The 57,671-nt window shown below is 51.8% G+C and carries 43 protein-coding genes and 1 tRNA gene (1 of these 44 running past the window's edge); 34 read left to right on the top strand and 10 right to left on the bottom strand.

The window, feature by feature from the left end; all coding sequences use genetic code 11:
- The 11 genes from Q0R57_RS03130 to Q0R57_RS03080 all read left to right on the top strand — a co-directional run.
- On the top strand, positions 1-940 hold the 3' portion of the coding sequence (locus Q0R57_RS03130) for a glycoside hydrolase family 9 protein (RefSeq protein WP_294744005.1). 1,424 nt of this gene lie to the left of the window's left edge; only the last 940 of its 2,364 coding nucleotides appear in the window; its start codon lies off the left edge, out of view; its stop codon occupies positions 938-940.
- A 1,030-nt stretch (positions 941-1,970) separates the two neighbouring features.
- Positions 1,971-3,032 (top strand): glycoside hydrolase family 43 protein, encoded by a 1,062-nt coding sequence (locus Q0R57_RS03125; RefSeq protein ID WP_294744003.1) that lies wholly within the window; start codon positions 1,971-1,973, stop codon positions 3,030-3,032.
- A 12-nt stretch (positions 3,033-3,044) separates the two neighbouring features.
- Positions 3,045-4,259, top strand: a complete 1,215-nt coding sequence (locus tag Q0R57_RS03120; RefSeq protein ID WP_294743817.1) for an iron-containing alcohol dehydrogenase — start codon at positions 3,045-3,047, stop codon at positions 4,257-4,259.
- On the top strand, positions 4,256-5,587 hold the full coding sequence (locus Q0R57_RS03115; protein WP_294743815.1) for an MATE family efflux transporter: 1,332 nt from the start codon (positions 4,256-4,258) through the stop codon (positions 5,585-5,587). The genes Q0R57_RS03120 and Q0R57_RS03115 overlap by 4 nt, the downstream gene beginning before the upstream one ends.
- Positions 5,588-5,684: 97 nt before the next feature.
- Complete coding sequence (locus Q0R57_RS03110; RefSeq protein WP_294743813.1) at positions 5,685-8,270, top strand: glycoside hydrolase family 3 C-terminal domain-containing protein; 2,586 nt, start codon at positions 5,685-5,687, stop codon at positions 8,268-8,270.
- 178 nt (positions 8,271-8,448) lie between these two features.
- Positions 8,449-11,343: a TonB-dependent receptor gene (locus tag Q0R57_RS03105; protein ID WP_294743811.1), complete on the top strand. Its 2,895-nt coding sequence runs from the start codon at positions 8,449-8,451 to the stop codon at positions 11,341-11,343.
- A gap of 86 nt (positions 11,344-11,429) precedes the next feature.
- Entirely contained in the window at positions 11,430-12,185 is a 756-nt protein-coding gene (sufC, locus tag Q0R57_RS03100) for a Fe-S cluster assembly ATPase SufC (RefSeq protein ID WP_294743809.1), read from the top strand.
- A 36-nt stretch (positions 12,186-12,221) separates the two neighbouring features.
- Positions 12,222-13,571, top strand: coding sequence for a Fe-S cluster assembly protein SufD (gene sufD, locus Q0R57_RS03095; protein ID WP_294743807.1), 1,350 nt, complete (start codon positions 12,222-12,224; stop codon positions 13,569-13,571).
- 36 nt (positions 13,572-13,607) lie between these two features.
- Positions 13,608-15,149 (top strand): hypothetical protein, encoded by a 1,542-nt coding sequence (locus Q0R57_RS03090; protein WP_294743806.1) that lies wholly within the window; start codon positions 13,608-13,610, stop codon positions 15,147-15,149.
- Between the two features lie 128 nt (positions 15,150-15,277).
- Positions 15,278-15,913 (top strand): hypothetical protein, encoded by a 636-nt coding sequence (locus tag Q0R57_RS03085; protein ID WP_294743804.1) that lies wholly within the window; start codon positions 15,278-15,280, stop codon positions 15,911-15,913.
- Between the two features lie 460 nt (positions 15,914-16,373).
- Positions 16,374-18,695, top strand: a complete 2,322-nt coding sequence (locus tag Q0R57_RS03080) for a hypothetical protein (protein ID WP_294743801.1) — start codon at positions 16,374-16,376, stop codon at positions 18,693-18,695.
- Positions 18,696-19,048: 353 nt separating this feature from the next.
- On the opposite strand, the gene Q0R57_RS03075 is transcribed toward Q0R57_RS03080, so the two are convergent.
- Entirely contained in the window at positions 19,049-19,822 is a 774-nt protein-coding gene (locus Q0R57_RS03075) for a hypothetical protein (protein WP_294743799.1), read from the bottom strand.
- 112 nt (positions 19,823-19,934) lie between these two features.
- Between Q0R57_RS03075 and Q0R57_RS03070 the strand changes: the two genes are divergently transcribed.
- Positions 19,935-21,173, top strand: a complete 1,239-nt coding sequence (locus Q0R57_RS03070; RefSeq protein ID WP_294743798.1) for a cysteine desulfurase — start codon at positions 19,935-19,937, stop codon at positions 21,171-21,173.
- 7 nt (positions 21,174-21,180) lie between these two features.
- Here the strand turns inward: Q0R57_RS03070 and Q0R57_RS03065 are convergent, their stop codons facing one another.
- Complete coding sequence (locus tag Q0R57_RS03065) at positions 21,181-21,738, bottom strand: hypothetical protein (RefSeq protein ID WP_294743797.1); 558 nt, start codon at positions 21,736-21,738, stop codon at positions 21,181-21,183.
- 192 nt (positions 21,739-21,930) lie between these two features.
- Here Q0R57_RS03065 and Q0R57_RS03060 point away from each other — a divergent pair, with 192 nt between their 5' ends.
- On the top strand, positions 21,931-22,569 hold the full coding sequence (locus tag Q0R57_RS03060) for a ribonuclease HII (RefSeq protein WP_294743796.1): 639 nt from the start codon (positions 21,931-21,933) through the stop codon (positions 22,567-22,569).
- Position 22,570: 1 nt separating this feature from the next.
- On the opposite strand, the gene Q0R57_RS03055 is transcribed toward Q0R57_RS03060, so the two are convergent.
- The gene (locus tag Q0R57_RS03055) at positions 22,571-23,071 is read right to left on the bottom strand and encodes a sigma factor (protein ID WP_294743795.1); all 501 of its coding nucleotides are present in this window, start codon (positions 23,069-23,071) and stop codon (positions 22,571-22,573) included.
- 260 nt (positions 23,072-23,331) lie between these two features.
- Here Q0R57_RS03055 and Q0R57_RS03050 point away from each other — a divergent pair, with 260 nt between their 5' ends.
- The 9 genes from Q0R57_RS03050 (at position 23,332) to Q0R57_RS03010 (ending at position 32,208) form a co-directional block, all read left to right on the top strand.
- The gene (locus tag Q0R57_RS03050) at positions 23,332-23,994 is read left to right on the top strand and encodes a DUF4923 family protein (RefSeq protein WP_294743793.1); all 663 of its coding nucleotides are present in this window, start codon (positions 23,332-23,334) and stop codon (positions 23,992-23,994) included.
- A gap of 105 nt (positions 23,995-24,099) precedes the next feature.
- Positions 24,100-25,620, top strand: coding sequence for a 2,3-bisphosphoglycerate-independent phosphoglycerate mutase (gene gpmI, locus Q0R57_RS03045; protein WP_294743792.1), 1,521 nt, complete (start codon positions 24,100-24,102; stop codon positions 25,618-25,620).
- The gene (locus Q0R57_RS03040; RefSeq protein WP_294743791.1) at positions 25,620-26,228 is read left to right on the top strand and encodes a hypothetical protein; all 609 of its coding nucleotides are present in this window, start codon (positions 25,620-25,622) and stop codon (positions 26,226-26,228) included. Before gpmI ends, Q0R57_RS03040 begins: the two co-directional genes overlap by 1 nt.
- On the top strand, positions 26,225-26,890 hold the full coding sequence (locus tag Q0R57_RS03035; RefSeq protein ID WP_294743789.1) for a uracil-DNA glycosylase: 666 nt from the start codon (positions 26,225-26,227) through the stop codon (positions 26,888-26,890). Before Q0R57_RS03040 ends, Q0R57_RS03035 begins: the two co-directional genes overlap by 4 nt.
- The gene (locus tag Q0R57_RS03030) at positions 26,884-27,537 is read left to right on the top strand and encodes a DUF3109 family protein (protein ID WP_294743787.1); all 654 of its coding nucleotides are present in this window, start codon (positions 26,884-26,886) and stop codon (positions 27,535-27,537) included. The genes Q0R57_RS03035 and Q0R57_RS03030 overlap by 7 nt, the downstream gene beginning before the upstream one ends.
- A gap of 118 nt (positions 27,538-27,655) precedes the next feature.
- Positions 27,656-28,090 carry a dUTP diphosphatase gene (dut, locus tag Q0R57_RS03025; protein ID WP_294743785.1) on the top strand — a complete coding sequence of 145 codons (435 nt, stop codon included), beginning with the start codon at positions 27,656-27,658 and terminating at the stop codon, positions 28,088-28,090.
- Positions 28,087-29,784, top strand: coding sequence for a tetratricopeptide repeat protein (locus Q0R57_RS03020; protein WP_294743783.1), 1,698 nt, complete (start codon positions 28,087-28,089; stop codon positions 29,782-29,784). The genes dut and Q0R57_RS03020 overlap by 4 nt, the downstream gene beginning before the upstream one ends.
- On the top strand, positions 29,781-30,668 hold the full coding sequence (locus tag Q0R57_RS03015; protein ID WP_294743781.1) for a DUF4292 domain-containing protein: 888 nt from the start codon (positions 29,781-29,783) through the stop codon (positions 30,666-30,668). The genes Q0R57_RS03020 and Q0R57_RS03015 overlap by 4 nt, the downstream gene beginning before the upstream one ends.
- Before the next feature lie 13 nt (positions 30,669-30,681).
- Entirely contained in the window at positions 30,682-32,208 is a 1,527-nt protein-coding gene (locus tag Q0R57_RS03010) for a peptidoglycan DD-metalloendopeptidase family protein (RefSeq protein ID WP_294743779.1), read from the top strand.
- Here the strand turns inward: Q0R57_RS03010 and Q0R57_RS03005 are convergent.
- From Q0R57_RS03005 to recO, 3 genes are all read right to left on the bottom strand, one after another.
- Positions 32,198-33,259, bottom strand: coding sequence for a M20 family metallo-hydrolase (locus Q0R57_RS03005; RefSeq protein ID WP_294743776.1), 1,062 nt, complete (start codon positions 33,257-33,259; stop codon positions 32,198-32,200). The genes Q0R57_RS03010 and Q0R57_RS03005 overlap by 11 nt on opposite strands.
- A 12-nt stretch (positions 33,260-33,271) precedes the next feature.
- Entirely contained in the window at positions 33,272-35,245 is a 1,974-nt protein-coding gene (locus tag Q0R57_RS03000; RefSeq protein WP_294743775.1) for a HAMP domain-containing sensor histidine kinase, read from the bottom strand.
- Between the two features lie 161 nt (positions 35,246-35,406).
- On the bottom strand, positions 35,407-36,132 hold the full coding sequence (recO, locus tag Q0R57_RS02995) for a DNA repair protein RecO (protein WP_294743773.1): 726 nt from the start codon (positions 36,130-36,132) through the stop codon (positions 35,407-35,409).
- Positions 36,133-36,236: 104 nt separating this feature from the next.
- Here recO and Q0R57_RS02990 point away from each other — a divergent pair.
- From Q0R57_RS02990 to gyrB, 3 genes are all read left to right on the top strand, one after another.
- A tRNA-Glu gene (locus Q0R57_RS02990) sits at positions 36,237-36,308 on the top strand.
- 158 nt (positions 36,309-36,466) lie between these two features.
- A complete protein-coding gene (rpsT, locus tag Q0R57_RS02985) occupies positions 36,467-36,721 on the top strand; it encodes a 30S ribosomal protein S20 (protein ID WP_294743772.1) in 255 nt (84 codons plus the stop codon).
- A 131-nt stretch (positions 36,722-36,852) separates the two neighbouring features.
- Positions 36,853-38,826 (top strand): DNA topoisomerase (ATP-hydrolyzing) subunit B, encoded by a 1,974-nt coding sequence (gene gyrB / locus Q0R57_RS02980; RefSeq protein ID WP_294743770.1) that lies wholly within the window; start codon positions 36,853-36,855, stop codon positions 38,824-38,826.
- 59 nt (positions 38,827-38,885) lie between these two features.
- Here the strand turns inward: gyrB and buk are convergent, their stop codons facing one another.
- Genes buk through Q0R57_RS02965 form a run of 3 tightly spaced genes read right to left on the bottom strand, consistent with a single transcriptional unit; the run spans position 38,886 to position 41,539 of the window.
- Positions 38,886-39,956 (bottom strand): butyrate kinase, encoded by a 1,071-nt coding sequence (buk, locus tag Q0R57_RS02975; protein WP_294743768.1) that lies wholly within the window; start codon positions 39,954-39,956, stop codon positions 38,886-38,888.
- 33 nt (positions 39,957-39,989) lie between these two features.
- The gene (locus Q0R57_RS02970) at positions 39,990-40,826 is read right to left on the bottom strand and encodes a phosphate acyltransferase (protein ID WP_294743766.1); all 837 of its coding nucleotides are present in this window, start codon (positions 40,824-40,826) and stop codon (positions 39,990-39,992) included.
- A 17-nt stretch (positions 40,827-40,843) separates the two neighbouring features.
- Positions 40,844-41,539: an NAD-dependent deacylase gene (locus Q0R57_RS02965; protein WP_294743764.1), complete on the bottom strand. Its 696-nt coding sequence runs from the start codon at positions 41,537-41,539 to the stop codon at positions 40,844-40,846.
- A gap of 109 nt (positions 41,540-41,648) precedes the next feature.
- Here Q0R57_RS02965 and Q0R57_RS02960 point away from each other — a divergent pair, with 109 nt between their 5' ends.
- Genes Q0R57_RS02960 through Q0R57_RS02945 form a run of 4 tightly spaced genes read left to right on the top strand, consistent with a single transcriptional unit; the run spans position 41,649 to position 47,299 of the window.
- On the top strand, positions 41,649-42,494 hold the full coding sequence (locus Q0R57_RS02960; RefSeq protein WP_294743762.1) for a DUF3737 family protein: 846 nt from the start codon (positions 41,649-41,651) through the stop codon (positions 42,492-42,494).
- Positions 42,491-43,660 (top strand): MalY/PatB family protein, encoded by a 1,170-nt coding sequence (locus Q0R57_RS02955; protein WP_294743760.1) that lies wholly within the window; start codon positions 42,491-42,493, stop codon positions 43,658-43,660. The genes Q0R57_RS02960 and Q0R57_RS02955 overlap by 4 nt, the downstream gene beginning before the upstream one ends.
- Before the next feature lie 27 nt (positions 43,661-43,687).
- Entirely contained in the window at positions 43,688-45,676 is a 1,989-nt protein-coding gene (locus Q0R57_RS02950; RefSeq protein WP_294743758.1) for an oligopeptide transporter, OPT family, read from the top strand.
- 30 nt (positions 45,677-45,706) lie between these two features.
- On the top strand, positions 45,707-47,299 hold the full coding sequence (locus Q0R57_RS02945; RefSeq protein ID WP_294743757.1) for an alpha-L-arabinofuranosidase C-terminal domain-containing protein: 1,593 nt from the start codon (positions 45,707-45,709) through the stop codon (positions 47,297-47,299).
- A gap of 192 nt (positions 47,300-47,491) precedes the next feature.
- Here Q0R57_RS02945 and Q0R57_RS02940 read toward each other — a convergent pair whose 3' ends face one another.
- The gene (locus Q0R57_RS02940; RefSeq protein WP_294743756.1) at positions 47,492-49,231 is read right to left on the bottom strand and encodes a Na/Pi cotransporter family protein; all 1,740 of its coding nucleotides are present in this window, start codon (positions 49,229-49,231) and stop codon (positions 47,492-47,494) included.
- Positions 49,232-49,345: 114 nt separating this feature from the next.
- Between Q0R57_RS02940 and Q0R57_RS02935 the strand changes: the two genes are divergently transcribed.
- From Q0R57_RS02935 to rplC, 5 genes are all read left to right on the top strand, one after another.
- Positions 49,346-51,007 (top strand): nucleoside kinase, encoded by a 1,662-nt coding sequence (locus tag Q0R57_RS02935; protein ID WP_294743755.1) that lies wholly within the window; start codon positions 49,346-49,348, stop codon positions 51,005-51,007.
- 102 nt (positions 51,008-51,109) lie between these two features.
- On the top strand, positions 51,110-53,341 hold the full coding sequence (locus Q0R57_RS02930) for an anaerobic ribonucleoside triphosphate reductase (protein WP_294743754.1): 2,232 nt from the start codon (positions 51,110-51,112) through the stop codon (positions 53,339-53,341).
- Between the two features lie 42 nt (positions 53,342-53,383).
- The gene (gene nrdG, locus Q0R57_RS02925; RefSeq protein WP_294743753.1) at positions 53,384-53,875 is read left to right on the top strand and encodes an anaerobic ribonucleoside-triphosphate reductase activating protein; all 492 of its coding nucleotides are present in this window, start codon (positions 53,384-53,386) and stop codon (positions 53,873-53,875) included.
- Between the two features lie 131 nt (positions 53,876-54,006).
- Positions 54,007-56,820 carry a hypothetical protein gene (locus Q0R57_RS02920; RefSeq protein ID WP_294743751.1) on the top strand — a complete coding sequence of 938 codons (2,814 nt, stop codon included), beginning with the start codon at positions 54,007-54,009 and terminating at the stop codon, positions 56,818-56,820.
- A 328-nt stretch (positions 56,821-57,148) separates the two neighbouring features.
- On the top strand, positions 57,149-57,671 hold a 523-nt coding region (gene rplC / locus Q0R57_RS02915), incomplete at its 3' end, for a 50S ribosomal protein L3 (RefSeq protein ID WP_294743749.1).

The following is a 57,671-nucleotide window of genomic DNA, read 5'->3' as shown; positions in this document are numbered from 1 at the left end:
ACCTGTCCAGCAGCGTGCCATGCGTGTCAGGCAAAACGTGCCGTTGGACTCGATACGACTGAGCGATCCAGCTATTCTTGCCGACCAAAAAACAAAGATGTACTATATGACGGGCACGGGTGGCATGATGTGGCGCTCTAGCGACCTGAAGCTGTGGGAGGGCCCTCATCGTGTGACATCCTTTTCTAACAACTCGTGGATGGGACCGCGTCCTATGATATGGGCCGCAGAGTTGCACCAAACAGGCGATGGCTGGTATTACTACTTCGCCACGTTCACCAATCAGGCGGTGAAGATTGATACTGTTCGCGGCAATGTCATCGAGCGAAGGGCATCGCAGGTGCTTCGTGCCGACAACCCCATGGGCCCCTATCGTGCCTTTGGCGATGACACCTATCTGCCTGCCAATCGTCCTACACTTGACGGCACCTACTGGAAAGACCGCGACGGGAAACCCTATATGGTTTTCTGTGGCGAATGGCTGCAGAACTGGAACGGCACCATTGAGAAGATAGAGCTCAAACCCGACCTCAGCGGCACAGTAGGCGAACCAAAGGTGCTTTTCCGAGCCAGCGACTCACCCTGGAGTCGGGAACGAAATGACCAGGGGGAGATTACCTGGAATAAGGTCACCGACGGACCCTATCTCTTCCGAACTGGCACAGGACGGCTGGGTATGGTCTGGACCTCTTGGGTCTTCGACGTCTATACCCAGGGCGTAGCTTATAGCGAGAGCGGAACACTCGACGGTCCTTGGATTCAAGAACCCCAGCCCATCACTCCTCCAGGCTATGGTCACTCGATGCTCTTCCAACGCTTCGACGGCCAATGGATGATGTCCGTACATCATCACTCCAAGGATGCCCTTGGCCGTACCGTCCGCATCCCCCATCTCTTCGAGGTGGACCTGAACGGCGATAAACTGATTATAAAACAATAACGATACAATGAAACGAACCTTTTTACTGATTCTTGTCGCTTTCATCACACTTTCTGCGACGGCAAAACCCAAGCGTGCCCTCACCGAAAAGGATATGGGTGCCTACCTCTTCACCTATTTCAGCGATCCCACCCACGGACTGTTTATGGCCATCAGCTACGACGGCTATACGTTTACGGCAGTGAACAACGCCGAGCCGATTATTTCGGGCGACTCGATAGCCGAGCAGCACGGCATACGCGATCCGCATATCTATCGTGCGCCGAACGGCAAGTTCTATATTGCTATGACGGACCTTCACATCTTCGGCAAGCAGAAAGGTATCCGTACTACGCAATGGGAGCGTCCTGAAGCGTATGGATGGGGCAACAACCGCGGACTGGTCCTGATGGCCTCTGACGACCTGATTCACTGGACGCACCATGTGGCTCGTATTGACAAGCTCTTCCCGAAAACATTTGGAGAGATAGGATGTGCTTGGGCGCCTCAGACCATCTGGGACCCCGAGGTGGGAAAGCCTATGGTCTATTTCACTATCCGTCAGCAGGCAGGCGGTCGCACCAAACTCTATTACAGCTATGCCGACGAGGCTTTTACTACTCTGGAGACTGAACCCCAGTTGCTTTTCGAGTATCCTGATACCACCATTCAAGTACTCGATGCAGATATCTGTCTGATGCCAGACGGTCGCTACTTCATGACCTATGTGTCACAGGAAAATCCTGGCGGCATCAAGTATATGATTAGCGACAAGATTAATCACTTCGACGACTACCACGCTGAGCAAATAGACACAGAGCGCTCGGGCTGCGAGGCTCCCAACGTATGGAAGCGCATTGGCGAGAACAAATGGGTCATCATGTACGACATCTATAGCGTCCAGCCCAACAACTTCGGCTTTGTGGAGACCTCTGACTTCAAAACCTTCACACCGCTGGGCCGCTTTGGCGAGGGAAAGATGAAGATGACTAACTTCGTGTCGCCCAAGCACGGCTCAGTGATTCATATCACCAAGGCTGAGGCAAAACGATTGGAGCAGTATTGGAATGAACAGCAGCAGAAGAAACAGGCCATCCGTTCTGGTGAACTGTGGTACGATGACGGCGGACGCCACATCAATGCCCACGGTGGAGGCATCATGAAATACGAAGACACCTATTATTGGTTTGGCGAACATAAGGACGACCGCACCAGCGATGCGATGGTAGGTGTGATGTGCTACGCCTCGAAGGATTTGATGAACTGGCGCAACTGCGGCGTGGCGCTGAGTGTGACAGAGCCCGCACCAGGACAAGGCAATGGACGTAATGCCAGGAGACGCGGAGCAACAACTGACTCTGACATCGAGCGAGGCTGCATCTTGGAGCGTCCAAAGGTCATCTATAATCCTGTGACCAAGAAATTCTGCATGTGGTTCCACTTAGAACTGAAGGGTCAGGGTTATAATGCCGCCCGCTATGGTGTGGCTGTGGCCGACAGACCTGAAGGCCCATATAAGTTCCTCTATTCCTCAAGAGCCAATGCCGGCACATGGCCTATAGAAGGTTCGCCCATGAATTTCGATGAGTATCTGAAGCGCGACTACGGTACTGGTCAGATGGCGCGCGACATGACCCTCTTCGTTGATGATGATGGTAAGGCCTATCATATCTTCTCGTCAGAGGAGAACTTCACGTTGCATATCGCAGAACTGACAGGCGACTACCTACACCATACAGGTCGATATACCCGTGTGGCTCCTGGTGGACAGAATGAGGCGCCTGCCATCTTCAAGCACGACGGTACCTACTGGATGATTACCTCTGGCTGCACAGGCTGGGCACCCAATGAGGCTCGTATGTTCTCCGCTCCCAGCATCTGGGGCCCTTGGACGCAGCACCCCAATCCTTGCCGTGGTCCGCTTGCTGAGAAAACCTTCAATGGTCAGTCCACGTTTGTATTGCCCGTTAACGGTCAATACATCTTCATGGCCGATATCTGGCGGCCTAACCATCCTCGCGATGCCCGCTATATCTGGCTGCCCATCGAGTTTGAAGACGGTAAGCCTGTGGTGCGCTGGCGTGACGAGTGGGAAATAGGAAAAACTAACTAAACAATATTAACTATGAAGGATTTTAATTTCTATGCACCCACAGAGGTGGTATTTGGTGAACAGAGTGAAGAGCAGGTAGCTGCTTTGGTAAAGAAATATGGTGGCACGAAGGTGCTGGTACATTATGGTGGACAGAGTGCCATCAAGTCAGGCCTGCTCGACAAGATTTGCGGTCTGCTTGACGAGGGTGGTGTTGCTTACGTCAAGCTTGGCGGCGTGGTGCCCAATCCCCGTCTGTCGTTGGCACAGGAGGGCATTGCGCTTTGCCGCAAGGAAGGTATCGACTTTATCCTTGCCGTGGGTGGCGGTAGCGTCATCGACTCGGCCAAGTGTATTGCCTATGGTGTGCCTTTGGACGGCAATGTGTGGGATGTCTATCTTGGCAAGGTAAAACCAGAGAAGATGTTGCCCGTTGCTGCTGTGCTGACCATTCCTGCCGCTGGTAGTGAGATGAGTGAGTCGAGTGTTATCACCAATGAGGATGGCGACGTGAAGCTGGGCTACTCTAACAATCTCTCTCGTCCCAAGTTCGCCATCATGAACCCCAAGCGCACCATGACGCTGCCTGCTTATCAGACCGCTGCTGGTGTGACCGATATGATGATGCACACGATGGAGCGCTACTTTACGCTCGACGGTGATATGGACTTCACTACCGATATGGCTGAGGCTATGCTGCGCAGCATTAAGAACGCAGTCTTCGCTGTGCTGAAGAATCCTCAAGATTATCGCTATCGTGCCCAGATTATGTGGGGCGGCTCGCTGATGCACAACGGCTTGACTGGCTGTGGTGTTGATGAAGACTGGGCCACCCACCAGATAGAGCACGAGCTCAGCGGCATGTTCGATGTGACTCATGGTGCTGGTCTTGCTGCCATCTGGCCCAGTTGGGCGCGCTACGTATTAGCTGACCGCACCGATGGTGAGGCCATCCATGCTCAGCGTCTGAGTCGCTTTGTACGTTTCGCCGTCAACGTGCTGGATGTGCCCAACGACTTCACCGACCCCGAGGCCACAGCTTTGAAGGGTATCGAGGCTATGGAGCGCTTCTATCATGCCATCGGCATGCCCATCAATATCAAGGAACTCATTGGCAAGGACGTCACCGATGCTGAAATCAAGGAGATGACTCGCAAGTGCAGCCGCGACTATAAAGCGACCTGTGGCGGATTCAAGGTGTTAAAGGCTGAAGACATCGAGGCCATCTATAGGCTGGCTCGCGGATGACCCTGAAACGCCAGCTGAAGGTTCTCACCATCCCGGTGTTCATCGAGATGGCCCTCGTCATGATGCTGGGGGCTGTCGATACGGTGATGCTGAGCCGCTATAGCGACAATAGTGTGGCGGCGGTGGGACTAGACAATCAACTCATCTCGCTTGTTTTCCTTGTCTATCAGTTCTTCTCGATGGGTGCTGCCATCCTTTGTGCGCAGTACATCGGAGCAGGACTGAGGAAACGACTTATTCAGGTGGTAGGCATGGCGCTGACCGTCAACCTCGTGTTAGGATTGGCGGTCAGTGCTCTGCTGTTCTTCTATGCCGAAGGACTGCTACAACTCATGGGTTTGCGCCCAGAACTGATGGGCGATGGTCTTGTCTATCTTCGTCTGACGGGAGCGTTGTCGTTCTTCCAGGCGCTGTCGCTTACGTTCTCTGCCTCGCTGCGAAGTGCCGACAAGGTGGTCTATCCTATGGTGGTGACAGGCATTGTCAACGTACTCAACATCATTGGTAACTATGCCTTGATCTTTGGTCATTGGGGCTGTCCGCAGCTGGGCGTCGAGGGAGCAGCTATTGCCACTGCCACCAGTCGTGCCATCGCTATGGTGCTGTTGGCCATCATTCATTTCAGGAAACATATTCCCAAGTTTCCGCTGCACTACTTCCGTCCAATGCCTTGGCAGGAACTGCGCAACCTCTTTTATATAGGCATTCCCGCCATGAGCGAGAATATCAGCTATTGCCTCTCGCAGGTAGTCATCACCTTTTTTATCAATCAGATTAGCAACGAGGCGCTGGCGGCGAGGACGTATTGTCACAATGTAATCATGTTTGTCTATCTGTTCTGTTTAAGCATTACGCAGGGTGGCGACATCCTCGTAGGACACCTTGTGGGACAGCAGCGACATCAGGCGGCTTACGTCTTGGGCAACTATTTCTTCCGCTGGTCGATGATAATCACCATTAGCGGTTCCATCCTGCTTGCGCTGACGGGCGAAAGCATTCTCACTGCCTTTACCGATAATGCGGAGATCATAGAGATGGGCGTTTGGGTGCTGGTGGTCGATATCTTTCTCGAAGTGGGACGAACGGCCAATATCTTTGCCGGCAGTACGCTAAGGGCGACGGGCGATACTGTCTATCCCTTCGTCGTTGGTGTCATATTCCAGTGGAGCGTCGCCGTGGGCGTGAGCTATGTTATCGGCATCCCGTTAGGCCTCGGTCTTGTAGGCATGTGGGTGGGCTTTGCTCTCGACGAGAATATCCGTGGTGTCATCCTCGTTCGCCGCTGGCGGTCAGGCAAATGGCGCTCAAAAGGTTTTGTGAAGGGCTGACAGACCTCAATAAAAGTTAATAATAGCAGCTCTTTGGTAATTATCTCGGTAATAAATCGTAACTTTGCAACAGAAAGGACTTAACTCATTTATTAAGATGAAACGACAAATTACATTGATGTTTTTATTGGCTGTCATGCTGCCGCTCTCGGCTCAGACATTGCCTTATCAGAATCCGCAGCTCACAGCCGAGCAGCGTGCCGATGATTTGTTGAAGCGCTTGACGCTGGAAGAGAAAGTCAGGCTAATGATGGACACCTCGCCTGCCATCGACCGTTTGCAGATACCGCAGTTCCAATGGTGGAACGAAGCCCTTCATGGTGTGGGTCGCAATGGTTATGCCACCGTGTTCCCCATTACGATGGCAATGGCTGCTTCGTGGGATGATGCCTTGTTGCATCAGGTCTTCACGGCAGTCAGCGATGAGGCTCGCGTAAAGGCGCAGCAGGCTAAGCAGTCAGGAAACATCCGCCGCTATCAGAGTCTGTCGTTCTGGACACCCAATATCAACATCTTCCGCGACCCGCGTTGGGGTAGAGGACAGGAGACCTATGGCGAAGACCCCTTCCTGACGTCGAAGATGGGTCTTGCTGTGGTGCGTGGCCTGCAAGGCTACAGCTACGATGGTAAGCCGCTGAGCAACTATAAGAAGCTGCTGGCCTGTGCCAAGCACTTTGCCGTGCATAGCGGACCAGAATGGAACCGCCATACCTTCGATGTAGAGAACCTGCCCGAGCGCGACCTCTGGGAGACCTATCTGCCAGCCTTCAAGGCTTTGGTGCAGCAGGGCGAGGTGGCCGAGGTGATGTGTGCCTATCAGCGCATCGACGGTCAGCCTTGTTGCAGTCAGACCCGCTACGAACAGCAGATACTTCGCGAAGAATGGGGCTTCAAGGGCTTGATAACCAGCGACTGTGGTGCCATTCGCGACTTCCTGCCTCGTTGGCACAATACCGCTAAGGACAGTCCAGAGGCTTCTGCTCAGGCTGTGCTGGCAGGTACCGATGTGGAGTGTGGTTCAGAGTATCGTCATTTGCCCGAGGCTGTGCAGCGTGGTGATATCAAGGAGTCTGACCTCGACCGCTCTCTGCGCCGACTTCTTATTGCCCGTATGGAAGTGGGCGATTTCGATAGTGATGAGCGTGTTTCGTGGACCAAGATTCCGTCATCGTCAGTAGCCTCGAAAGAACACAAGCAGCTGGCCCTCGATATGGCCCGCAAGAGCATTGTGTTGCTGAAGAATAATGGCGTGCTGCCTATTGGGGGGACAACGCCGAAGGTTTTGGTGATGGGACCTAATGCGAATGACTCCGTGATGCAATGGGGCAACTATGCAGGCTATCCTACTAAGACCGTAACCGCCCTTGAGGGCATCCGCCAGCAGCTGGGCAATGTGCCCTATTTGCTGGGCTGTGGTCTGACTCGCAACGAGAGTATTGAGAGCCGCTTTGGCGAGCTGAAAGCTCCGTTGGGCAATGCTGGCATGCAGGCTGTTTACTATAACAATACCGATATGACGGGAACACCTGTTACCACCGTCACTTTGACCGAGCCTGTGAAGCTAAGCAATGGTGGCAATACCGTCTTTGCTCCTGGTGTGAATCTCGAGAACTTCTCTGCCCGTCTCGACGCTACGCTCATTCCCACGCGTGACGAAACCCTTATCTTCACCATTGGCGGCGACGATAAGATTCGCCTGCTGGTTAATGGCGACACCATCGTCAACCTGTGGCAGGCCCGTCAGCGTATTCAGAACGCCCAAAAGGAAATTACCGTGAAGGCAGGCGAGCACTATCGCGTACAGATAGATTATGTGCAGGAGACAGGCTATGGTGCCCTGAACTTCGATATCCAGCATAAGGCTGTACCCACGCCTCAGGAGTTGCTGGCACAGGTGGGCGATGCAGAGACCATTGTCTTCATAGGAGGTATCTCACCCCGTTTGGAGGGTGAGGAGATGCGCGTCAGCGAGCCAGGCTTCCGTGGTGGCGACCGCACCAGTATTGAGTTGCCGCAGGCCCAGCGCGACGTGCTGCATTGGTTGCACGAGGCAGGCAAGAAGGTGGTGTTTGTCAACTGCTCTGGTGGCGCTGTGGCGTTGACACCCGAACTGGAGACCTGCGACGCTATCCTGCAATGGTGGTATGACGGCGAACAGGGCGGTTTGGCCTTGGCCGACGTGCTCACAGGCCGCTATAACCCCAGCGGCAAGTTGCCTGTGACCTTCTACCGCAGCACCGACGACCTGCCCGATTTCCTTGATTACACCATGAAGAATCGCACCTACCGCTACTTCACTGGCGAGCCCTTGTTCCCCTTTGGCTACGGCCTGAGCTACACCACATTCTCGTTCTCGAAGCCCAGCGTCAAGGTGAATGGCGATAACGTCACCCTTACCCTTACGGTGAAGAATACAGGCAGCGTGGATGGCATAGAGACCGCACAGGTTTATTATCGTCGCACAGCTGATAAGGAAGGTCCGCAAAAGACCCTCTGCGCCTACCAGCAGGTGAGTCTCAAGGCAGGTGAGAGTCGAACCGTGAGCATTTCTCTGCCCAAGAAACAGTTGGAGAGCTGGGATGCACAAAGCAATACCATGCGTTTCCAGCGAGGAGAGTATTTGTTTATGGTAGGCCCTTCGAGTGCTGACAACGTTCTTGAGAAAGTAGTGACGACATTGTAAGGAGAAAACGCGCAATGCGTTGCGCAGGTTTTTCGTACGAAACTCCTTGATAGTCTGCTGAAAATGACTATCTTTGCAATGTCTTAACCAACACAAGAGACGTTATAACTATAAAAACGAGGAGCCACTTGACCGATGAGGCGGGTGGCTTTTCCATGATTAGGACGATTAAGCGACAATGATGAAACGATTTACGATATTACTGATGACCTTGCTGCTGACGACGCTCGGCGCACAGGCACAAGAAGATGACAGACAACAGACCATTAGTGGTCAGGTGATTGATGCAGAGCTGCGCGAGCCTATGGTACAGGCCAGCGTGCAACTGTTCCGTCAGCGTGACTCCACCTTCGTGGGTGGCTCCGTAACCGACCTTCGCGGTAATTTCTCCGTGGAGGCTCCAGGCAACGGCATTTTCCGCATCAAGATATCATCGGTGGGTTTTCAGCCTATTGAGCGCGAGGTGACGCTGCGTCGCAACCAGAGTCAGGACTTAGGAACGCTGATGATGTCGACAGACGCCGTGCTGCTGAAAGAAGCGGTAGTTACAGGTCGTGCAGCTCAGGTGATGGTGAAGAAAGACACGTTGGTTTATAACCCCGATGCCTTCCGCACGCCAGAGGGCTCGCCCATCGAGGAGCTCATCAAGCGCATGCCTGGTGCCGAAGTCGATGAAGACGGTAATATCACCGTCAACGGCAAGGCCATTCAGAAGATTCTGATCGACGGTAAGGAGTTTATGCTGGGCGATGTGGAGACGGCGCTGAAGAACCTGCCTGTGAGCATCATCCAGAATGTGAAGTTCTACGACCAGCAGAGCGACCAGGCCCGCATCACGGGTATTGAGGACGGCAACAAGGAGACCGTGCTCGACTTCACCATTAAGAAAGGTATGAATCGCGGCTATATGACCAACCTCGATATTGCTGGCGGTACTGAGCATCGCTACGCCTCGCGCGGCATGGGTAGCAGCTTTACCGATAATATGCGCTTTGTGCTGATGGGCAACTTCAACAACAAGGAAGAGAATGCCGGTTGGTGGAACCGTCGTGGTCTGAACTCCCGTAAGATGCTGGGTACGAACCTGAACTACGACGACGGCGAGAAGCTGAAGATTGACGCCAGCGTGCGCTGGAACCATCGTGGAGGCGACAACGAGAACGAGAACTCCAGCGAGAACTTCTATAGTCAGGACTACCGCACCTTCTCCAACAGCCAATCGAGGAGCCTCAGTCGCAGCAACAACTGGAATGGTAACGTGCGCTTTGAGTGGAAGCCTGACTCGCTGACCAATATCCTGTTCCGCGCCAACGGCAGCTACGGCACCAACGACGGTATCTCGACCTCGGCCAGCGCCACCTTCGATGCCGACCCCTATCTCTCTGTCGATAACCCATTAGCCTCGTTAGACCAATTAGCCCCATCCCTTGTCAACCACAATCAGAGTGCCAGTCTGAGCTATGGCGAGAACAAGAATGCGTGGGGTATGCTGCAACTCTATCGCCGCCTCAATGCCAGGGGCCGCAACATCACCGTGCGTTTCGAGGGCTCTATTGGCGACAGCGAGAACCGCAACACGTCGAACAACGATGTGCACCTCTATCGTGTAAAGAATCAGGCAGGTCAGGACTCTACCTATTTCACGGCCCGCTATAACACCACGCCCAGCGACAACAAGGGCTATGTGACCAGCGTCACCTATAGTGAGCCGCTGTGGGAAGGTGCCCACCTGCAGGCCAACTACGAGCTGCGCTATAATCAGAACAAGAGCGACCGCCAGACCTATGAGTTCAGCCGCATGGCCCAGAACCCCTTCTCTGGCATAGCCCCCGATTATCGTGAGTGGGACCCCTGGCTCGGCACCCTTGAGCCCCTCGACCCCTATCTCGACCCCAACCTCAGTCGCTATTCTGAGTATAAGAACTACACCCACAACATCCGCCTGACGCTGCGCCACTATCAGGAGGAGTACGACTATAACGTGGGTGTGCTGGTGCAGCCGCAGCACTCCAACTTCATTCAGGACTATCGCGGCATCTATGTGGACACCATCCGCAATGTGACCAACGTGACACCAACACTCGACTTCCACTATAAGTTCAGCGACCAGCACGACATCTGGTTCCACTATCGAGGCGACACACGCCAGCCTGAGATTACCCAGCTGCTGGCCATCAGGGACGACTCCAACCCCCTCTATATCACCGAGGGTAACCCAGGACTGAAGCCGCAGTTCACCAACTCGCTCAACGTCTACTACAAGAACTACATCTCGAAATACAAGCGCTCGATAGTGCTCTATGGTAACTACCGCCATATCCGTAACAGCATTTCGAACCTGGTGCGCTATAATGCTGCGACTGGTGGTAGCGAGTCGCGCCCAGAGAATATCAACGGCAACTGGAATGCCGACGGCGGCTTCAACTTCAATACCGCCATCGACAGCGCCGCCCATTGGAATGTGGGCTCCGACACGCGTCTGCGCTACAACAACTATGTGAGCTACGTGGCTCAGGCCAAGGCCGATGCCGAGAAGAACACCACGCGCACCACCAACGTGAACCAGCGCCTGAACATCAGCTTCAGAAACGACTGGCTGGAGGTGACCCTCGACGGCAACGTGAACTATCAGCACTCGCGCAACGAGCTGCAGCCTAATGCCAACCTTGACACATGGCGATTCAGCTATGGCGGACAGGTGATGGTGCGTCTGCCAATGGACTTCGAGATCTCCACCAACCTGCACGAGAACAGCCGCCGTGGTTTCAACGACCCCTCGTCGAACACCAACGAGCTCATCTGGAACGGTCAGGTGTCGAAGATGTTCCTCAAGGACAAGTCGCTCATCGTGGCCCTCAACTTCTACGACGTGCTGGCACAGCAGAGCAACTACGAGCGATGGGTCAACGCCACAGGGCGCAGCGATACCCGCTATAACAGCATCAACACCTATGCCATGCTTCATGTGCGCTATCGCCTGAACATCTTTGGCGGAAAGGCCGACACCGAAGGCCGCTACGACAAGAAGTGGGGTAATCGCGATGGAAGCAGCTCGGGCGGCAGAAACAGATAAAATGCTCGTTAAGACATAAGTCTTATCGCAAATTTTGTACTTTCGTTTTTTTTTCGTACCTTTGCCCCCCAAATACGAAGAAAAAGATGTTAGAAGTACGAAACCTGCACGCCAAAATTGGCGAGAAAGAGATATTGAAAGGCATCGACCTCACCATTCGCGACGGTGAGACGCACGCCATCATGGGCCCCAACGGCTCAGGTAAATCTACGCTCTCAGCAGTCCTTGTGGGCAATCCGCTCTACGAGGTGACTGAGGGCGAAGCTTTTTTCAACGGCAAGAACCTGCTGCAGATGAAGCCCGAGGACAGGGCCCACGAGGGCTTGTTCCTGTCGTTTCAGTATCCTGTCGAGATTCCTGGCGTGTCGATGACCAACTTCATGAAGGCCGCCATCAACGAGAAGCGCAAGTATCAGGGCCTGGAGCCGCTGAATGCTGCCGAATTCCTGAAGCTGATGCGCGAGAAGCGCAAGATCGTGGAGCTCGACTCCAAGCTGGCCAACCGCTCTGTGAACGAGGGCTTCAGCGGTGGCGAGAAGAAGCGCAACGAGATATTCCAGATGGCTATGCTCGAGCCCAAGCTCTCTATCCTCGACGAGACCGACTCTGGCCTCGACGTCGATGCCATGCGTATCGTGGCCGAGGGTGTCAACAAGTTGCAGACCCCAGAGTCGTCGTGCATCGTCATCACCCACTACGACCGTCTGCTCGAGATGATCAAGCCCCAGTATGTGCATGTGCTCTACAAGGGACGCATCGTGAAGACTGGCGGCCCCGAGCTGGCTGTGCAGATTCAGGAGCACGGCTACGACTGGATAAAGGAAGAAATCGGAGAAGAGTAATCTTAATTGAGAGTTGAGAATTGAGAATTGAAAATTATGATTACTTCGAGTTCTGAGCAGCAATATATTGATCTCTATAAGGAATGTCGCGGGATGATTTGCGACCACAGCAGCGAGGCGATGAATGCCGTTCGCGACGAGGCCTTTGAGCGCTTCTGTAAGCAGGGCTTCCCCTCGAAAAAGGTGGAGCGCTATAAGTACACCGACATGCAGAAGCTTTTTGAGCCCGACTATGGTCTGAACCTCAATCGCCTGAACATCCCCGTGGACCCCTACAAGGCCTTCCGTTGCGATGTGCCCAACCTCTCTACGAGCCTCTATTTCGTGGTCAACGATATGTTTTTCCACGACGATAAGCAGAAAGGACACTTGCCCGAGGGTGTCGTCGTGGGCTCGCTCAAGGACTTTGCCACCAGCGATTACTACAACCGCCTGGCTGGCAAGGCCAACGATGCCGCCACCGACCTCAACACCATGCTGGCGCAGGACGGCCTCTACGTCTATGTGCCCAAGAACGTAAAGGTAGAGCGTGCCATCCAGGTCATCAACATCCTAAAAAGTCCGTTTAATTCCCAGGAGGCCTCTCTGATGGTCAACCGCCGCGTGCTTATCATCCTCGAGGCGGGAGCAGAATTAAAGATGCTGTTTTGCGACCACGCTGCCGACGACCGCAACTTTCTCGGCACGCAGGTCATCGAGGCTTTCGTAGGCGAGAATGCATCGCTGGATTTGTATTGCCTCGAAGAGACCCATCATAAGAATGTACGCGTGAGCAATGTCTATATAGACCAGCAGCGCGACAGCCGCGTAAACCATAACGTCATCACCCTGCACAACGGCATCACGCGTAACCGCCTCGACCTCACCCTCAGCGGAGAGGGAGCCGAATGCCAATGCTACGGCTGCGTCATCGCCGACAAGCAGCAGCACGTCGACAACAACACCCTCATCGTCCACAAAGCGCCCCATTGCACCAGCAACGAGCTCTATAAATACGTGCTCGACGACAAGGCCACAGGCGCCTTTGCAGGTCGCGTGCTGGTAGAACACGGTGCCCAGAAGACCACCTCGCAGATGACCAATCAGAACCTTACTGCCACCCGCGAGGCCCGCATGTACACTCAGCCCATGCTCGAGATCTATGCCGACGACGTGAAGTGCGCCCACGGCTCCACCGTAGGTCAGCTCAACGATGCCGCACTCTTCTACATGCGACAGCGAGGCATCTCACTTTCCGAGGCCAAGCTCCTGCTGCAGAACGCCTTCATCAACGAGGTCATCGACCACATGCAGCTCGAACCCCTCCGCGACCGCCTCCACTACCTGGTAGAAAAGCGCTTCCGCGGCGAGCTCAACAAGTGTGATGGCTGCAAGCTCTGCAAATAGTTATTGATAAAGAAAATCCATTTGTTTGGTAATATCATGAGAAAAGCAGTATTATTTCTATTCTTGACTACAGCCAGCTTGGTTTATGCACAAGTAGTGACACCAATAGCGAAGAACGAGGCAATAGGACAGAAGACAGACGGCTCGCCCCTCATGGCTGAAACGCTGGACTTTGGGAAGACGCTGTATGATGTGCAGCCTAACCCTAAGGGCGAAAGACTGTTGCTGATGTTTCGCGAGCGAAACAAGAAAGATACAGATTGGAAAAAAACAGGAAGCATGGGCCTGCTGACCCTCAGGACTCAAGAAATGGAATGGAGTGAATTCTTCAACTATTCGGACTCTTGGGCATACAATACGGACAAGGGTGTGCTGATGGAAAGGGAAGGCACGCTGATTCTGAAAGACCCCTACAAAGGATTGCCCTGCTGGGATGCATTATTGATACCCGTAGCTTTTAATCAGGATGAAACGGTGGTGCTGGGCTATTCTTATGACTCAGGAATACTGCGCGCTTACAGCATCAAAGAAGGCTTGGAACTATGGTCGGCACGAGCCTCTGCCATGAAAAACAACGGCTGGGAGCAGATGCTTTGGGAAGATTCCACCCATATCGTTGTGGCAAATAATGACCTTTGCCGTATTGATGTGCGCACGGGCGATATTGATGTGTTTGAGGTTCAAACCAGCATTACAGACATTGGCAGTGTCTTTGCTTCATCTTTCGCGGCCCTGGGATTAACCGTAGCATCAGGCTTCAACCGTCAGTATATGCCCGTATCGTCAGGCAAACTCATTTCAGGTTTGCACTCTAACATACTGATTGACGACACCTGTTTCTATTTCTCTGACAGAAAACATATTGCAAAGGTGAACAGGCAGATGCAACCACTATGGGAAACAGAACTGCCAGCGAAGAGTGCCGCTCACACCCTGTTGTCAAACAACAAGGATAAGGTTTGCATGATAAACCTGGGGTTTGGCTTAAAAGGAAACAATCTGTGCAAGGCAGGACGGCCCTTCGTGGCTTCCTACGACAAACAAACAGGTCATCAGCTCTTTATGAACCAATTGTCAGAAGACAAAAATGTTGCATTGGACGCTTATGTCTGTGATGATTTGGCCTACGTAGTCTTTGAAGATTCACTATGCAGCGTTTCCCTGAACGATGGTCACACCATAGCAGCCAAGCGCTGGGATGAGATAAAAAGAGGCTCACTATTACAGGTGATGCGCGACACGCTTTTCGCCTATGATTCTCAAGGACAGCGTTTCGTAAACATAGCAGTCAACGGCGACCTCCTGCCAATCCAAGTAGCCAATGGCGATGTGTATCTGATTGACAAACAACTTAACATTCAGAAGCGTCTGAAGTCAGAAGAGCACTATATCGTATTTTGTCGCTGGCGCAACAGACTCTTTATGCAACAGCTCGACAAACAAGCCTACTGGGTATCCGATTCAAACCAGAAGGCATTGAGCCAACTCTCAGTTAACATAGAGCACTTCAGGCCTATGGACCAAATACTTGTTTTGCAGACTCGCGACAAAATAATCCTATATCGGGAAGGACAGTAACGTGTAGAGTCAACCAGCAAGTGCAAGACGGGTGCAAAGTCACACGATTTCTGTGATTTTTCACTATTATAATGGGAATCTCATTTATTTGTTGTACCTTTGTAGACCCAATAGAAAACGTAACGACTATGCCACGTAAGACTGACGGAGTACTCTTTGAACTGCAGCCGCGCCCCACGAAGGGTGAAGACGGCAAACCCTTGCTCTACGCCCAACCCGTCGTAGATCACAAATATACCCTCGACGACATCGATGATTTCTGTAATAAATACCGCCATACCAGCAAGGGCGAGATGAAGCGTTTCTTCTACCTGTTAGAAGAGATTGCCGCCATGTGGCTCCGTGAGGGCCAGCGTGTGGAGACGCCTTTTGGTTCGTTTGCCCCCAAGATAAAACTGTTGGGTGAGCATACCGACCCGGAGAAGGTGACGGGTCGCGACGTGATATACGGTGGTATTGAGTTCATCCCCTCCAAGCAGTTTTTGAAGGATGCCGACTGTGGCCGTCACGGTTTCCGCCTTTGGAAGAGCAGGGTGGGCAATAGCCAGATGTACGACAAGAAGGTTATGGACGAGGCCCTGCGGAAGAGCGTGTGTCACGGATACATCACCATCAAGACGTTCCAGGTTTACAGCGGACTGAAAAACAAGTCGGCCCAGCGCTATCTCGACAGCCTCTGCCAGGGGGAGCATCCACGCCTGCGCCGCTATAAGGAAGGCCGCACGTGGCACTACACCATTCTCGACCCTTCTTCCTCTGTATAGAAGCAGAGTGGGTCCTGTATAAATTTTGGTACGCAGCGCCCGCTGCTGATAATTTCCCCGCCCGCTGCCGATATTAGCAGCGGGCGCTGCTGATTACAGACACGCCCGCTGCTTTTTCGAAGGCTACGACCTTTACACCCACAATCCCCGCCACTTTACCCCTCAATCCCCGTCACTTTACCCCTCAATCCCCGTCACTTTATCCTCTAAGATGACGTCCGAACAAACGTAAAGGTATATCCTTTCGCCGTTTTAAAGGCAATTCCACGTCTGATGTATTGTGACGCACAAGCGTGAAGTATCATGGCGATGGCACGGGGCCTTTCAAGGAAGCCACGCGGACATGCCCGAAACGACTAAGTATTAAAATGTGAGGATGAAAAAATCATCTGATTTCTTGGAGATTTGTAGATTATTGTCTATCTTTGCCATAAAAATAATCACTAACATTCTAATCGGTATGAAAAAACTATTACTTTTGACATTTTTTGCGCTGGCATTCGTTCAGGCAAAAGCAGGCGATGGCGACATCGAAATTAACGAGACGAACTTTCCTGATGCGGTTTTCCGTACTTATCTGTTAGAGCAGAGTTACGGTCAGGATGGCGTGATGACGCCAGCCGAGATTGCTGAGGTAAAAAGCATCTGGGTAAGCGAATCTAATATTGAGAGCCTGAAAGGTATTGAGTTCTTCACGGCGCTGGAGTCGCTGTATTGTCAACGTTGTAAGGTGAAGACGTTAGACGTGTCGAACAACACAGCGCTAAAGATTTTGTATTGTGACGAGAATCAGTTGCCAGCATTGGATGTGTCGAAGAACTTAGAGTTGAAAGAGATGGCCTGTGGCTATAATCCTCTGAATACGTTGGATGTGTCGAACAACACGAAACTCACGCTGTTGTATTGTAATGCCAACCAACTGAAAACGCTGGACTTGTCGAACAACACGGCGCTAACAGAGCTGTGGTGCTGGAACAACAAACTGACGTCGTTGGATGTTTCGAAGAACATAGTACTCCGTGACCTCATGGTGAGCGGCAATCCGCTGAGGACATTGGACTTATCGAAGAATACGGAGCTGGTTGACTTGGAATGCTATAACAACCAGCTGACGGCGCTGGATGTGACGAAGAACACCAAACTGGCATATATTGAGTGTGGCGCCAACAAACTGAAGACGCTCGACGTATCGCATAACCCCGAGCTGGGCACCCTGTGGGTCACTAACAACCAGCTGACGGCGATTGACTTGTCTCACAACCCCGAACTGGAGTATTTTGGCTGCGGTATGAACCAGCTGACGGCGCTAGACGTTTCGAACAACCCGAAGCTGGTAGAGCTCTACTGCTATGCCAATCACTTCAAGGGCGAGTCGATGGATGCCTTGATAGCCAGCATGGCTACGGTGGAATCAAGCAAGTTCTTCGTCAAACTTTCAAACAACGACGACCCCAACATGTGCACCTCTCAGCAGATAGCCGCCGTGAAGGCCAAGGGCTGGATACCTTATTATTATGACAGGTTTACCAACGACTGGCAGGTCATGACCGAATACCAGACCACCCGCCAGCATCTGCTGTCGAAGACGGTAGGCGACGCCACCTATTCGCTTTATGGCGAGATGCTCGACAAATACCACATCCACACCAACCCAGACGGTATGCGAGCCTATCTCAGCACGCTGACCTTGGACGTGACGAAGGGCGAAGAGACGAAAACCTACCTTCTTGACGACCAGATTTTCCTGGAGACTGCCATTGGCGACGCAGGCCGCCCCTGTATGAGTTTCGATATGGATGCCCAGCAAATGTACGTGTTCTGCATCTCGGGCGACGACTACTACGACTACGGCATAGAAGGCTATTTCTACTCCTCGCCAATGGGAGATATGAACTTTACGAAAGAGGTGGTTTTCACCAGAACCAATCAGGGCCAGTACTGCAACTTTATGGAAATGCGCAACGGCAAGCTGGGACTGAACTTCTTCAGATACGCTGGCTACTACGCTATGACAGCCGTACGCAACGCGCCAGACTCGTGGTCAATCATCACCAACCAATACATCGAATACCCATACAACTATGCCAGCCTCTGGCAAAAACAGGACAACGCCCTCGTCTTCGGTCAGGACTACAGCCCTGTGACGGAACAGCAATATCTGGATGCCCTCGAGGCCATTCCTGCCAGGTCGAAATACTATATCTACACCATGTACGATACGCCAGAAGGTCCCAAGAAGTTCTATCTGAACAGCCAGGGCCTGCTGTCCGAGACCCCCGACAACAAGCCCTTCACCTTCACAGAGACAAAGAGCTCGTCATCCACCATCCTGTTTGCATCGCCAGGCAGAAAGGTGAACAGCTCGTTCTCGAACCCCAAGCTGATGACTGAAGCCACGGGCGACATTAACCACATGGGAGGCCTTATGAAAGACTCCAAAGCCCGCAGCGACTGGGAAGGACAGGTGTGGTACAAAGACGGCGACCGCTATGCCGTGAGAGCCACCAACGCCGTAGCCCTCGTCTGGGGAGCTGGCACCTACTGGACCGTGATGGACTCTAACAGAGACGGATTCCCAGAGGCCGACTACGCCCTGACGCCAAACTTCGTATGGCAGATAGAAGACCCCAGCGAGACGAGCATCCACGAGATAGCATCTGGCGCCAACAATGCCAACCGCACGGTTTACAACCTCTCAGGACAGCCCGTCGCCAAGCCCTCACACGGTCTGAACATCATCCGCACCAACGATGGCAAGACGAGGAAAGTCCTTGTAAAATAAGCATTTCGGCGACTACGAAAATAGTCGTTACGATATTTTTCGTAATAAGAAAAGGGAGCCCGTCTGGGTTCCCTTTTTAATTTGTCGTTTTGAAATAAAGTTCTTATCATTTGCCAATATTAGTCCGTCACTACGGACTGCGAGTCCGCTCCTTACGGACTTATTTCTCTAAAGAGTAGCGTGACCACACTCAAGGGTCTACCTCGAGGTGTTTATATCATTAATAAGATGAAGGTTTTTGTGAGATAGAGCGTTACACGTTATAGTGTTACAGCTGAAAGACATTATCAGAAAAAAAGAGACCTCAGAAAATTCTGGGGCCTCTTTGTTATTGTTATAAAAGGTGTGGCTACTTACTTCACCACCTTCTTACCGTCCTGAATGCGGAGGCCCTTGGTGTTCTTGTTCACCTTGCGGCCCTGCATGTCGTAGTAGTTGCCGTCAGAGGTCTTGCTCTGAGTGGCGGTGGTGATGGCGGTTACCTCGGCCATGCTGGTGGCGTGGATAATCTGGAGGTCAGTGGCAGAGGGTGCCTGCTGGTCCCAAGAGAAGCCGCAGCGGGTGGGGAGGAAGGTCTTGTCGGCGTTGGTGCGCACGAGGATGGCCTGCAGCGGGGTGACGTCTTGCTTGGCGGGAATGCCGTAACGTCCTACCTTCTCGATGCTCTCCCAGGCGCTGCCAAAGGTGATGGTGTTGCCGTTGTTGTCGCTCATGCGTACGGCCTTGAGCTCGTTGTCAAAGTTGAGCGCCTCGCTGTTCTTCACGCGCAGATACTGGGCTGTGGGCGAGTAGATGAGGTAGGGCACGCCAGCTTGGATGCCGTCGGCTGTGCAGTCCACGAAGTAGAGGTTCAGGGTCTGTCCTTCCTGCTGGATGCCTGCCAAGCGCTCTATCTTGAGGTCCTTGGCGGCGGCTGCCATCTGGTCGGCTGTGAGCGAGAAGGGGAGGCACAGGGTGTTGTAGCCTGCGAAGAAGTAGCGGTTCAACTGTACGGTCTGGTCGCTCTTCTGCATCAGTTCCATGTCGAGCTTGGGTGTGCTGGCATAGATGTTCTTTACTCTGTTCTGGGCAACGGCTGTTGTGCTCATGGCTGTTGCCATCATCATTGCAAGTACTAAATGTTTCATACGCAAAAAGTTTTAAGAGTTTAGTCTGGGTGCAAAGATACAAAATAGTTTTGATAAATACCAAGTTTTTTAATAATATTTTGTACCTTTGTCGCCAAATTAAGAATAAGGTATGTACGACGTTCTGAAAATACGTGATGATTTCCCCATTTTGAAGCGGGAGATATATGGTAGGCCGCTGGTGTATCTGGACAATGCGGCTACCACCCAGAAGCCTCTGTGCGTGCTCGATGCCATGCGCGAGGAGTATCTGAATGTGAATGCCAATGTGCATCGCGGTGTTCACTATCTCAGTCAGCAGGCCACCGATCTGCACGAGGCGGCTCGCGAGACGGTGCGCGCCTTTATCAATGCCAGGAAGGCGGAGGAGATAGTCTTTACGCGAGGCACTACGGAGGCTATCAACCTGGTGGCGAGCTCGTTCTGCGAGAGTCAGATGAAGGCTGGCGACGAGGTGGTGGTCACCGATATGGAGCACCATTCGAACATCGTGCCCTGGCAATTGCAGGCCGAGAAGAGGGGCATCGTGGTGAAGCACCTGCCCATCACCGACGAGGGGCTCCTTGTTGGTTGCGACTCAGTCGCAACATACCTGACGGAGCGCACCAAGCTGCTGAGCATCGCACACGTAAGCAACGTGCTGGGCACCATCAACCCTGTGAAGCAATTAGTAAAACTGGCCCACGAGCGAGGCATCCCCGTGCTGGTGGACGGCGCCCAGAGCACGCCCCACATGAAGGTCGATGTGCAGGATTTGGATTGCGACTTTTTTGCCTTCAGCGGTCATAAGATGTACGGCCCCACAGGCATCGGCGTGCTCTATGGCAAGGAGGAATGGCTGGAGAAGCTGCCTCCCTATCAGGGCGGCGGCGAGATGATTGACAAGGTGACGTGGGAGAAGACCACCTTCGAGCGCCTGCCGTTTAAGTTCGAGGCTGGCACCCCCGACTACGTAGCCACCCACGGACTGGCCACTGCCATCAATTACCTTTGTTCATTAGGCCTCGATTCCATCGAGGCACACGAGACAGAGCTCACCCGCTATTGCATGGAGCAAATGCAGACCATTCCCAACATCCACATCTATGGCCCTTGTCCTGTGGTTGACGGTACTGCCGCCAACAAAGACGCCGTGGTCAGTTTCAATGTGGGCGACATCCACCACTTGGATATGGGAACCTTGCTCGACCGCTTGGGCATTGCCGTGCGCACAGGCCACCATTGTGCCCATCCGCTGATGGACCGTCTGGGTGTCACAGGTACCGTCCGTGCCTCGTTTGCCCTCTACAATACAAAAGAAGAGGTGGACACCCTCGTTGAAGGTATCCACCGTGTTTCAAAGATGTTCTGAGCAACGCTTAGTTCCACTTCATGGAGCCCAGGATGTGGTCGCGAATGTTGCCACCCAGCTTGTCAGCGTGCTTCTCTGAGTATGTCACGTGGCCTATAACGCACAGGTTGCCTTTGTACATCACGCGGTTGTACTCGTTGAGGTATTGGCCTTCGAGAGAATAGGAGTATTCTTTCTTCTCCAGGTCAATCTTCCTGTCGATGGCCTCCTCGGGAATCGACTCGAACTCTTTCTGAATCTTCTCGTCAGTATATTCCTCATAATACTCGTAGACAGAGATACCCATGCCGGCAGAGACGGCAAAGTCCTCGGGGTCGTCCTCAGCAATGAAGCTCCACAGGGCGCCGTTGTCCATCACGGGGTCGTCAGTACGACGCATGCCCTGGGGCACATCGATGCTCACACCATACTTCTCAACGTTGAAGGTCTCGTAGGTTACCTCGGCAGGAGCGGCTTCTGCCTCGCCCTCGGCAGTGGCCTCGGCGTTAGCACTCTTGTTTCCTCCACACGAAGCTGCGAGCATCATCATTGCCAGCGCAGCAAAACTCATCACAAGCTTTTTCATTTCTCTTTCTTGTTTTTTTAGGTTAATATTAAGTTGATTTTCAGGCAGCACAAACGGCTGCATTTACAGAGCGCAAAGATAGGAAAAATTGCGGAAATGTCCAAATTTTTATACAAAGGTGAAAGATTTTGAGACTAAGATGACGGTAATCATCATTTTTTTTGTACTTTTGTAACCCAAATAGAATGACTTATGTTGCTGAACCATTATTACGACGGACTGATAGAGGCAGGATGCGACGAGGCTGGGCGAGGATGTCTGGCTGGCAGCGTATATGCGGCGGCAGTCATCCTGCCTGACGGCTATGAGAACGAGCTGCTGAACGACTCGAAGCAGTTGACGGAGAAGAAACGCTACCTGCTGCGCGAGGTCATTGAACGCGATGCGGTGGCGTGGGCTGTGGGCATCGTCACCCCAGAAGAGATTGACAAAATCAATATCCTCAACGCCTCGATACTCGCCATGCATCGGGCCCTGGACCAGTTGAAGGTGCGTCCGCAGGCCGTCATCGTCGATGGCAACAGGTTCAAGCCCTACCGTCCTGTGGTCAACGGCATCGCCGCCGACGCCCCCCTCCCTTCCACCACTATCGTCAAAGGCGACGGCAAGTACCTCTCGATAGCCGCTGCCTCGATACTCGCCAAGACCTATCGTGACGACTACATGAACCAGTTGGCCGACGAGTATCCTCAGTACGACTGGCGCTCGAACAAGGGTTATCCCACGAAGAAGCATCGCGATGCCATTCGTCAATATGGCACCACGCCCTATCATCGCCTGTCGTATAATCTGTTGGGCGATGGTCAGTTGTCGTTCGATTTTGGGGAATAGACTAAGAGATGTGTCGCAGGTATTTCCTCACTTCCTTGCGGGCAATACCCAGGCGATACTCCGTTGACTTATAGTCGTCATTCAGCTCACGAGAGATATCGCTCACCTTCATGCCTTTATAGATGTGGAGCCTGTACACCTTGCGGCAGGGCTCTGCCACACGGGCCAGTCCGCGCTCCAGCAACGCCGTCATCTCATGGACAGACAGCAGATGCTCGGCCTCGCGCTCGCCAGTCATCGGGTTCTTGGTCAGCGTCTGCGAGAAAAGCAGCCGGTAGTGCAGGCGACGGTAGTAGTCGTTGATCAGATGGCGCGCAATGGTGAGTGCCAGGGCAGGCAGCGTACATTCCATGATAGGCTGGGGATTGCACAGCAGTTTGAGGAACACATCCTGTACGATGTCTTCTGCGAGAACGCTGTTGTTCAGTCTGGAACTCGTGTAGGTCAGCAATTCTTTCTGATGGTCACGATAGTACGCCTCTATAATCTCCCTGTTGTTCATCTGAGGGCATTAGGTTTTTATTCAGCGTGCAAAATTAGTGTATTTTTTCCAAATTACCATCCTCTTTTGTATCAGAATTCCATAATAAATGTTTCATTATGGTCAAAAAAGGCCATTTTATCGGCTTTTTAGTTTCATTTGGTTTCACATTTGTCTCATTAGCATACAATAAGTTCGCCGTTTCTGCGTTTGTATATTATGCGAATAGCCTGTAATGCGAATAACAAAACAACGATAATAACATTTAAAAAGACAAGCAAATGAAAAAAATCTTTATCTCTATGACAGCAGCCGTCATGATATTGTGCGGCTGCGGAACAAGCGGTAACATGAACACTCTGGGTAATGCCGTACTCACCGATGTGTTGACAGGCGGACAGACCGCTAACGGCACCAACGCCGCCACCAATACTGGCGCAGCAGTAGGAAACATCCTGCAGAGCGTGCTGGGTGGCACGTCGAAGATGACTCAGAAGGGACTTATCGGCACCTGGACCTACAGCAAGCCTGGTTGTGCCTTCACCAGTGAGCAGTTGCTGGCTCAGGCTGGTGGTGAGATTGTGGCTTCTGAGATCAAGACCAAGCTGCAGCCTTCTTTCCAGAAAGTGGGAATCACATCAAGCAATACGCAGGTGACCTTCAATCAGGATGGTACTTTCTCTGCAAAGGTGGCAGGTAAGAACTGGAGCGGAAGATATACCTTCGACGAGGCTCAGAGCAAGATTACCATGAGTGGTATTCTGATTAATGTGAACTGCTATGCCAAGCGCAATGCCGACGGTATCGGCCTGCTGTTCGAATCGTCGAAACTGCTGTCGCTGCTTCAGACTATGTCGGCGCTGAGTGGCAACCAGACCCTCCAGACCATTGGCGAACTGTCGAAGAGCTACGACGGTCTGCGCATGGGCTTCGACATGAAGTAATGGCGTTTTAACTCCAATTAACTCGACATTGTCCTGTTAACTCCCTAAAAATGTGTAACTTTGCAGCCCAAAAGCAGAGTTACACATTTTAATATATAAAGAACTATGGCAAAGAAAGCACTTTTGATGATTCTCGACGGATGGGGAATCGGACAGCATGGTAAGGGTGACGTGATTTTCAACACACCAACGCCTTATCTGGATTATCTCACAGCAGTATCGGCTCACTCGCAGTTGCAGGCCTCTGGTGAGGACGTGGGTCTGCCCGACGGACAGATGGGCAACTCGGAGGTGGGTCACCTCAATATCGGCGCAGGCCGAATCGTCTATCAGGACCTCGTGAAGATTAACCGTGCCTGCAAGGACGGCTCTATCGTGGAGAATCCTCAGGTGAAGGCTGCCTACACTTATGCGCAGCAGAACGGAAAAAAGCTGCACTTGATGGGCCTCTGCTCTGATGGTGGCGTACACTCTTCTTTGGATCATCTGTTCAAGCTCATCGAGGTTGGTAAGCACTACGGTCTGAAGAACCAGACTTTTGTTCATTGCTTCATGGACGGTCGCGACACCGACCCCAAGAGCGGTAAGGGCTTCATCGAGCAGGTGACGAAGGTATGCGCTGACAACGACGCCGCCATCGCCAGCATCGTAGGTCGTTTCTATGCTATGGACCGCGATAAGCGCTGGGAGCGTGTGAAAGAGGGCTACGACCTCATTGTCAACGGCACTGGTAAGCAGGCTACTGATATGGTGAAGGCCATGCAGGAGAGCTATGACGAGGGTGTTACCGACGAGTTCATCAAGCCTATCCACAACAGCAGCGTGAACGGTTGCATCGAGGAGGGCGATGTGGTTATCTTCATCAACTTCCGCAACGACCGCGCCAAGGAGCTCACCATCGTGCTCACCCAGCAGGATATGCCTGAGCAGGGCATGAAGACCATCCCTGGTCTGCAGTACTACTGCATGACACCGTACGATGCCAACTTCAAGGGCGTGCATATCCTGTTCCCCAAAGAGAACGTGGAGAACACCCTGGGCGAATACCTCAGCCAGCAGGGCAAGAAGCAGCTGCATACCGCTGAGACAGAGAAATATGCTCACGTCACCTTCTTCTTCAATGGTGGTCGCGAGGCTCCGTATGCCAATGAGGACCGCATCCTGGTGGCTTCACCAAAGGTGGCTACCTACGACCTGAAGCCAGAGATGAGCGCCTACGAGGTAAAGGACAAGCTGGTGGCTGCCATCGGCACCCAGCAGTATGACTTCATCGTGGTGAACTTTGCCAATGGCGATATGGTGGGTCACACAGGTATCTACAACGCTATTGCCAAGGCCGTTCATGCCGTTGACAACTGCGTGAAGGATGTCATCGAAGCTGCTAAGGCTAACGACTACGAGGCTATCATCATTGCCGACCACGGTAATGCTGACAACGCCATCAACGCTGACGGTACTCCTAACACCGCTCACTCGCTGAACCCTGTGCCCTTCATCTATGTCACCGATAATAACTCGGCTACTGTGAAGGATGGTCGTCTGGCCGACGTGGCTCCCTCTATCCTCCACATCATGGGACTGGAGCAGCCCAAGGATATGACTGGCGAAAATCTGATTTGTGACTAATGACCCAGCAGGAGTTTCAAGCTATTGTTGACAAGCATAAGCTTGATTTAGAAGAAGTGAGGGATCGTGCCTATATGCTGCACGAAAGCGTGAACCAGCATTACGACAAGAAGCATCCCTACGGCTTTCACCTCGACATGGTGGCAGACTCGGTGTTCAAGTACGGACACCTGGTCTGCCAGCAGGAGGCTGACATCCTGCCGCTCTTCTTCGCAGCCTACTATCACGACAGCATCGAGGATGCACGCATGACCTATAATGATGTGACCAGGGCGGCACGTCTCTTTATGAACGACGACCAGGCCTATATGGCTGCTGAGATGGTCTATGCGCTGACTAATGATAAAGGTCGCACTCGAGCCGAAAGGGCAGGCGAGCGTTACTATCAGGGCATCCGCGAGACGCCCTATGCTCCCTTCTTGAAGCTGGCCGACCGTCTGGCTAATATCACCTATAGCTTCACGCATAGCAACGACTCGAACCATCACATGAAGGATGTCTATCGTGAGGAGTTGCCCCATTTCCTCGAAGCCATCAACGCCCATAGCGACGACCCCCATTTTGCCCTGCCGCAGGAGATGATAGACCATATCAACGAATTGCTATGAACGTACAGATAGAGGAGTCGTGGAAGCAGCATCTGCAGGGCGAATTCGAAAAGCCTTACTTCGCAGGCCTTACAGAGAAGGTTAGGCAGGAGTATGGCGCTGGTATGTGCTATCCTCCTGGACGTCTCATCTTCAATGCCTTCAACCTGTGTCCGTTTGATCAGGTGAAGGTGGTAATAATCGGACAAGACCCTTATCACGAGCCAGGACAGGCTCACGGACTGAGCTTCTCTGTGCAGGATGGCGTGATGTTTCCGCCCTCTTTGCAGAATATCTTCAAGGAGATAGAACAGGACCTCGGCACCCCAATGCCACAGAGCGGAGACCTGACGCGCTGGGCCAAGCAGGGCGTGCTGCTGCTCAATGCTACGCTGACCGTCAGGGCCCATCAGGCCAACAGTCACGCCACGCTGGGTTGGCAGACCTTTACCGATGCCGCCATCAAGGCGCTGGCCACAGAACGCACGCATCTGGTGTATATGCTGTGGGGCGGATTTGCCCGTTCCAAGGCCAATATGATTGATAAACAGAACAATTTGGTGCTCGAATCCGTACACCCTTCGCCCTTGAGTGCGAATCGTGGCGGCTGGTTCGGACAGCATCAGTTCTCACGTTGTAATCAGTATCTTACTGAACAGGGAAAGGAGCCCATTCAATGGTAAATGCTTTGCCGCCAATATTGGAGGTTGGGGGAGTACTTATCTCGTCTGACATCCTCACGGAGCTGTTCTGCTGCGACCTGGAGGTGTGCAAGGGTGAATGCTGTATAGAAGGCGATGCTGGTGCCCCTGTGACGCTCGACGAGGTGATGGAGATTGAGAATTGCGTCGATGATGTGTGGGGCGATCTCTCGGCTTCGGCGCAGGCTGTCATCGACAAGCAGGGAGTAGCCTATACTGATCAGGAGGGCGACCTCGTCACCAGTATTGTCAATGGTAAGGACTGTGTGTTCACCTGCTATGATGATATCGACGTGGAAGGGAAAATAATCCATAACTGTTGTCTCTGTGCGCTCGAAAAAAGAGCAAGGGCGGTAGCAAAATCTCAATTCTCAATTTTCAATTCTCAATTTGTTAAGCCCATCAGTTGTGCCCTCTATCCCATTCGCGAAAAAGTATTCTCTGATGGTACAGTAGCGCTCAACTATCACCGCTGGGAAATCTGCAAGTGCGGACGCGACAAAGGCAAGGCGCTGAACCTGCCCGTCTATCAGTTTCTGAAAGCGCCGTTGGTGCGTCGTTTTGGCGAGGCGTGGTATCAGGAACTCTGCGATGTGGCCAGCGAACTAAAGCAGCAGGGTTATCTCTAAAAACCCTTGTGGCTATCCTTGGATAGCCTATTTATCACCCTGAAACACATTTTAGCAAAAAAAATATGGCGGTTTCAAGATTAATCGCTAATTTTGCACCTTAATATATAAGCAAGTTATGAAAGTTCAAGTTGTAAACAAAGGGCACCAGCCCCTGCCAGCCTATGCCACCGTGCAGAGCGCAGGTATGGATTTGCGTGCCAATATAGACGAACCCATCGTGTTGAAACCCCTTGAGCGTCGACTCATTCCAACAGGATTGCATATCGCTTTGCCTGCTGGTTATGAGGCTCAGGTGCGTCCTCGCAGCGGGCTGGCTTTGAAGAAGGGTATCACCGTGCTGAACTCGCCTGGCACCATCGATGCCGACTATCGTGGTGAGGTGGGCGTGCTGCTCATCAACCTGTCGCAGGAGGACTTTGTGGTCAACGACGGCGAGCGTATTGCCCAAATGGTCATTGCCCGTCACGAGCAGGCGGAATTCGTAGAGGTTGACGTGCTCGACGAGACTGAGCGCGGCGAGGGTGGATATGGACACACAGGAGTGAAGTGAGAAAAGTACAAGTCATATTGTTCTGTTTGGCAGTTTGTCTGGGTATGTTTGCTCAGACCGATACCGAACGTCGGTATGAGTTGTTGTTCCACGAGGCTATGCTTGAAAGGCAGAAAGGTCATCATGATGCGACCTTCGACCTGTTGACGCGTTGTCTGGAACTAAGGCCCAATGCCTCTGAGACTTGTTTCTTCCTGGCCCAGTATTATGCCCAGATGAAGCAGACTGACAAGGCCGTAGAGCTCTTCAAACGTGCTGCAGACCTGAGTCCTGACAATATCACCTATATGGAAACGCTGGGTCGCTCGTATATCGGCAAGGAACAGTATGCCGACGCCATCCCCGTGTTCGAGAAGATGTACGAACAGGACAAGAGTCGTGAGGAACTGCTCGAGACCATCTACAGGCTGTATATCCAGGAGAAGGACTTTAAGAAGGCTATCGACGTGCTCGACAGAATGGAGACCATTGATGGTAAGAGCGAGCGTATCTCGCTGGCCAAGAGTGCGTTGTATGTGCAGATGGGCGACCATCAGAGTGCTGTGGAAGCCGTTAAGGCATTATCGGAAGAACATCCCTACGACATGAACTACCGCACACTCTATGCCAACACCCTAATGGGTAATGGTCAGTCTGATGCTGCCTATGAGGTGCTGATGTCGGTACTCAGCGAAGAGCCTGACAATGCCAAGGCACAGCAGTCGCTCAGGACCTATTTCATACAGATGGAAGATGAGGTCGCTGTAGACTCTATCACACAGCGCATCCTGATGAACCGTGCTACGGATACGGAGGATAAGGCCTATATGCTGCGACAGTTGATAGGTGAGAATGAACGTAGCGGTGGCGACAGCACCAGCGTGCTGAATATCTTCAACCAGATGCTGGCACAGCCCAATCCTGCTGTGGAGATAGCTATGCTCAAGGCTGCCTACATGGATTTGAAGCAGATGCCTCGCGATAGCATAGCAACGGCGCTGGAACTGGTACTTCAGATGGCTCCCGACTATGCGCCAGCCCGCTTGCAGTTGGTACAGTTTGCATGGGAAGCTGATGATGATGCCCGTATCATCAGCCTGTGTCAGGCTGCCCGTCAGTATAACCCAGAGGAGATGGCTTTCTACTATTATCAGGGTATGGCCTACTACCGTAGCGATGATAAGGATCATGCCTTGGAGGCTTTCCAGAATGGCATCAGCGTCATTAACGACGATAGCTCGCCAGAGATTGTGTCAGACTTCTATGCCGTGATGGGCGATATCCTCTTCCAGAAAGACCGCAAGCGCGAAGCTTTTGCCGCCTACGACTCCTGTCTGCAATGGAAGCCCGATAATATCAGTTGCATGAACAACTATGCCTACTACCTCAGTCTGAAGGGTGAGAACCTGGACAAGGCAGAGGAGATGAGTTTCAAGACCATCAAGGCCGAGCCGAAGAATGCCACCTATCTCGACACCTACGCTTGGATTCTCTTTATGCAGGGTCGCTATGCTGAGGCCCGCATCTATATTGACCAGGCTCTGCAGAACGACTCCACCATCGGGGCTGTGGTTACAGAACATGCTGGCGATATCTATGCGATGGCAGGCGATATCGAAGGTGCCGTCAGCCTGTGGCAGCAGGCGCTGGCTCAGGACCCTGACAATAAACTCATAGCACGCAAAATTAAACGGAAAAAATATATCAAACAATGAAGAGCTTAAACATATTGAAAGTGGTTGCACTGGCAATACCCCTGCTGGTGATGTCTTGTCATACTCACACAAAGGTTGTCAAGGATCAGCCTTTGACACCAGAACAAACACAGCAGGCCCTGCAAGCCATTCAAGAAGCTGAGCAGCAGGCTGCCTTCTTGGATAAGGTCAGCACGAGTGTTGCTAAGACGTCGAAGACGCAGTTTGTTACGTCGAAGCTGAAGTTCTCGATAGAATACGGACCGCAGCAGGTGACGCTGACGGGTAACCTGAAGATGAAGCGCGACGATGTCATCCAGTTGCAGCTCATGGCCTTCGGTTTCGTGGAGGCTGGACGTCTGGAGTTCACCAAGGACTATGTGCTGATTATCGACCGTATCAACAAGCAGTTCATCAAGGTGCCTTACAACTATGTGGACTTCCTTCGTAACAGCGGCATCAACTTCTATACCCTGCAGGCTCTGTTCTGGAACGAGATGTTCATGCCTGGCAAACAGACGGTGGATAAGACGATGTACGATAAGTTTACTACCAGTACCAGCGATAATGATATCATTATCAGTCTCGATGAGGGTAAGATGAACTATAGCTGGCTGGCCAACAGTCAGTCAGGTCGCATCAAGATGGCTAATATCTCCTATCGTGATGTGCTCAAGGGCAACACCCAGCTGAACTGGGATTATAACGCCTTCTCGAAGTTGGGCTCTATCTTGTTCCCAAGTGATATGGGTGTCACGCTGACTATGCCTGAGAAGGAAATCAAGTTGGGTATCAAGTTGAATTACCTAGGCAACGAGAGTGACTGGGAGACTCGCACCAAGGTGTCTGACAAATATCGTGAGGTTGATGTTGACCAGATTCTGCGTCGTTTCATGGCCCTATAATATATAATAAGGTATGCGGAAACTCGTTGTCTTACTTCTGGCATTGGTCATCTCTGTGGTAGCTCCGGCTCAAAAGTCGAAGAGCAGTAGTCAGTTGCGTAAAAAGACTACTACCACGCAGGTGCAGAAAAAGAAACAGCCTGCCAAGAAGCAGACCACGAAAAAACAGACTACCACGAAGAAGCAGTCGAAACCTCTGAGTGAGAGGGAGAAGATGCAGGCATCACAAAAGCAGTTGCGACAGGATATTGAGAACAAGAAAAAGAAGAGTGCCGAGCTGGACCGTCAGGTAAAGCAACAGATGCAGGACGTGTTGGTGCTGGGCAATGAGATTGACGATAAGAAACGACTCATCGATACCATCAAGACAGATATCGCCTCTTTGGACAGTAGCCTGGTTCTGCTGAATGCCCAGATGGACACCCTGCAGCATGAGTTGAAAGACTGTCAGGAGCGTTATGCCAACTCTGTCAGGTATCTTTATCGCAACCGCAAGTCGTATAACAAGGCAATGTTTGTGTTTAGTGCCGACAACGTCAATCAGATGTATCGCCGCTCGCGCTTCATGAAGGAGTATGCCACCTATCAGAAGGTACAGGGTGAGACGGTGAAACAGAAGCAAGCACAGGTGTCGGCCAAGCAGCATGAGATAGAAAGCAACCGCCACGAAAAGAGAAACCTACTGCAAAAGGGACAACGCGAACAGCAGAACCTGGAACAGAAACAGGCACAGCAGAAGCAGATGGTGGCGCAGCTTCAGAAAGAGCAACGCACCGTGCAGGAGCTCATCAAGAAAGAACAGCAGCAGGAGGCTGAGCTGAATGCAAAGATTGAAAAGCTGATTGCTGAGGAGATAGCTCGTGAAAAGGCACGTATCGAAGCCGAAAAGAAACGTAAGGCAGAGGAACTTGCCCGTAAGGAACGTGAGCGCAAGGAACGTGAACGCAAGTTGGCCGAGGCTAAGGCCAAGGAGGAGGAAGCTAAAGCGAAAGCTCGTGCTGCAAAGACCGAACGTGAAAAGGCTGAGGCTGCCCGCAAGGCTAAGGATGCTGAGGCTGCCCGTAAGACGGCAGAGCGTGATGTGGCTGCCACTCAGAAGGAAATCAAGCAATATGCTAATGCCGACCCAGACAAGCGTCTCACTGGTTCGTTTGCCAGCAACAAGGGCAAACTGCCCATGCCTATCACAGGTCCTTATCAGATAGTCCGTGGCTTTGGTTCAAATGTTGTTGAGGGTCTGGGAAATGTGCATCTGAGCAGCAAGGGTCTGTACCTCAAGGGACAGTCAGGTGCGATGGCCCGTTGTGTGTTCGACGGCGAGGTGAGCAAGGTCTATTCCACAGGCTCATCCTATATTGTGATGGTGCGTCACGGAAAGTATATCTCCGTCTATTGTGACCTGGCTTCCGTCAGCGTGTCGGCAGGTCAGAAGGTCACTACCAACCAGACTTTGGGTAAGCTGGGACCTTCTAACGTCATGCAATTCCAACTGCGCAACTGGACTGAGCTGCTCAATCCGCGTCCTTGGCTCAGGGGATAATCTTCAGATAAGTTTCGAGGGCTTGTTCTATTTCGCTGATGCAGATAAACTCATCGGCACTATGACTGCGTGCCGACTCGCCTGGTCCCAGTTTGAACGACGGGAATGGCATCAGAGCCTGGTCTGACAGAGTGGGGGAACCGAAGGGCTTCAGCCCCAGATCCGTACAGCGTTTCACCAATGGATGGTCTTCGGCAATGCTCGAAGAATGCAGACGGAACGAACGGACCTTTAGCTCGCAACGCTTCATTTGTTTCTGAAGGAAGGCAAACACATATTCATTCTGATAGAATTCATTGGTGCGCACATCGATGACGAAGTGCAGCACATCAGGAATCACGTTATGCTGTGTGCCACTCTCAACCTGCGTCACCGTCATCTTCGTGGCGCCCAGCAGCGGGCTCTCCTTGCGGAAGCGGTAGTCGCGAAGCCACATCAGGTCGTCAAGTGCTTCGTAGATGGCATTCACACCCTCGTTTCTTGCAGCATGTCCACTAACACCTTTGGCATAGCCGTCAATCACCATCAGTCCCTTCTCAGCAATGGCGGGCTGCATGCCAGTAGGCTCGCCCACGATGGCAACATCGATTTTCGGCAGAAGTGGTAACACACGCTCTATGCCGTTCTTGCCTGACACCTCTTCCTCGGCTGATGCCACAAACACCAGGTTATACTGACGATCGCTGTCTTTCAGGATGCGATACACCTGCATCAGGGTGACCAGTCCGCCGCCACAGTCGTTAGAACCCAGGCCGTAAAGACGGTCATCCTCTATTGAAGGCTGATGCGGATTGCGTGTCCAGGTCTGCACAGGTTTCACCGTGTCAATATGGGCGTTGAGCAATAGGGTGGGTTTGGCTTCATTGTAGTTGTCAGCCACAGCCCACAGGTTGTTAGCCTCACGTTTGGGGTTCAGCCCCCAGTTGGTCATCCACTCCTCAATCAGGTTGGAGGCTATAGCCTCGTTTCGACTGATGCGCGGTATGGCAATCAGCGCTTTCAGCAGTTCTACTGCATCGTTCACATATTGTCTCTTTTCCTCAGTACTCATAATATTTATATTTTAGGTTTTAATGATGTAGCGTGCGCCTTGTGTGTAAGTGGTGTCAATGGTGAGGGAGTATCCCATCGACAGAGCCAGGCTGCGGGCTAAGGGCAGACCAATGCCCAGGCTGTGTTCGTTGGCCGAGAGATGTACGAACGGTACGAAGATGCGCTCGGCATCGGCGGCAGGAATGGTTGGTCCCTCGTTGCTGACGGATATAGAATAGGTGTCGTCAGCCTCGGCATGGACACTTAACAGCACGGTGTCGCCTGTGGCATATTTGATGACATTATCGAGCAGACTGTTTGTCAACTCCTGCAGCAAGGGGTTGGTGTCTATCTTCGCATCCTCAGGCACGTTGGTACTAAACTCAATGGTCTTGGGCTTGGTCCTGAAGTGCTGGTCGTAGCTGTTGATAATGGAGCGCATGATTTCGTTTATCGCTACATGATCGTTCTTGGGGATGGGCTTTTCATCGCCATAGAGGCTGTAGAGCACAAGCTTGCGGGTAGAGGTGGCCACATTATAGGAATCGCGACAGATGGCAGAACGCAGCTGCATGTATTCGTCGTGGGGCAGCTGTCCGTCGGACTCGATGATGACCTCGGCAGAACCTATCAACGTCTGCAGCGGCGAGCGGAGCGCATCCTGACAGATACGTTTCTCCTCATCGGTGATGGCCGAGTCGCCACGCATATAAGAGTCGAGCACAGGGTCCATCAGCGACTCGATACTGTGGGCAGCGGCCACGATATCGGCGTATCGCTTGCTGCGTTCCTCGGGCTTCAGCTTGAATTCGGGGTCGTTGAAGATGCGTGCATAATTCAAGAGCACATCGATAGGCGACTTCAACTTGTCCAGAATGGTGGATACGAAGGCGTGGCGGATGGCCTGTCCTGCTTCGGTGCGGCGGCGAGCCTCCTGCAGCTGCAGGAACTGCTCCTTGAGTCGGCGGTTCTTGAAATAGCGATAGATGAGCATGCATATAAGCAGGACGATGATGCACGAGGCCAGCGCGGCTATCGTCATCATCTGCTTGTGGCATAGTTCGGCCTTGTCCTGTTCGGCCTGTAGCAGGTCGATGTCGTGCGACATATCCATCACATGCTCTTCGAGCACCTCACGCTCGTCGGCTTGCTTCAGACTGTCTTTCAGCTCGGCGGAGCGGTAAGCCTTTTCCCAGTCGCCCATCTTCTCGTAGACATCCATGCGCAACTCGGTAGCTACCTGCGGCACATTGACAGAGTCGCACCAGGCCAGAGCCTGCTTGTAGTCTTTGTTAAACAGATGATAGCATACCATTACCTGCTGAAGATTGGCTGGATTGAACTGCGAAGGGTTGTTCTGGCGGATACTGTCGTAGCGGGCAAAATACTGATTAAAGGCTTCGCGGTCGTCAAGACGGCTGGCCAGAATACAGCGATAGCCCAACACGCCGCTGTCGAACATCGGGTTCTCGAGCATAGCCTGTGGCAGACTGTCCAGACAAGCCATCGCCTCTTGGGGCTGGTTGAAGCTAAGCACCTGAGCCAGCGAGAGATAGCAGTTGAACACAGCCATTATGTCATTCTTCTTGTCGATGCCCTGCAACGCACGGCGGAAGTAAGTCTCGCCCATCTCAGGAAGGTTCCTTCCGCTATAGAAGAATCCCAGACACATGTTAGCTATATATAGGTATTGCTCCTGACGGCGCTCGCGGATGTCTTCAGTAATTTTGTGAGACTCGGTAAAGGCACGATGGAAGTGCTTGTTGTTTACGTCGTAGATCACGCGGTTCATCCATACGCGATAGTACTTCTCCCAATCCTGGTTCTTTGCAATATGGTCCAGAAAAGCCTGATGGACGCTGTAGAAAGCCGAGTCGTTGCCACTCACCTGTGCCTCTTGAACACGCATGGCCAGCTCTTGTTCGATGTCGGCGGCAATGGCCTTTCCTCCACCTACAAACATCAGGATTACAACAAACAGTAATTGAAAAAGATTTCGTTTCATGATGCTTTATCTGTTTTTGAGAGTACAAAGGTACGCATTTTTTTTGTGGTAACAAAACAAACAATCATTTTTTGCTTTTTTAAGAATCAGGTCTGAGAGTGTAAGGGATAGGGATGTTAATAGTAAAACAACTTGTTTTACTGTGAGAGTGATGGGATGTATTACTGAAAGAGCTCTTGCAGAACAGACAAGGAGCGGAGCTCTGGGAACTGAGGGATGTGCAGGCGGTAGTAGAGGATGAGGAGCTCGAGGATGCGGTTGCGGTCGGCCCGGCTTAGGCGGAAGAGGTGCATGGAGACGAAGTCCATACGCATCAAAAGTTGGATGCGGGCAGCCTCCTGGGGCATGAGGAAGTCGCGATGGACGGGTGCCGAGGGGCAGAAGACGGCAGCGCGCAAGTCAAAGAAGTCGCCCTCGCAATAGACCTCGATATTGGGATAGAAACCCAGAAAACGGCTGAGGTGCATGAGGAAGACGAGATGGAAGTTGGCATAGTCGTGCTCGCGGCTATCGAGCCATTCAATGCTGCTGCGCACATAGTCGAAGAGGGGCTCGTTCTGCTGCTCGTCGCGCAAGGCGTAATGTAGGAACTCGCTGACAAACAGTCCGATGGCCAGCTTGGATGGTTCGGAAAGCAGAGAGGGTAGGGGCGAGAGGAGCGAGACCTCGCTGATTTTCTGCAGGTTGGCCTGCTGGCGGATGTCGGCTTCTATATTTAATAAGGTGAGTGGCTGGAAATACTGCTTCTTCAACTTGGCATGAGGTGAGCGTGGCAACTGTACGGCAAACGACAGTCGTCCATACTGGCGAGTGAACATATCGACGATGATTTTCTGCTCACCATACTTAAGTGAATGTAGCACAATGGCTTCCGTTTTAACCTTCACGGCTGCGAAATTAGCAAAAAAAATACAAAAACAAGCATTTTCCTTTAAGAAAATTTGGCAGAATGGAGAAAAAGCAGTACTTTTGCACCCGCTTTAAGCATCGGGGTCCCTTCGTCTATCGGTTAGGACGAGAGATTTTCATTCTCTAAAGAGGAGTTCGACTCTCCTAGGGACTACAAACTTAAATCCGCCATCTGCGCAGCGATGCGCTACTTTTGTATAAAGAGGACAGCGGTGGCGGAGGGCTCTGAAAAGAGTCTGCCCAGGGCTTCCTTTCGAGGTGCAAGACCCCTAAGCTTTAATTTATCATCACAATTCAAACTAAAAAATTAAAATGGCAAACCACAAATCATCGGTGAAGAGAATTCGCCAGGACAAGAAAAAGGCACTGCACAACAAGTACTATGCCAAGACCATGCGTAACGCTGTTCGCAAGCTGCGCGCAATGACCAACAAAGAAGAGGCTACTGCCCTCTATCCCAAAGTTCAGAAGATGCTGGACAAACTGGCTAAGACCAATATTATTCACAAGAACAAGGCTGCAAACCTGAAGTCAAGCCTCGCTCTCCACGTGAATAAGCTGGCTTAATAGGCCATTGAAAATAAAAATATGCCGCGCAAGTTAGCTTGTGCGGTTTTTTTATTGTTTTTTGGCATGAAAAAATTCGTTTAATTCGCTTTTTATTTGTACCTTTGCACCAAATTAGGACATTAAACAAAATGGCAGAAGAACTGAATCAAACAGAGCAGAATTATTCCGCGAGTAATATTCAGGTGCTCGAGGGATTGGAAGCCGTGCGCAAGCGTCCGGCAATGTATATTGGCGACATCAGTGAGAAGGGTTTGCATCACCTGGTCAACGAGACTGTCGACAACTCTATCGATGAGGCTATGGCGGGCTATTGCACGCACATTGAAGTAACTATTAACGAAGATAACTCCATCACTGTTCAGGACAACGGACGTGGTATCCCTGTCGATGAGCACGAGAAGATGCACAAGTCGGCTTTGGAGGTCGTTATGACAGTGCTCCATGCCGGTGGTAAGTTCGACAAGGGCTCCTATAAGGTGTCTGGTGGTCTGCATGGTGTGGGTGTCAGCTGTGTGAACGCCCTCTCGACTCACATGCTTTCGCAGGTATATCGTGATGGTAAGATCTATCAGCAGGAATACGAAAAGGGTAAGCCTCTCTATCCCGTAAAGGTGGTGGGCGAGACTGAACTGCGTGGTACACGCCAGCAGTTCTGGCCCGATGGTACCATTTTCACCACCACAGAATATAAGTACGACATCATCGCAAAGCGTATGCGTGAATTGGCCTACCTGAATGCTGGCATCACTATCACGCTGAAGGATATGCGTCCCGATGAGGAAGGCAACCTGAAGCAGGAGGTGTTCCACGCAAAGGAAGGTCTGAAGGAGTTTGTGCGCTACGTGGACCGTCATCGTACCCACCTCTTCGACGACGTCATCTATCTGAAGACAGAGAAGCAGGGCGTGCCCATCGAGGTGGCTGTGATGTACAACACCGATTACAGCGAGAATATCCACTCTTACGTCAACAATATCAACACTATCGAGGGTGGTACCCACCTGCAGGGTTTCCGTATGGCATTGACCCGTACGCTGAAGAAATATGCCGATGATGACCCACAGATATCGAAGCAGATTGAGAAGGCCAAGATTGAGATTGCTGGTGAGGACTTCCGTGAGGGTCTTACTGCCGTTATCTCTATCAAGGTTGCTGAGCCTCAGTTTGAGGGACAGACCAAGACCAAGCTGGGTAACAGTGAGGTGGCTGGTGCTGTGCAGCAGGCCGTGGGTGAGGCCCTCACCAACTATCTGGAGGAGCATCCTAAGGAGGCTAAGCTCATCTGCGACAAGGTGGTGCTGGCTGCCACAGCCCGTATCGCTGCCCGCAAGGCCCGTGAGAGCGTACAGCGCAAGAACCCCATGAGTGGTGGTGGTCTGCCTGGTAAGCTGGCCGACTGTTCGAACAAAGACCCCAAGACTTGTGAGATCTTCCTCGTCGAGGGTGACTCGGCAGGTGGTTCTGCCAAGCAGGGACGCGACCGTCATTTCCAGGCTATCCTGCCTCTGCGTGGTAAGATCCTGAATGTGGAGAAGGTACAGTGGCACCGCGTGTTCGAGGCCGAGTCTGTGATGAATATCATCCAGAGTATCGGCGTGCGCTTCGGCGTTGAAGGCGAAGGCGACCGCGAGGCCAATATCGATAAGCTGCGTTACGACAAGATCATCATCATGACCGATGCCGACGTCGATGGCTCGCACATCGACACGCTGATTATGACGCTCTTCTATCGTTTCATGCCTCAGGTTATCCAGGGTGGACACCTCTATATTGCTACGCCGCCGCTCTATAAGTGCACTTACAAGAAGTTCTCAGAGTACTGCTACACCGAGCAGCAGCGTCAGGCCTTCATCGATAAGTATGTGGCTGGTGACGAGAACTCTTCTGCCCTGCACACTCAGCGCTACAAAGGTCTTGGTGAGATGAACCCCGAGCAGCTGTGGGAGACTACCATGAATCCTGAGAACCGCCTGTTGAAGCAGGTAACTATTGAGAATGCTGCTGAGGCTGACGAGATCTTCTCTATGCTGATGGGCGACGATGTAGAGCCACGCCGTGAGTTCATCGAGAAGAACGCTACCTACGCTAATATCGACGCGTAATAATACCTATCATAATAAAAGTAGGCTGACTTCATTTCGAGGTCAGCCTACTTTCTTTTTTATTCATAAACTTTCACGTCGCGTTGTCCTCGCATTACGGCGAGAGCATTCAGGGCCAGCGCCTCCATCTCGTCTTCACCTGGGAAACAATAGGTGGGGGCCAGGAACTCGATACGCTGGCGCAGACGACTGATGACATATTCAGAGCGTGCCAGACCACCAGTGAGCAGGATGGCATCGACCTTGCCGCAGAACACGGCCCCTAAGCCCACGATATTCTTAGCCACATGGTAAATCATGGCGTTGAGAATCATCTCTGCATGCTGGTCGCCGTTGGCTATGCGCTGCTCAATCTCTTTCACATTGCTGGTACCAAGGTGGGCGTTCAGTCCTGCCTTGCCTGCCAAGCGTTTCAGCAATTGCTTCTCAGAGTATTTTCCGCTAAAGCTCAATCGAATCAGGTCGGCAGCAGGCAGACTACCTGCACGCTCTGGCGAGAAGGGACCCTCACCGTCGAGTGCATTGTTGGCATCAACGGCACGTCCATGCTGATGGGCAGCCACTGAGATGCCGCCACCTAAGTGACAGATAATCAGGTCGAGGTCCTCATAGCGTTTGCCAATTTCGTTGGCAAAACGACGTGCAATGGCCCTTTGGTTAAGAGCATGCCAGATGCAGATGCGGTTCATCAGGGGCGAGCCGCTGATACGTGCGTAGTCGTTCAGTTCATCCACCACGCCAGGGTCGGCGATAAACGAACGGCAGCCAGGAATGCCTTGGGCAATGTCATGAGCAATAAGACAGCCCAGGTTGCAGGCATGATTATGCATGGCAATACCGTTGAGGGTGTCGTCGAGCATCTGTTGGTTAATCTCGTAGACACCACCAGCAATGGGCTTTACTAGTCCACCGCGGCCTATGACGGCTTCGAACTGCATGGAAACATTCATGCGTTCCAATTCGTCAAGCACCAGTTGCTTGCGATAGTCTAGCTGGTTTAGCACATCATCGCCAAACTTCGCCAGTTCCTCGTTGGTATGGGTAATGCCACGAAGTATCATAGGTTTCTCGTCTTCGAAGACTGCCATCTTCGTTGACGTAGAACCTGGGTTAATCACTAGTATATACATTAGATTTGAGGTCTTAGGTTTGAGACTATGGATTTAGACGCATGCCAGGGCTAAAGAATAGAACTTGTTGTCAGGTGAGTCGGCACGTGAGGTCAGCACCACTGGCACCTGCGGACCTTGCAGGATAGCGGCTGTCTGGGCCTCGCAGAAGAGTGTGATGGTCTTGTAAAAGACGTTGCCAGCCTGGATGTCAGAGAAAATGAGTCCGTCGGAACGACCTTCCAGCGGTGAGCTCAGTCCTTTCTTGTGCAGGGCGGCAGGCGAGAGCGATGTCTTCAAGTCGAGCGGACCATCGACAATGCAGGGACCGAAGGCACCCGTCTTCGTCTTTTCTACTAACTCCTGATACTCCACCGTGCAGGGGAAATGCTTGGGGTTAACTTTCTCTGAACAACTGATGAGGGCAATGCGCGGCTCTTCGACCCCCATTTTCCTGCAGAGTCCCAGCAGATAGATCAACTGCTGCTCGCGCTGTTCTTTGGTGGGGTAGGGAATCACAGCTACATCGGTTATAAACAGCAGCTTTTCATACATCGGCAGCTTGGCGCAGGTTAGATGGGTCAGCACCTGGCCCTTGGGCAGTATGCCACACTCTTTGTTCAGGATAGCTTTCAGCAGGTTGTCGGTATTCAGCAGTCCCTTCATGATGACATCGGCCTTACCCTCGCGAACCAATGCAACTGCTTGTGCCGCAGCTATATCCACATCCTCGTTGTCCACAAAGATAGGCTCTGCAAAACCGGCCTCCTTAGCTCGCATCACAGCCCCTTTTGTACTCTCGTCTTGTCCGCAGACTACAGCCACTCTGCGTTTAACACCACTCGCTTTCAGATGTTCTGTCAGCTCGTCAAAACATTGTATTGCTTTCATGTTTATTTCCGAATAAATTAATTCATGAGTTTATCCCAAAGCTCTTTCATACCTTCGCTGGCGCCCTTTTGAATCTGTTTTACGTTAGAGCCTGCACTAACTGGATTGGGGTCGATGAGATAGATGGGGGTGCCGGGACGCACATAGTGAACGAGACCAGCAGCGGGGTACACGTTGAGGCTGGTGCCGATGATGATAAAGATGTCGGCAGTCTGAGCCTCTTCGGCAGCGGCAGAAATCATTGGTACGGCCTCGCCGAAGAATACGATGAAGGGGCGCAACAGCGAACCATCGCCAGCTTTGGTGCCAGGAGTAATCTCACAGTTATCGGGTGTGAGTGTCTGTTGATAACGGGGATCGTCGACATCACGACTTGAACAGACCTTCATCAGTTCGCCGTGTAGGTGGATAACATTAGAAGAGCCGGCCTGCTCGTGCAGGTTGTCGACATTCTGAGTGACGACGGTGACGTTGTACTTATCCTCAAGGGCAGCTACGAGCTTATGTCCCTCGTTGGGCTTCACGCCCCAGCACTTCTTACGGAGCATGTTATAGAAGTTAGTAACCAGGGTGGGGTCGGCCTCCCAACCCTCGTGGGTGGCCACTTTGGCAACGGGATATTCCTCCCACAGTCCGTCAGCATCGCGGAAGGTGCGCAGGCCGCTCTCTACTGACATGCCAGCACCAGTAAGGACTACAATTTTCTTTTTCATACTCAAGAGTTTTTGGTTTTGACTGCAAAGATAAAGAATATTTCGAAAACAAATGTGTTTTTTTCGGAAAAAGTTGTATCTTTGCGAACTGAAAACCAACATATCACGGATGGACACATTAAGGAAGATGCATTTTGAGGGCGAGCGCCCCCTCTTCGAGAGGCATCACCTGCGCTTGGAGCAGGTGACTATCGGCGATGGTGAGAGTGCTATCAAAGAGTGCTCAGACATAGAGGCAGAGGACTGTCGCTTCTGGGGCAAGTACCCGTTTTGGCATGTCCACGGCTTTAAGATAAATAGGTGCCAGTTTGATGCTGGCGCCCGTTCGGCGTTGTGGTATAGCGACCATCTGGACATGCGTCATACTCAGATTGATGCTCCGAAGATGTTTCGTGAGATGCACGACCTCTATCTGGAGGATGTGACCATCAACGATGCTGATGAGACTTTCTGGCGATGCCAGAACATCGAGGCAAAGAACCTGGTGCTGCATGAAGGCACCTATCCGTTTATGTTCTGTGACAATGTCAGGATTGACGGACTGCAGACAGATTCGAAATATGTGTTCCAGTACTGCAAGAACGTGGAACTTAGGAATGCGAACATTGTGACGAAGGACTCGTTCTGGGAGTGTGAGAACATCACCATCTACGACTCACTGCTCGATGGTGAGTATCTGGCGTGGCACTCAAAGAATGTTCGTTTGGTAAACTGTCATCTGGCAGGTGAGCAGTTGCTGTGCTACGCCCAGGGACTGGTGTTGGAGAACTGCACTTTCGACAAGGCCTGCGACCGTGTGTTTGAGTATAGCGATGTTCATGCCGATATCCGCGGCCACATCGAGAATATAAAGAATCCCAGCAGCGGGCGTATCGTGGCAGACTCGATAGGCTCGATTACTATCGATGAGAACGTTAAGGCACCGAATGACTGTGTAATAACAATTAGACAATGAAATACAATTTCGATGAGATAATAACCCGTCGTGGCACAGGCTGCGTGAAATGGGATTTGATGCCTAGTGATGATGTGATACCCTTGTGGGTGGCAGATATGGACTTCAAGGCGGCACCAGCCATACAGGAAGCCATCCACCAGCGGGCTGAGCATGGGGTGTTTGGCTATACTGAGGTAGGGAAGCCTTACTATGAGGCTGTGGTCTCGTGGTTTCAGCGTCGTCATCAGTGGACCATCCACCGTGAGGAAATCCTCTATACCACAGGGGTGGTGCCAGCAATGTCGGTAGCTATCAAGGCACTGACCATGCCAGGCGAAAAGGTGCTGATACTCTCGCCCGACTATAACTGTTTCTTCTCCTCCATCCGCAATAATGGCTGCGAGGTTCTGGAGTCGAACCTGTTGCTGAGCCGCAGTGACAACAAACCTCGCTTCGAGGTTGATTGGCAAGACTTTGAAGCCAAGTGTGCCGATGAGAAGACAACGTTATTCCTACTATGCAATCCTCACAACCCGACGGGTCGTGTGTGGATGAATGAGGAACTGAGCCGGATGAACGATATCTGCATGAAGCACAACGTGAAGGTGGTGAGCGACGAGATACACTGTGAACTGGTGATGCCTGGCTATAGGTTCCGGCCTTTTGCAGCTGTGAGTGAATCGTGCCGACAGAACAGCGTAATACTGAACTCACCTTCGAAGTCGTTCAATATTGCAGGACTGCAAACGGCCAATATCATCTGCGTGCGTCCTGACTGGCGTCGCCGTCTGGATCGTGCTATTAATATTAATGAGGTGTGCGACCTGAACCCCTTCGGTCCCGTGGCCCTGATGGCGGCCTATAACGAGAGCGGAGACTGGATTGATGAGTTGAACAAGTATCTATGGGGCAACTATTGTTTGCTTTGCGATTTCGCTGCAAAGAATATTCCGCAGTGGAAGGTCATGCCTCTTGAGGGCACCTATCTGTCGTGGGTCGATATCTCCGCCACTGGGCTGTCATCTCAGGGCTATGCCGACCTCCTGCTCAAGAAAGCGAAGGTGTGGGTGAACCCAGGCACAATATACGGTCCACAGAGTGGCGAGGGTTATATCCGCTTGAACCTCGCCTGTCCGAAAGCGGTGCTGACGGAGGCGCTGGAAAGGATGAAGAACCTTAGCTGAATCGATGAATAATTAATCATTAAATATATGGAAGATATTAAGACGCAACTGCCGGAGAATGCGTTCCGGGAGTTAAAGGACGGCGAACATTATGAGCCGTTGATGTCGCCTCAGGGGCACTACCCCGAGGTGAATGGGTGGTCAGTGACGTGGGGCGTACTCATGGCAATGCTCTTCTCTGCTGCCGCTGCCTATCTGGGACTAAAGGTGGGACAGGTGTTCGAGGCTGCCATTCCCATTGCCATCATTGCCGTGGGTGTATCTACGGCAGCCCGCCGCTCGAAGGCGCTGGGCGAGAATGTGATAATCCAGTCGATAGGTGCCTGTTCGGGTGCTGTGGTGGCTGGTGCCATCTTTACTTTGCCTGCCATCTATATTCTGCAGGCCAAGTATCCAGAGATGTCGGCATCGTTCCTGCAGGTGTTCATGGCCTCGGCATTAGGTGGTATCCTTGGCATCCTTTTTCTGATTCCTTTCAGAAAGTATTTCGTCAGCGAGATGCATGGTAAGTACCCGTTCCCTGAGGCAACTGCCACTACACAGGTGCTGGTTAACGGTGCCAAGGGTGGCGACCAGGCCAAGCCGCTGTTGCTGGCAGGATTGGTGGGTGGTCTTTATGACTTCGTCGTGGCTACCTTTGGCTGGTGGAACGAGACAGTGACGAGCCGCATGATAGGCTGGGGCGAGGTACTCGCCGACAAGACGAAGCTGGTGTTTAAATGTAACACTTCGGCAGCAGTGCTGGGACTGGGCTATATCATCGGACTGAAATATGCCATGTATATCTGTTTGGGCTCGGTGGCTGTATGGTGGCTCATCGTACCAGGCATGGCCCTTATCTTTGGCGACGAGACGCTGAGCTTGGGTGGCGTGGAGGCTACCACAGCAGTAGGTGCGATGTCGCCTGAAGAGATATTCAAGACCTACGCCCGCTCGATAGGTATCGGCGGTATTGCAATGGCTGGCATCATTGGCATCATCAAGTCGTGGGGCATCATCAAGAATGCCGTGGGACTGGCTGCCAAGGAGATGAAGGGCGGAAAGGGAGACGAGCCGGTGTCTCGTCGTACGGATAAGGACCTGTCGTTTAAGTTCATAGGTCTGGCGTCGATAACGGCACTGCTGGTGACGTTTGTGTTCTTCTGGCTCGGCGTGATGCACAACCTGCTGTTTGCCGTAGTGGCTATCCTGCTGGTCACCGTCATTGCATTCCTCTTTACCACGGTGGCTGCTAACGCCATCGCCATTGTGGGTTCGAACCCTGTTTCTGGCATGACGCTGATGACGCTGATACTGGCATCGGTGGTGATGGCGGCAGTGGGACTGAACGGCGCGGGTGGTATGCTGGCAGCACTGATCATGGGTGGCGTGGTGTGTACCGCACTGTCTATGGCAGGCTGTTTTGTGACGGACCTGAAGATTGGCTACTGGCTGGGCTCGACACCTAAGAAACAGCAGCAATGGAAGTTCCTGGGTACGTTGGTGTCTGCTGCTACTGTTGGTGGCGTGATGATGCTGCTGAATCAGACTTACGGCTTCGACCCCAACCAGGAGGGACATCTCGTAGCTCCGCAGGCTAACGCGATGGCGGCTGTCATTGAGCCGATGATGAATGGTGCTGGTGCACCCTGGCTGCTCTATGGCATCGGTGCCCTGCTGGCTATCGTGCTGACGTGGCTGAAGATTCCCGCATTGGCCTTTGCATTAGGTATGTTTATCCCTCTGGACCTGAACATCCCGCTGCTGGTGGGCGGCGCCATCAACTGGTATGTCACCACTCGCTCTAAAGATAAAGAGGTGAACGACAAACGTGGCGAGAAGGGTACCCTCATCGCCTCGGGCTTCATCGCTGGCGGTGCTTTGATGGGAGTTATCAGCGCCCTGTTGCGCTTTGGTGGACTGGACTTCATCAATGGCGAATGGCTGGCCAATCCGCTGTCGGAGTTTGCAGCCCTTGCGGCCTACATCCTCCTGATGTGCTACTTCATCTGGGCCACACGAACCAAGAAAGCATAAACATTCACAACAATAACATCCTAAGACAACATGAAGAAAGTGATTCTGACAACAGCCATCGCATTGGCTGTCACCGCTACTGCTTCAGCAGCGGATGCCATCAAGGCTACGGTTCACGCCGATCAGGCTGGAGCCAAGATTAATCGTGAAATTTATGGACAGTTCTCTGAGCACCTAGGCACCTGCATCTATGGCGGCCTCTGGGTGGGCGAGGACTCGAAGATTCCTAACATCAAGGGCTACCGCAAGGACGTGTTCGAGGCCCTGAAAGCCCTGAAGGTACCTGTGCTGCGCTGGCCAGGTGGCTGCTTTGCCGATGACTATCATTGGATGGATGGTATTGGTCCGAAAGACCAGCGTCCGTCGCTGCGTAACAACAACTGGGGCGGCACCATCGAGGATAACTCGTTTGGTACACATGAGTTCTTGAACCTCTGCGAGATGCTGGACTGCGAGCCTTATATCAGCGGCAACGTGGGCTCAGGCACGGTGAAGGAGATGGCCCAGTGGGTGGAGTATATGACCTCAGACGGCGACACTCCAATGGCTCGCCTGCGCCGTCAGAACGGCAGAGATAAGGCTTGGCACGTGAAATACTTTGGCATTGGTAACGAGGCCTGGGGCTGTGGTGGTAACATGACGCCAGAATACTACAGCGACGAGTTCCGTAAGTTCAACACCTACCTGCGCGACTATACTGGCAACAAGCTCTATCGTATTGGTAGTGGTGCCTCTGACTATGACTATAATTGGACGGAGGTGCTGATGGAGAAGATTGGCAACAGGATGCAGGGTGTGTCTCTCCATTATTATACCTGTTCTGGCTGGGACGGTCCTAAAGGCTCTGCCACGAAGTTCACCAACGACCAGTACTACTGGGCACTGGGAAAATGCTTGGAGATAGAGGATGTCATCAAGCGCCATAAGGCCATCATGGACGAGAAAGATCCGAAGAATACCGTTGGCCTACTTGTAGATGAGTGGGGCACATGGTGGGACGAGGAACCAGGCACCATCTCTGGTCACCTGTATCAGCAGAACGCCCTGCGTGACGCATTCGTAGCATCGCTGTCGTTGAATGTCTTCCATAAGTACACCGATCGTGTGAAGATGGCAAACATTGCACAGATTGTCAATGTGTTGCAGTCGATGATACTGACAGACCAGGAGGGCACGGGTCACATGGTGCTCACACCAACCTATCATGTATTTAAGATGTACACGCCGTTCCAGGAGGCTACCTATCTGCCTGTCGATCTGCCTACTGAGACTATTCAGGTGAGTAAGGCTTACTTCAAGGAGAAGGAGGGTGCCAAGGATGCAGGTTATCGTCCTTGTCCTATGCTGTCGGCCTCGGCTGCCAAGACTGTTGACGGCAGTCTCGTGTTGGCCATCACCAATGTGAGCCTCGATAAGGCGCAGACCATTGACTTCAGTCTCGAAGGCTATCAGGCAAAGAGTGTTAGTGGTGAGATACTTACCTCGAAGAAGGTGGATGACTTTAATGACTTCCAGCATCCTGAGGTGGTGTCGCCTAAGGCCTTCAACGATGCTAAGTTGAAAAACAATGTCCTCACCGTGCAGGTGCCTGCCAAGTCTATCGTGGTGCTGAACATCAAGTAATCCCTTATCAAATGGTGCCTTAATTAAAGGGATAGGCTCCAAGAGTTAAAGAGATAGGCTCCATCATTTAAAGAGATAGGACCTTTCATTGAAAGGAATCATTCCTATGGGGGTAAAACCCCTATCTCTTTGAGTGTTGGAGCCTATCTCTTTGATTAATGATGATAGGTGATGAGCGACAGGAGGAAAGAATTAGGGTTCCCTCTGTCTGGTTCCCATACGGGCCTCTACAACGTTGACCACATAGTCGCCCAGTTTCTCGCACTCGTTGATGAGGTCGATATAGATGGTTCCCTCGGCGTAGGTGTATAAGTGGTTGTTCACATCGATGATGTTCTGAGCCTTCAACTGGTTGCGGTAGTTATTCATCTCGTTCTCGATGTTGAACGTGCGGTTGACGTCGTAAGCCTCCTTGCGTCCTCCCATCAGTTTGTTCATCTGGGTGAGTGCCTGGTCGGTGAGTGCCATCATCTGGTGCAGGTGGTTATACTGCTTCTCGATGAAGTGGTCGGCCTTGGCGGAATACTTGCGGTTGATGGTGCGAGCCATGTTGAAGCAGGCATCGCCAATAGACTCGAGTTCGCTGACCTCACGCAGCATGGCGCGAATCTTACCCTTGGTGTCGTCAGAGAGGTGTGCATCGCTGACGCTCTCGAGGTACTTGGCAATCTCGAGCTCCATATTGTCGGAGATGCCTTCGTACTTCTCAATACGGGTATAGAGTTTGTTGAAGTCCTGCTCGTTGTTCTTCTCCTTGCTGTGCTCGCTCGATGAGAGGTCGAGCAATTCCTGCACCATGCTAAACATGCGCTGCATACGCTCGGAGAAGGACTGAATCTCCTTCTGAGCCTCGAGCACCGAAAGTTCTGGGGTCTTCATGAAGCCAGCCGTAATGAAGTGCAGGCGGAAGTCCTCTTCCTCGTCCACCTTCTTGGGCTTGATAACCCAGCATACGAACTTCTCAATTTGAGGAATGAACCAGATGAGGATGCTGGCATTGATGATGTTAAAGCCCGAGTGGAAGGCAGCCAGTACGAATGTGAGGTATTTGTCCTTAGCCATATGGGCCATATCTTGATGGAACATCTCTCTGCCCAAATACTCGACAACCCATTGTACACCCTCGACGAACCAGAAGAACACAAAGAGTATCCAGAGCACGCCGAAGATATTAAAGAACATGTGGGCCAGAGCAGCACGGCGGGCTTGCGTATTGGCAGAGAGAGCAGCTAGGTTTGAAGTAATAGTCGTTCCGATATTTTCACCCAGCACCAGCGCGATACCCATTGAGATAGGCATGGCGCCACTGCCGCAGAGCAGCATGGTGATAGCCATCACGGCAGCAGAGGACTGCACGCAGAAGGTCAGCACGCCACCAAGAAGCAGGAATGCGAAGACGGTGAGATAGGAGTCTTTGGGAAAAGAGGCAAAGAAACTCAGCACGGCTTCATTATGTCCCAGGTCCATTTTCTGTCCTGTAAGACGCAGCGTGGTGAGTCCTAAAAGCAGCAAACCCAATCCGAAGAGGAAGTCGCCGATATAGCGGTGCTTCTTCATATAGATGAGGATGATGCCCAGGAAGAATCCGATATATGAGACGATGCTGATGTCGAACGATGCTCCCAATGCCATAATCCACGCAGTGAACGTGGTGCCGATATTCGCACCCATGATGACCGAAATGGCCTGGGCCAGCGTGAGAAGACCAGCATTAACAAACGAAACAGTCATCACGGTGGTAGCCGTTGATGACTGCACAGAGGCTGTTACGACAGAGCCAGTTAACAATCCAGTAATGCGATTGGATGTCATGGCTCCTAATGCGTGACGCAACTGTGGACCAGCCATTTTCTGCAGGGCCTCACTCATGGACTTCATACCAAACATAAGAAGCGCCAGCGAGCCGAGCATCGTGAAGATTGTGAGTATCATATTAATTGCTTGTTAGGTTTCGGAATTCGTGGGCAAAATTAATAAAAAAAAATGAAAAAAGGAATTTTTTTCAAGAAACTTTTTGTAAATTTGCACCCAACTAATATTACGACAATGGAAAAAACAGTCAAGGTTAACTGTCTGAACAATGGTCAGACTTATGAAATACCAATGGGCAGCATGTTGCAGGATGCTTACATGGCGATGGGGCTTGAAATGACACACGAGCCAATCCTCGCGCATGTAAATAATAAGGTGGAGGGTATGCACTACCGTCTCTATAAACCCAAGAACGTGGAGTTCTTGGATATTACCTCGACATCAGGACAGCGTGCCTATACCCGAACGCTGTTCTTCATCCTCTGCAAGGCTGTGCACGACCTGTACTCGCCCTGTAAAGTGGCTATCGACATACCCGTAAGCAACGGCTATTATGTGGATTTGGACATTGGTCACCCTGTGACCCTTGAGGATGCAGGGAATATCCGTAAGCGCATGCAGGAGATTATAGATGCCGACTATCCTATTCACCGTCATGAGACTACCACTGAGGATGCCATTCACATGTTCAATATCCTGCATACCTACTCGAAGGTGAAGCTGCTGAAAAGCTCAGGTTCGCTCTATACCACTTTCTATGATATAGACGATTATTACGACTATTTCTATGGTGCTTTGCTGACCCACACGTCGCAGATATACCTCTTCGGACTGGAGAAATACTATGACGGACTGCTGCTACGGATACCCTCGACAGAGCATCCTGAGGAACTTGGTGAGATTGTGATGCAGGACAAGATGTTCGGCATATTCAAGGAGCACCATCGCTGGCAGGATATTCTGGGTATGCGCACCATTGGCGACCTGAATGAGTGTATTGATCGTGGATTCAGCTCGCAGCTGATTCAGATTAGCGAGGCTCTGCAGGAGAAGAAGATTGCACGCATTGCCGATGAGATAGCCAACAGGAAAGGCATCAAGCTGGTGCTGATTGCTGGTCCGTCGTCGAGTGGCAAGACCACTACCTGCAAACGACTCTCGGTGCAGCTGGCCGTAAACAGCATCAAGCCTATCGGCATTTCGCTGGACGACTACTTCCTGGACCGCGAGCTGACGCCCCGCGATGAGAGTGGCGACTATGACTTTGAGAACCTGCACGCCCTGAACCTGCCGCTACTGAGGGAACAGATGAATGCCCTGTTCTGTGGCGAAGAGGTGGAGCTGCCCCGCTATGACTTCCCCACGGGTAAGAGCGTGAAGAGTGGAAAGAAACTGAAGTTGAACGATGATGATATACTAGTGGTGGAAGGTATTCACGCCTTGAATCCAGAGCTGATGGAGGGTGTGCCGCAGGAGCAGATATACCGTGTGTATGCCTCGGCGCTCACCACGTTGCTGCTGGACAACCACAACTATATCCCCACAACCGACAATCGCCTGCTGCGCCGTATCATCCGCGACCATAAGTATCGTGGAGTGTCGGCACAGGAGACCATCCGTCGCTGGCCCTCGGTGCGTAGGGGCGAGAATAAATGGATTTTCCCCTATCAGGAGAATGCCGACGCCATGTTCAACTCGGCCATGCTTTTCGAATTGGCTGTTATCAAGAGTCAGGCTGAACCTTTACTTGAACAGGTACCCGAAAACTGTCCAGAGTATGCCGAGGCCTACAGATTGCGTAAGTTCCTGAGATACATAAGGCCTATACCTGAAGACCAGATTCCACCCACCTCATTGTTACGTGAGTTCCTTGGTGGTTCGTCGTTCGAATATTGAACTTTTTTAACAGAAGAAATAACGGTTGCAAGGATGCGATTTCAGCAAAATTTCGTATCTTTGCAATCGTTTTTCATAGATAACCTAAAAACGAATAAACTTATGATACAGACAGTAGTGAAGCGCGATGGACGAATCGTCGGCTTCAATGAACAGAAAGTGATGGCTGCCATCAGAAAGGCCATGCTCCACACCGACAAGGGTGAGGACGAACGTCTGTTATATCAGATTACAGACCGCATAGCACAGCGCGGTGAAAGCCAGATGACCGTAGAGGAGATTCAGGACCTGGTGGAGATGGAGTTGATGAAATCGAGCCGCAAGGATGTGGCCCAGAAATACATTGCCTACCGCAACCAGCGCAGCATAGCCCGTAAGGCCAAGACCCGTGACGTGTTCCTGGATATCGTTAACGTGAAGAACAACGATATCACTCGCGAAAATGCCAACATGAATGCCGACACACCAGCTGGCATGATGATGAAGTTCGCATCGGAGACCACCAAACCCTTTGTTGACGACTACCTGCTGTCGCAGGAGAGTCGCGAGGCTGTGGCACATAACTATCTGCACGTCCACGACAAGGACTATTATCCCACGAAGTCGTTCACTTGTGTGCAGCACCCCCTGGACCATATACTGAACTGTGGCTTTATTGCAGGACATGGCGCCTCACGTCCTGCCAAGCGTATTGAGACAGCCTCGGTTCTGGCATGTATATCACTGGAGTGTGCTCAGAACGAGATGCACGGCGGACAGGCCATTCCTGCCTTCGATTTCTATCTGGCTCCCTTTGTGCGCCTTACATATATAGAAGAGGTGAAATACCTGGAGGACCTGAACGGCGAGGACTATAGTAGCCTGTACTATGAGCCGCTGCTGGACTATCTGAAGCAGCCCCTCGACGGCATGAAGGGTATAGACCGTGTGCGTCAGCATGCCATCAACAAGACGGTGGGTCGTGTGCATCAGGCCATGGAGGCTTTTATCCATAACATGAACACTATCCACTCGCGTGGTGGCAACCAGGTGGTGTTCTCATCCATTAATTATGGTACGGACACCTCGGCAGAGGGCCGCTGTGTAATGCGTGAGATACTGCTCTCGACCTATGAGGGCGTAGGTGGCGGCGAGACGGCTATCTTCCCTATTCAGATATGGAAGAAGAAGCGCGGCGTGAACTACCTGCCAGAGGATCGTAACTTCGATCTCTATCAGCTGGCTTGTAAGGTAACGGCACGCAGGTTCTTCCCCAACTTCCTGAACCTCGATGCCACGTTCAACCAATGTGACGAGTGGCGAGCTGACGATCCTGAGCGCTACCAGCATGAGGTGGCTACCATGGGCTGTCGCACCCGTGTGTTTGAGAACCGTTTTGGTCCGAAGACCAGCATAGGCCGTGGCAACCTCTCGTTCTCGACCATCAACTTGGTGCGTCTGGCACTGGAGTGTCGTGAGGTGGAGGATAAGGGACAGCGCGTAGGACAGTTCTTTGCCAAGCTGGACGAGATGCTGCAGATTACTGCCAAGCAGTTGGACGACCGTTTCCAGTTCCAGAAGACGGCCTTCGCTAAGCAGTTCCCTCTGCTGATGAAGAGTCTGTGGATAGGTGCCGACAAACTGGGTCCCAACGATACGGTGGAGAGTGTTATCAATCAGGGTACGCTGGGTATCGGCTTCATAGGACTAGCCGAGTGCTTGGTGGCACTCATTGGCAAGCATCACGGTGAGAGCGAGGAAGCCCAGGAGTTGGGTCTGAGGATTATCACCTATATGCGTGACCGAGTGAATGAGTTCTGCGAGAAATATCATCATAACTACTCTGTGCTGGCCACACCGGCAGAGGGACTGGCAGGTCGCTTTACGAAGAAAGACCGTCGTGACTTCGGTGTGATTCCTGGCGTCACGGACCGTGACTATTACACCAATTCGAACCATGTCCCTGTGTACTATAAATGCTCAGCTCGTCATAAGGCTGAGGTAGAGGCGCCTTATCACGACCTGACCCGTGGCGGACATATCTTCTACGTAGAGATTGACGGCGATGCCACTCACAACCCCCAGGTGATAATGAGTGTGGTGGATATGATGGACCGCCTGAACATGGGTTACGGCTCGGTGAATCATAATCGCAACCGTTGCATGGACTGCGGCTACGAGAATGCTACGCAGGATTTGAAGGAATGTCCGCGCTGCCATAGTCATAACATAGACCGTCTGCAGCGCATCACGGGCTATCTCGTAGGAACCACAGATCGCTGGAACAGCGGCAAACTGGCGGAGCTGAATGACCGCATTACCCATATCGATGATGGAGATCAGCAACTGTTCTAGGAAGACTAAATGGACTAGAGTAACTAGTACAACTAGAAGAAGATGATTAGTGTTCTGAACATTATAGAAGATACGATGGTGGATGGCCCGGGCTTCCGGACCTCCATCTATTGTGCTGGTTGCCGCCATAAGTGTGAGGGCTGCCATAACCCGCAGTCATGGGATTTCGACGGAGGACATCCCATGACGACAGAAGAGATTATGCGGATTATTGAGGCAGACCCCTATGCCAACGTTACCTTCTCGGGTGGCGACCCGATGTATCAGCCCGAGGGGTTCGCAGAGCTGGCACAGGCCATCAAGACACGAACCACAAAAACCATCTGGTGCTATACAGGCTTTACGTTTGAGCACCTGATGAACAACCCGCGACAGCGAGCCCTGCTGAATTATGTCGACGTGCTGGTCGACGGTCCTTTTGTCAAGTCACAGCGTGATGAGACGCTTTGTTTCAGAGGCTCCCGCAACCAGCGTCTGGTCGACGTGCCACAGTCTATGGCACAGGGCAGAACTGTGACGCTAAGCATGGGATAAGCAACCATGTAATAGTCTTTTTGGACAAAAAACACTATACTTTTCCCAAAAATATATGTTGTTCTTAGTAAGAATGACGTATCTTTGCACCGAAATTCTGAAACAACTATCAAACTCTTAAACAATCGATTATGAAGAAAAAGTTACTTTTAGTGGCGATGGCACTGTTCTCAATGACAGTAGGCTTCGCACAAGAAGAAGGTCAAGACCCTGAGGTTGTCTTTACCAAATCGCTCTCCTCTATTATCGAGGATGCAAAATTTATTGTGGCCAGCGACCACTACACCGATGGTAAGGCTGCATTGCAGAGTGCCATTGATGATGCAGAGGCTGCTGTTACCACTTCGGAGACCAACGAGGCTGTACGCTCTGCTATGCTTGCGCTGCAGTCGGCTATCGACGAGTACGTTTTTGCTAACGGACATGTTGATGCTACTGAGAAGGTGCAGAACCCTAGCTTTGACAAGGACGGTAACAACTCGACATCTGTGACAGGCTGGACCGTGAAGAACTTCAAGCAGAACCGTCGTAGCGTGAACTACTCGACCACCCGCTCTTGGGAGAATGGTGATATCTGCATGATCTCGCAGTTCGTGGAGCAGTGGGCAAACACCTCTCAAGGTAATATCAACGGCGAGGGTAATATCTCACAGGTGGTGACAGGTCTGCCCGCAGGACACTATCGCCTGACTGCTGATATCTTGGTAATTAACCAGCGTACCGAGGGTGTTACAGAGGACGCTGCCACGATTGAACTCTATGCTGACGAGGCCGTACGTCAGATTGGTCTGACAGACATCGGTACAGGTGATAAGGCTGCTGCTTTTAGTGTGGACTTCGATGTGACAGAGGGTCAGGAGCCTACTATCGGTTTCCGTTTCAAGGATCTGAACATCAACTGGCTGGGTTGGGATAACGTTACCTTATATTATATTGGTGACCCCGAGGTGTATAACAACATCGTCAACGCTGAGAAGCTGGCTGCAATTAAGGAGGCTTTGACACAGACTCTTGCTGACGCCGCTACTGCACTGGCCAGCGAGGATGCCCCCTTCTATCGTAATGAGTTGCAGGCTCTTATCAATGAGATTACTCCGATGATTGAGACTGGTACACTGGACGAACTGACAGATGCCAAGGAAAGACTGGATGCTGGACTGAAGACATTCAATGCATACAATAAACACTATACCGACCTCAAGACTGCCATCGAAAATGCTGAGGCTTTGATTGCTGAGGGCGTGATGACTAATGGTGTGGCAGCCTTCCAAGAGGCTATTAACACCGCCAAGGGTCAGCTGGCCTCTGCTGCCACAGATTTCGCTAATGATGCTGAGGCTGGTGCATCTTTTGTTGACGTAGCTCTGGAAGACCTGAAGATGGCTGAGAGTACATTCCGTGTGGCTAATGCCTGCTATGCATATCCTGCCAACGTGATTACCAATGGTAGCATGAACTCGATGGATGGCTGGGATGTGTTGAATGGCGGTACTGCCAATCCTGCTCTGCATATTAATACTTCTGGTAACGTGACTAACTTTAGCAAGCCTTTCATGGAGTGCTGGGTCAACAATACCAACTATGGTGAGGCCAACTATGCACGTCAGACCGTGAACAAACTGCCTAGCGGACTGGAGCTGCCTAAGGGTTACTACGTGCTGAAGGCAGCTGCCCTGGCTACCCGTCAGGATCAGCCTGACTTGAAGGTGAGCGGTGTCACACTGCGTCTGCAGGATCAGGAGATGGTTGTGCAGACTGCCAATGGCGTTGCTAACATCTATATGATTGGTTTTGATAAGCCTACTGCTGGTGGTGAGCTGACCTTTGGTCTCTACATTGACGAGAATACTGATGCTAACTGGATTGCATGGGACGAGGTGGAACTGCAGTTTGTTGGCGACAAGGACAAGTATTTGGCTGACTACTCTAAGGCTGTGCTGGGTGAAAGCCTCGAGGCTCTGCAGGTTGCCTTGGAAGCTGCCAAGAAGGCTATAGAGAATGTCGATATGACTGGTGTTGACTTTGAGGAGAGTGATCTGTATCTTGCCATGCAGGAGGCAGAGTACGTGCTGGAGGATCCCGTGGCTTCTCAGTTTGACAAGACAGATGTCGACCTTCTGATTCAGCAGATATACGATGCTATCAATGACTTCTATGTCAGTGGCGTATCTCCTAAGGAGGGTAGCTCGTTCGACTTCACCTCTATGATTAAGAACGCTGACTTCGACGTGGAGGCTGGCACAGAGTGGACTGTGGAGACGGAGAATGGTGTACTGCCTGGTGGTACAGACTGCGTGAACTGGTGGTTTGGTAGCTCTGGTCCTGATGAGACGACACAGGAGTTCAGCCAGACCGTCGCTGGTCTGCCTGCTGGTAATTACCTGCTGGATGTCAAAGCTGCAGTGCGTGTTGATATGACCTATTCTACGGCTAACTATACTGCCGAGAATCTGCCTAACTACATGACCCTCTGTAAGGTATATGCCAATAACGACAGCGCTGACGTACATCCCTTCTTCTATGAGGACGAGGCCTTAGGTCTGACATTGGAGGGCATGATGGCTATGACCAATGACTGGGACTACCGTCATGGTAATGGTACCTTGATTGACGATATGCTTAAGGGTTCTGACTACTTCCACTCTTATATTCCTTTCACCCTGGAAGAGAAGGGTAGCGTAAAGGTGGGCTTCCGCATCGAACTGCCTAATAAGTCTGGTCAGATGCCATTCATTGACTACTTCCATTTGGCATACTTCGGAAAGTATGAGCAGATTATCCCTGGTGCTACGCCTACGGGTATCGCCAACTTTGCTAAGAACGTTGAGAAGGTTCCCGCTGGCATCTATAATATGAAGGGTCAGCTGGTACGTAACGGCAACAGCTTGAATGGATTGGCTAAGGGCCTCTACATCATCGGAGGCAAGAAGGTCGTGATCAGATAAGAAAAGTACAACTATAAAACTTCAATAGACGGGGATGTGTCAGCAAAGACACATCCCCGTTGTTATAAATTACGTTAAATAATTGTAAAAATGTACTAATACGCGCTTGTTGTATAAAAATAAATGTGTACCTTTGCAGCCGCAAAAGTGGTTATTGCGCTGGCAGAATGCCATCAATACACTGAAAAAGAGCAGTTTATGTCTCCAAAAGGGTGGAGTGGGCTGTTTCTCATTTTTGTGTGTATATAGGTGTTTAAAAGGCAAAATGACACTTAAAAAAGAGAATTAAACATTGTATTATAACATTATTATTAAATTTTAAACTGAAATGCCAGGATTATTAGGAAGAAAAATCGGAATGACATCCGTTTTCAGTGCCGACGGCAAGAACGTGCCGTGCACTGTTATCGAAGTTGGTCCTTGCGTTGTGACCCAGGTCAAGACAGTTGAGAAGGATGGTTACAAAGCCGTTCAGCTCGGTTTTGGCGAGGCTAAGGAAAAGAACACTACAAAACCCATGATGGGTGTGTTCAAGAAGGCCGGCACAACTCCGAAGGCCCACTTGGCCGAGTTCAAGTTTGAAGAGGACTACAACCTGGGTGACACACTCACCGTAGAGCTTTTCGCTGATGCAGAGTTCGTAGACGTTGTAGGTACTTCTAAGGGTAAAGGTTTCCAGGGCGTTGTGAAGCGTCATGGTTTCGGTGGCGTAGGCCAGAGCACTCACGGTCAGGACGACCGTCTGCGCAAGCCCGGTTCTATCGGTGCCTGTTCTTATCCCGCCAAGGTGTTCAAAGGAATGCGCATGGGCGGCCAGATGGGAGGCGACAGAGTTACTACTCAGAACCTCA

This window comes from uncultured Prevotella sp. (assembly GCF_946407605.1).
Classification (GTDB): Bacteria; Bacteroidota; Bacteroidia; order Bacteroidales; family Bacteroidaceae; genus Prevotella.
The sequence above is the reverse complement of the archived record's forward strand: the minus strand, read 5'-3'. Positions and strand labels throughout refer to the sequence as shown.

What these genes read in the sequence shown, in the direction of transcription:
- Q0R57_RS03120 (WP_294743817.1), top strand. Translation starts at nt 3,045, where the DNA reads ATGAAGGATTTTAATTTCTATGCACCCACAGAGGTGGTATTTGGTGAA.
- Q0R57_RS03115 (WP_294743815.1), top strand. Translation starts at nt 4,256, where the DNA reads ATGACCCTGAAACGCCAGCTGAAGGTTCTCACCATCCCGGTGTTCATC.
- Q0R57_RS03110 (WP_294743813.1), top strand. Translation starts at nt 5,685, where the DNA reads ATGAAACGACAAATTACATTGATGTTTTTATTGGCTGTCATGCTGCCG.
- Q0R57_RS03105 (WP_294743811.1), top strand. Translation starts at nt 8,449, where the DNA reads ATGATGAAACGATTTACGATATTACTGATGACCTTGCTGCTGACGACG.
- sufC (WP_294743809.1), top strand. Translation starts at nt 11,430, where the DNA reads ATGTTAGAAGTACGAAACCTGCACGCCAAAATTGGCGAGAAAGAGATA.
- sufD (WP_294743807.1), top strand. Translation starts at nt 12,222, where the DNA reads ATGATTACTTCGAGTTCTGAGCAGCAATATATTGATCTCTATAAGGAA.
- Q0R57_RS03090 (WP_294743806.1), top strand. Translation starts at nt 13,608, where the DNA reads ATGAGAAAAGCAGTATTATTTCTATTCTTGACTACAGCCAGCTTGGTT.
- Q0R57_RS03085 (WP_294743804.1), top strand. Translation starts at nt 15,278, where the DNA reads ATGCCACGTAAGACTGACGGAGTACTCTTTGAACTGCAGCCGCGCCCC.
- Q0R57_RS03080 (WP_294743801.1), top strand. Translation starts at nt 16,374, where the DNA reads ATGAAAAAACTATTACTTTTGACATTTTTTGCGCTGGCATTCGTTCAG.
- Q0R57_RS03075 (WP_294743799.1), bottom strand. Translation starts at nt 19,822, where the DNA reads ATGAAACATTTAGTACTTGCAATGATGATGGCAACAGCCATGAGCACA.
- Q0R57_RS03070 (WP_294743798.1), top strand. Translation starts at nt 19,935, where the DNA reads ATGTACGACGTTCTGAAAATACGTGATGATTTCCCCATTTTGAAGCGG.
- Q0R57_RS03065 (WP_294743797.1), bottom strand. Translation starts at nt 21,738, where the DNA reads ATGAAAAAGCTTGTGATGAGTTTTGCTGCGCTGGCAATGATGATGCTC.
- Q0R57_RS03060 (WP_294743796.1), top strand. Translation starts at nt 21,931, where the DNA reads ATGTTGCTGAACCATTATTACGACGGACTGATAGAGGCAGGATGCGAC.
- Q0R57_RS03055 (WP_294743795.1), bottom strand. Translation starts at nt 23,071, where the DNA reads ATGAACAACAGGGAGATTATAGAGGCGTACTATCGTGACCATCAGAAA.
- Q0R57_RS03050 (WP_294743793.1), top strand. Translation starts at nt 23,332, where the DNA reads ATGAAAAAAATCTTTATCTCTATGACAGCAGCCGTCATGATATTGTGC.
- gpmI (WP_294743792.1), top strand. Translation starts at nt 24,100, where the DNA reads ATGGCAAAGAAAGCACTTTTGATGATTCTCGACGGATGGGGAATCGGA.
- Q0R57_RS03040 (WP_294743791.1), top strand. Translation starts at nt 25,620, where the DNA reads ATGACCCAGCAGGAGTTTCAAGCTATTGTTGACAAGCATAAGCTTGAT.
- Q0R57_RS03035 (WP_294743789.1), top strand. Translation starts at nt 26,225, where the DNA reads ATGAACGTACAGATAGAGGAGTCGTGGAAGCAGCATCTGCAGGGCGAA.
- Q0R57_RS03030 (WP_294743787.1), top strand. Translation starts at nt 26,884, where the DNA reads ATGGTAAATGCTTTGCCGCCAATATTGGAGGTTGGGGGAGTACTTATC.
- dut (WP_294743785.1), top strand. Translation starts at nt 27,656, where the DNA reads ATGAAAGTTCAAGTTGTAAACAAAGGGCACCAGCCCCTGCCAGCCTAT.
- Q0R57_RS03015 (WP_294743781.1), top strand. Translation starts at nt 29,781, where the DNA reads ATGAAGAGCTTAAACATATTGAAAGTGGTTGCACTGGCAATACCCCTG.
- Q0R57_RS03010 (WP_294743779.1), top strand. Translation starts at nt 30,682, where the DNA reads ATGCGGAAACTCGTTGTCTTACTTCTGGCATTGGTCATCTCTGTGGTA.
- Q0R57_RS03005 (WP_294743776.1), bottom strand. Translation starts at nt 33,259, where the DNA reads ATGAGTACTGAGGAAAAGAGACAATATGTGAACGATGCAGTAGAACTG.
- Q0R57_RS03000 (WP_294743775.1), bottom strand. Translation starts at nt 35,245, where the DNA reads ATGAAACGAAATCTTTTTCAATTACTGTTTGTTGTAATCCTGATGTTT.
- rpsT (WP_294743772.1), top strand. Translation starts at nt 36,467, where the DNA reads ATGGCAAACCACAAATCATCGGTGAAGAGAATTCGCCAGGACAAGAAA.
- gyrB (WP_294743770.1), top strand. Translation starts at nt 36,853, where the DNA reads ATGGCAGAAGAACTGAATCAAACAGAGCAGAATTATTCCGCGAGTAAT.
- buk (WP_294743768.1), bottom strand. Translation starts at nt 39,956, where the DNA reads ATGTATATACTAGTGATTAACCCAGGTTCTACGTCAACGAAGATGGCA.
- Q0R57_RS02970 (WP_294743766.1), bottom strand. Translation starts at nt 40,826, where the DNA reads ATGAAAGCAATACAATGTTTTGACGAGCTGACAGAACATCTGAAAGCG.
- Q0R57_RS02965 (WP_294743764.1), bottom strand. Translation starts at nt 41,539, where the DNA reads ATGAAAAAGAAAATTGTAGTCCTTACTGGTGCTGGCATGTCAGTAGAG.
- Q0R57_RS02960 (WP_294743762.1), top strand. Translation starts at nt 41,649, where the DNA reads ATGGACACATTAAGGAAGATGCATTTTGAGGGCGAGCGCCCCCTCTTC.
- Q0R57_RS02955 (WP_294743760.1), top strand. Translation starts at nt 42,491, where the DNA reads ATGAAATACAATTTCGATGAGATAATAACCCGTCGTGGCACAGGCTGC.
- Q0R57_RS02950 (WP_294743758.1), top strand. Translation starts at nt 43,688, where the DNA reads ATGGAAGATATTAAGACGCAACTGCCGGAGAATGCGTTCCGGGAGTTA.
- Q0R57_RS02945 (WP_294743757.1), top strand. Translation starts at nt 45,707, where the DNA reads ATGAAGAAAGTGATTCTGACAACAGCCATCGCATTGGCTGTCACCGCT.
- Q0R57_RS02940 (WP_294743756.1), bottom strand. Translation starts at nt 49,231, where the DNA reads ATGATACTCACAATCTTCACGATGCTCGGCTCGCTGGCGCTTCTTATG.
- Q0R57_RS02935 (WP_294743755.1), top strand. Translation starts at nt 49,346, where the DNA reads ATGGAAAAAACAGTCAAGGTTAACTGTCTGAACAATGGTCAGACTTAT.
- Q0R57_RS02930 (WP_294743754.1), top strand. Translation starts at nt 51,110, where the DNA reads ATGATACAGACAGTAGTGAAGCGCGATGGACGAATCGTCGGCTTCAAT.
- nrdG (WP_294743753.1), top strand. Translation starts at nt 53,384, where the DNA reads ATGATTAGTGTTCTGAACATTATAGAAGATACGATGGTGGATGGCCCG.
- Q0R57_RS02920 (WP_294743751.1), top strand. Translation starts at nt 54,007, where the DNA reads ATGAAGAAAAAGTTACTTTTAGTGGCGATGGCACTGTTCTCAATGACA.